Origin of the sequence: Pseudoalteromonas sp. C8 (assembly GCF_011378685.1) — a bacterium.
Lineage (GTDB): Bacteria > Pseudomonadota > Gammaproteobacteria > Enterobacterales > Alteromonadaceae > Pseudoalteromonas > Pseudoalteromonas arctica.
This window is the reverse complement of sequence record NZ_WTKT01000006.1, coordinates 1-57,671: the sequence shown is the minus strand read 5'-3', so window position 1 is coordinate 57,671 and position 57,671 is coordinate 1. Positions and strand designations below refer to the sequence as shown.

The 57,671-nt window shown below is 39.4% G+C and carries 43 protein-coding genes and 1 pseudogene (1 of these 44 running past the window's edge); 20 read left to right on the top strand and 24 right to left on the bottom strand.

What is annotated here, in order from left to right; genetic code table 11:
* The 3 genes from hutC to hutH all read left to right on the top strand — a co-directional run.
* Positions 1–422, top strand: the 3' portion of a protein-coding gene (gene hutC / locus GQR39_RS07540; RefSeq protein ID WP_007582045.1) for a histidine utilization repressor. 286 nt of this gene lie to the left of the window's left edge; only the last 422 of its 708 coding nucleotides appear in the window; its start codon lies beyond the left edge, outside the window; the stop codon is at positions 420–422.
* A gap of 66 nt (positions 423–488) precedes the next feature.
* A complete protein-coding gene (gene hutU, locus GQR39_RS07535) occupies positions 489–2,162 on the top strand; it encodes a urocanate hydratase (protein ID WP_165735259.1) in 1,674 nt (557 codons plus the stop codon).
* Between the two features lie 2 nt (positions 2,163–2,164).
* Positions 2,165–3,700 carry a histidine ammonia-lyase gene (hutH, locus tag GQR39_RS07530; RefSeq protein ID WP_165735258.1) on the top strand — a complete coding sequence of 512 codons (1,536 nt, stop codon included), beginning with the start codon at positions 2,165–2,167 and terminating at the stop codon, positions 3,698–3,700.
* Here hutH and GQR39_RS07525 read toward each other — a convergent pair.
* Complete coding sequence (locus GQR39_RS07525) at positions 3,697–4,467, bottom strand: NADP-binding protein (protein WP_008137681.1); 771 nt, start codon at positions 4,465–4,467, stop codon at positions 3,697–3,699. The genes hutH and GQR39_RS07525 overlap by 4 nt on opposite strands.
* Before the next feature lie 116 nt (positions 4,468–4,583).
* On the opposite strand from GQR39_RS07525, the gene GQR39_RS07520 reads away from it, so the two are divergent.
* The 4 genes from GQR39_RS07520 (at position 4,584) to GQR39_RS07505 (ending at position 11,255) form a co-directional block, all read left to right on the top strand.
* The gene (locus tag GQR39_RS07520; RefSeq protein WP_024589902.1) at positions 4,584–6,611 is read left to right on the top strand and encodes a methyl-accepting chemotaxis protein; all 2,028 of its coding nucleotides are present in this window, start codon (positions 4,584–4,586) and stop codon (positions 6,609–6,611) included.
* Between the two features lie 371 nt (positions 6,612–6,982).
* The gene (gene secA, locus GQR39_RS07515; protein ID WP_165735257.1) at positions 6,983–9,697 is read left to right on the top strand and encodes a preprotein translocase subunit SecA; all 2,715 of its coding nucleotides are present in this window, start codon (positions 6,983–6,985) and stop codon (positions 9,695–9,697) included.
* A gap of 68 nt (positions 9,698–9,765) precedes the next feature.
* Complete coding sequence (gene mutT, locus GQR39_RS07510; RefSeq protein ID WP_010553815.1) at positions 9,766–10,164, top strand: 8-oxo-dGTP diphosphatase MutT; 399 nt, start codon at positions 9,766–9,768, stop codon at positions 10,162–10,164.
* A gap of 23 nt (positions 10,165–10,187) precedes the next feature.
* The gene (locus GQR39_RS07505) at positions 10,188–11,255 is read left to right on the top strand and encodes an aminoglycoside phosphotransferase family protein (RefSeq protein WP_165735256.1); all 1,068 of its coding nucleotides are present in this window, start codon (positions 10,188–10,190) and stop codon (positions 11,253–11,255) included.
* A 288-nt stretch (positions 11,256–11,543) separates the two neighbouring features.
* Here GQR39_RS07505 and GQR39_RS07500 read toward each other — a convergent pair whose 3' ends face one another.
* The 3 genes from GQR39_RS07500 to pmbA all read right to left on the bottom strand — a co-directional run bounded on the left by GQR39_RS07500 (position 11,544) and on the right by pmbA (position 15,942).
* The gene (locus GQR39_RS07500; RefSeq protein ID WP_165735255.1) at positions 11,544–13,619 is read right to left on the bottom strand and encodes a M13 family metallopeptidase; all 2,076 of its coding nucleotides are present in this window, start codon (positions 13,617–13,619) and stop codon (positions 11,544–11,546) included.
* Positions 13,620–14,034: 415 nt separating this feature from the next.
* Positions 14,035–14,520, bottom strand: coding sequence for a DUF721 domain-containing protein (locus tag GQR39_RS07495; RefSeq protein WP_024589904.1), 486 nt, complete (start codon positions 14,518–14,520; stop codon positions 14,035–14,037).
* Positions 14,521–14,592: 72 nt separating this feature from the next.
* The gene (gene pmbA, locus GQR39_RS07490; protein ID WP_165721239.1) at positions 14,593–15,942 is read right to left on the bottom strand and encodes a metalloprotease PmbA; all 1,350 of its coding nucleotides are present in this window, start codon (positions 15,940–15,942) and stop codon (positions 14,593–14,595) included.
* Positions 15,943–16,086: 144 nt separating this feature from the next.
* On the opposite strand from pmbA, the gene yjgA reads away from it, so the two are divergent.
* Both yjgA and hemN read left to right on the top strand, forming a co-directional pair.
* Positions 16,087–16,620: a ribosome biogenesis factor YjgA gene (gene yjgA, locus GQR39_RS07485; protein WP_007582068.1), complete on the top strand. Its 534-nt coding sequence runs from the start codon at positions 16,087–16,089 to the stop codon at positions 16,618–16,620.
* Positions 16,621–16,744: 124 nt separating this feature from the next.
* Positions 16,745–18,118 carry an oxygen-independent coproporphyrinogen III oxidase gene (hemN, locus tag GQR39_RS07480; protein ID WP_024594419.1) on the top strand — a complete coding sequence of 458 codons (1,374 nt, stop codon included), beginning with the start codon at positions 16,745–16,747 and terminating at the stop codon, positions 18,116–18,118.
* Positions 18,119–18,212: 94 nt separating this feature from the next.
* On the opposite strand, the gene GQR39_RS07475 is transcribed toward hemN, so the two are convergent.
* From GQR39_RS07475 to GQR39_RS07465, 3 genes are all read right to left on the bottom strand, one after another.
* Entirely contained in the window at positions 18,213–18,728 is a 516-nt protein-coding gene (locus tag GQR39_RS07475; protein ID WP_010553820.1) for a DUF2489 domain-containing protein, read from the bottom strand.
* 12 nt (positions 18,729–18,740) lie between these two features.
* Positions 18,741–19,337 (bottom strand): Der GTPase-activating protein YihI, encoded by a 597-nt coding sequence (gene yihI, locus GQR39_RS07470; protein WP_007582074.1) that lies wholly within the window; start codon positions 19,335–19,337, stop codon positions 18,741–18,743.
* Positions 19,338–20,089: 752 nt separating this feature from the next.
* Positions 20,090–20,722 (bottom strand): c-type cytochrome, encoded by a 633-nt coding sequence (locus GQR39_RS07465; RefSeq protein WP_007582080.1) that lies wholly within the window; start codon positions 20,720–20,722, stop codon positions 20,090–20,092.
* Between the two features lie 281 nt (positions 20,723–21,003).
* Between GQR39_RS07465 and yihA the strand changes: the two genes are divergently transcribed.
* Positions 21,004–21,672: a ribosome biogenesis GTP-binding protein YihA/YsxC gene (gene yihA, locus GQR39_RS07460; RefSeq protein ID WP_007377272.1), complete on the top strand. Its 669-nt coding sequence runs from the start codon at positions 21,004–21,006 to the stop codon at positions 21,670–21,672.
* Positions 21,673–21,681: 9 nt separating this feature from the next.
* On the opposite strand, the gene GQR39_RS07455 is transcribed toward yihA, so the two are convergent.
* The 3 genes from GQR39_RS07455 to polA all read right to left on the bottom strand — a co-directional run bounded on the left by GQR39_RS07455 (position 21,682) and on the right by polA (position 26,010).
* On the bottom strand, positions 21,682–22,200 hold the full coding sequence (locus GQR39_RS07455) for a DUF1285 domain-containing protein (RefSeq protein ID WP_010553821.1): 519 nt from the start codon (positions 22,198–22,200) through the stop codon (positions 21,682–21,684).
* Positions 22,197–22,784 carry a YceI family protein gene (locus GQR39_RS07450; protein WP_007582084.1) on the bottom strand — a complete coding sequence of 196 codons (588 nt, stop codon included), beginning with the start codon at positions 22,782–22,784 and terminating at the stop codon, positions 22,197–22,199. The genes GQR39_RS07455 and GQR39_RS07450 overlap by 4 nt, the downstream gene beginning before the upstream one ends.
* A 490-nt stretch (positions 22,785–23,274) precedes the next feature.
* Entirely contained in the window at positions 23,275–26,010 is a 2,736-nt protein-coding gene (gene polA, locus GQR39_RS07445; RefSeq protein WP_165735254.1) for a DNA polymerase I, read from the bottom strand.
* A gap of 524 nt (positions 26,011–26,534) precedes the next feature.
* On the opposite strand from polA, the gene elbB reads away from it, so the two are divergent.
* The 3 genes from elbB to GQR39_RS07430 all read left to right on the top strand — a co-directional run bounded on the left by elbB (position 26,535) and on the right by GQR39_RS07430 (position 30,534).
* Positions 26,535–27,182 (top strand): isoprenoid biosynthesis glyoxalase ElbB, encoded by a 648-nt coding sequence (gene elbB, locus GQR39_RS07440; protein ID WP_165721243.1) that lies wholly within the window; start codon positions 26,535–26,537, stop codon positions 27,180–27,182.
* A 227-nt stretch (positions 27,183–27,409) separates the two neighbouring features.
* A complete protein-coding gene (locus GQR39_RS07435) occupies positions 27,410–27,805 on the top strand; it encodes a cytochrome c5 family protein (protein WP_007582093.1) in 396 nt (131 codons plus the stop codon).
* 164 nt (positions 27,806–27,969) lie between these two features.
* A complete protein-coding gene (locus GQR39_RS07430; protein WP_007582095.1) occupies positions 27,970–30,534 on the top strand; it encodes a diguanylate cyclase in 2,565 nt (854 codons plus the stop codon).
* A 15-nt stretch (positions 30,535–30,549) separates the two neighbouring features.
* Here the strand turns inward: GQR39_RS07430 and rep are convergent, their stop codons facing one another.
* Entirely contained in the window at positions 30,550–32,568 is a 2,019-nt protein-coding gene (rep, locus tag GQR39_RS07425) for a DNA helicase Rep (protein WP_007582097.1), read from the bottom strand.
* A 162-nt stretch (positions 32,569–32,730) separates the two neighbouring features.
* On the opposite strand from rep, the gene GQR39_RS07420 reads away from it, so the two are divergent.
* Positions 32,731–32,994, top strand: a complete 264-nt coding sequence (locus GQR39_RS07420; protein ID WP_007582099.1) for an accessory factor UbiK family protein — start codon at positions 32,731–32,733, stop codon at positions 32,992–32,994.
* 217 nt (positions 32,995–33,211) lie between these two features.
* Here the strand turns inward: GQR39_RS07420 and GQR39_RS07415 are convergent, their stop codons facing one another.
* The 8 genes from GQR39_RS07415 to ilvG form a co-directional block, all read right to left on the bottom strand.
* Positions 33,212–33,856 (bottom strand): NAD(P)H-binding protein, encoded by a 645-nt coding sequence (locus tag GQR39_RS07415; protein WP_165735253.1) that lies wholly within the window; start codon positions 33,854–33,856, stop codon positions 33,212–33,214.
* 4 nt (positions 33,857–33,860) lie between these two features.
* Positions 33,861–34,523, bottom strand: coding sequence for a carbonate dehydratase (gene can / locus GQR39_RS07410; protein ID WP_007582103.1), 663 nt, complete (start codon positions 34,521–34,523; stop codon positions 33,861–33,863).
* A 30-nt stretch (positions 34,524–34,553) separates the two neighbouring features.
* Positions 34,554–35,729, bottom strand: a complete 1,176-nt coding sequence (locus GQR39_RS07405; RefSeq protein ID WP_165735252.1) for a methyltransferase — start codon at positions 35,727–35,729, stop codon at positions 34,554–34,556.
* 61 nt (positions 35,730–35,790) lie between these two features.
* Positions 35,791–36,825 carry an ABC transporter substrate-binding protein gene (locus tag GQR39_RS07400; RefSeq protein WP_024591429.1) on the bottom strand — a complete coding sequence of 345 codons (1,035 nt, stop codon included), beginning with the start codon at positions 36,823–36,825 and terminating at the stop codon, positions 35,791–35,793.
* Positions 36,826–36,922: 97 nt separating this feature from the next.
* Positions 36,923–38,476 carry a threonine ammonia-lyase, biosynthetic gene (ilvA, locus tag GQR39_RS07395; protein WP_165735251.1) on the bottom strand — a complete coding sequence of 518 codons (1,554 nt, stop codon included), beginning with the start codon at positions 38,474–38,476 and terminating at the stop codon, positions 36,923–36,925.
* Positions 38,477–38,478: 2 nt separating this feature from the next.
* Complete coding sequence (gene ilvD / locus GQR39_RS07390) at positions 38,479–40,335, bottom strand: dihydroxy-acid dehydratase (RefSeq protein WP_165735250.1); 1,857 nt, start codon at positions 40,333–40,335, stop codon at positions 38,479–38,481.
* A gap of 103 nt (positions 40,336–40,438) precedes the next feature.
* Positions 40,439–40,684 (bottom strand): acetolactate synthase 2 small subunit, encoded by a 246-nt coding sequence (gene ilvM / locus GQR39_RS07385; RefSeq protein WP_010553831.1) that lies wholly within the window; start codon positions 40,682–40,684, stop codon positions 40,439–40,441.
* Positions 40,681–42,330 carry an acetolactate synthase 2 catalytic subunit gene (gene ilvG / locus GQR39_RS07380; protein WP_007582116.1) on the bottom strand — a complete coding sequence of 550 codons (1,650 nt, stop codon included), beginning with the start codon at positions 42,328–42,330 and terminating at the stop codon, positions 40,681–40,683. The genes ilvM and ilvG overlap by 4 nt, the downstream gene beginning before the upstream one ends.
* A 553-nt stretch (positions 42,331–42,883) precedes the next feature.
* Here ilvG and GQR39_RS07375 point away from each other — a divergent pair.
* From GQR39_RS07375 to GQR39_RS07350, 6 genes are all read left to right on the top strand, one after another.
* Positions 42,884–44,554, top strand: a complete 1,671-nt coding sequence (locus GQR39_RS07375; protein WP_165735249.1) for a phosphoethanolamine--lipid A transferase — start codon at positions 42,884–42,886, stop codon at positions 44,552–44,554.
* The gene (locus tag GQR39_RS07370) at positions 44,551–44,922 is read left to right on the top strand and encodes a diacylglycerol kinase (protein WP_165735248.1); all 372 of its coding nucleotides are present in this window, start codon (positions 44,551–44,553) and stop codon (positions 44,920–44,922) included. The genes GQR39_RS07375 and GQR39_RS07370 overlap by 4 nt, the downstream gene beginning before the upstream one ends.
* Positions 44,913–46,892 carry an LTA synthase family protein gene (locus tag GQR39_RS07365; RefSeq protein WP_206007792.1) on the top strand — a complete coding sequence of 660 codons (1,980 nt, stop codon included), beginning with the start codon at positions 44,913–44,915 and terminating at the stop codon, positions 46,890–46,892. The genes GQR39_RS07370 and GQR39_RS07365 overlap by 10 nt, the downstream gene beginning before the upstream one ends.
* Before the next feature lie 73 nt (positions 46,893–46,965).
* Positions 46,966–47,640, top strand: coding sequence for a response regulator transcription factor (locus tag GQR39_RS07360; protein WP_007377292.1), 675 nt, complete (start codon positions 46,966–46,968; stop codon positions 47,638–47,640).
* A complete protein-coding gene (locus GQR39_RS07355) occupies positions 47,621–49,057 on the top strand; it encodes a HAMP domain-containing sensor histidine kinase (protein ID WP_165735247.1) in 1,437 nt (478 codons plus the stop codon). Before GQR39_RS07360 ends, GQR39_RS07355 begins: the two co-directional genes overlap by 20 nt.
* A gap of 50 nt (positions 49,058–49,107) precedes the next feature.
* On the top strand, positions 49,108–49,986 hold the full coding sequence (locus GQR39_RS07350) for a TraB/GumN family protein (RefSeq protein ID WP_165735246.1): 879 nt from the start codon (positions 49,108–49,110) through the stop codon (positions 49,984–49,986).
* Between the two features lie 47 nt (positions 49,987–50,033).
* Here the strand turns inward: GQR39_RS07350 and GQR39_RS07345 are convergent, their stop codons facing one another.
* From GQR39_RS07345 to GQR39_RS07325, 5 genes and pseudogenes are all read right to left on the bottom strand, one after another.
* On the bottom strand, positions 50,034–51,443 hold the full coding sequence (locus GQR39_RS07345; protein ID WP_165735245.1) for an ATP-binding cassette domain-containing protein: 1,410 nt from the start codon (positions 51,441–51,443) through the stop codon (positions 50,034–50,036).
* A gap of 393 nt (positions 51,444–51,836) precedes the next feature.
* Entirely contained in the window at positions 51,837–53,564 is a 1,728-nt protein-coding gene (locus GQR39_RS07340; RefSeq protein WP_165735244.1) for a response regulator, read from the bottom strand.
* A gap of 123 nt (positions 53,565–53,687) precedes the next feature.
* Complete coding sequence (locus GQR39_RS07335; protein ID WP_165735243.1) at positions 53,688–56,021, bottom strand: fatty acid cis/trans isomerase; 2,334 nt, start codon at positions 56,019–56,021, stop codon at positions 53,688–53,690.
* Positions 56,018–56,380: a hypothetical protein gene (locus GQR39_RS07330; RefSeq protein WP_010553841.1), complete on the bottom strand. Its 363-nt coding sequence runs from the start codon at positions 56,378–56,380 to the stop codon at positions 56,018–56,020. Before GQR39_RS07330 ends, GQR39_RS07335 begins: the two co-directional genes overlap by 4 nt.
* 86 nt (positions 56,381–56,466) lie before the next feature.
* Positions 56,467–57,263 (bottom strand): annotated as a pseudogene (locus GQR39_RS07325) (VOC family protein).
* Between the last annotated feature and the right edge of the window lie 408 nt (positions 57,264–57,671).

The window sequence follows — 57,671 nt, the reverse complement described above, 5'->3', positions numbered from 1 at the left end:
GTAGTGTACTCATACTTGAATCAATAAATGCAGTCGCACCTATTGCCATTGCGCTTGGTGTTGAGATTGACAGTGTTGTATATCGAAGTGTACTCGTGCATAACGAAAACGACAGCCCCTTGCAGCTAGAAGAGCGTTTTGTAAACCCTGCGCTTGCGGCTGGTTACTTACAACAAGACTTTAGCACGCTTACACCTCATGAGTATCTATCTAGTGTTGCACCACTTACCCAAGCGAGGCATACCGTAGAGGCTATTATGCCAAACAGCGAAATGTGCCAATGGTTAAATTTATATAACGAAGAGCCATGCTTACAAGTTATTCGACGCACATGGTCTATTAACGGCATTGTAAGCTTTGCGCGCCTTGTATCACCAGGCAGTAAATATCGCTTAGGTGGACACTTAACATTTAAAAAATAACAAACAATAGCGCTTACTGCGCTTTTTTTATAACAAATCACCTTGTATATACAACAGGAGCAAAACATGAACAACCGACTCGACACAAGTCGCGTAATACGTGCACCTCATGGCGATAAAATAAGTGCTAAAAGCTGGCAAACTGAAGCTGCTAAGCGCATGCTAATGAATAATCTAGACCCTGAAGTTGCAGAACATCCTCATGCACTTGTTGTATATGGTGGTATTGGCCGAGCAGCTCGTGATTGGCCAAGTTATGACAAAATTATAGAAACCCTCGATAGACTCGAAAACGACGAAACTCTGCTTGTACAATCAGGAAAACCCGTTGGTGTATTTAAAACCCACAGTAATGCCCCTCGTGTACTTATTGCCAACTCAAACCTTGTTCCACACTGGGCGAATTGGGAGCACTTTAACGAGCTCGATAAAAAAGGCTTGATGATGTACGGGCAAATGACAGCGGGTTCTTGGATTTATATTGGCTCGCAAGGCATTGTACAAGGCACTTACGAGACCTTTATAGCCATGGCAAAGCAACATTTTTCAGGCAGTGCTAAAGGTAAGTGGGTATTAACGGGTGGCCTTGGTGGTATGGGCGGTGCGCAACCACTTGCCGCTACAATGGCTGGGTTTAGTGCGCTAGTTGTTGAATGTGATGAAAGCCGTATCGATTTTCGTATAAAAACAGGCTACGTTGATGTAAAAGCAGCGAACCTTGAACACGCACTGCAATTAATAACCGATGCGTGCATAAAAGGTGAAGCCCTATCAGTTGGCCTACTTGGTAACGCTGCCGATGTATTTAGTACACTGGTTAAAACAGGTATTACACCTGATGTAGTCACAGATCAAACATCAGCTCACGATCCATTAAATGGTTACTTACCACAAAACTGGACAATGGAGCACGCAGCAAAAATGCGTGAGCAAGATCCAAAAGCGGTAGTAAAAGCTGCTAAACAATCAATGGCAGTCCAAGTTAGAGCCATGCTGGCGCTGCAAAAAGCGGGTGCCGCCACTACTGATTACGGAAATAATATTCGTCAAATGGCGTTTGATGAAGGTGTTACCAACGCGTTTGATTTTCCTGGATTTGTACCCGCCTATATTCGCCCTTTATTTTGTGAAGGTATTGGCCCATTTAGATGGGTAGCATTATCGGGCGATCCAGAAGATATTTATAAAACCGATGCAAAAGTAAAAGAGCTTATTCCTGATGATGCACATTTACATAATTGGCTTGATATGGCGCGTGAACGCATTCAATTTCAAGGGCTACCTGCACGTATTTGTTGGGTAGGTTTAAAAGATAGAGCACGCCTTGCATTGGCCTTTAACGAAATGGTTAAAAATGGCGAACTTAAAGCCCCTATCGTTATTGGTCGTGACCACCTCGACTCTGGCTCAGTTGCCAGCCCTAACCGCGAAACAGAAAGTATGAAAGATGGCTCAGATGCGGTATCGGACTGGCCATTACTCAATGCACTGCTTAATACGGCAAGTGGCGCTACTTGGGTGTCTCTTCATCATGGTGGCGGTGTAGGTATGGGGTTTAGTCAGCACTCTGGTGTAGTTATTGTTGCCGATGGTACAAATGAAGCTAAAGAGCGTATTGCTCGCGTACTTTGGAACGACCCTGCAACGGGTGTAATGCGCCATGCTGATGCTGGATACGACATAGCAAAGAACTGCGCCAAAGAACAAAATTTAGACCTACCTATGCTAAACGAGGAATGATCATGTTCGAACTTACTCTCACACCAGGCTCACTTAATTTAAACACACTGAGAAAAATTAATAATTCACCGGTAAAGTTAAGCCTTGCAAAGCATGCTGAATCGCAAATAGCAGCAAGCGCGCAAACCGTTCAAAACGTTATTAATGAGCACCGCACTGTATACGGGATTAACACCGGCTTTGGGTTATTAGCTAATACCAAAATAGCCGACGACGAACTTGAATTATTACAGCGCTCCATTGTGCTTTCACACGCTGCGGGCATTGGCGAATACATGGATGACAGCACAGTAAGGTTAATGATCACCTTAAAAGTAAACTCGCTTTCGCGCGGCTACTCGGGTATTCGCCTGCAAGTAATCCAATTTTTTATGCAGCTGCTTAGTAGCGAAGTATATCCGTGCGTGCCTAAAAAGGGCTCCGTGGGGGCATCGGGGGATTTAGCCCCTCTTGCGCATATGTGCCTACCTTTATTAGCTGAAGGTCAAATGCGACATAAAGGAAAAATAATTAGTGCAGCACAAGGGTTAAAAATAGCGGGGCTTGAACCTCTTACCCTTGCAGCTAAAGAAGGCTTAGCATTATTAAATGGCACACAAGCGTCAACTGCGTTTGCACTACAAGGCCTATTTAGAAGCGAGAACTTATATGCACAAAGCTGCGTTATCGGCTCGATAAGCATAGAAGCTGCAATGGGCAGTCGCGCGCCATTTGATGCACGTATTCATGATATTCGTGGTCAGCGCGGACAAATAGACACCGCTCAAGTATTTAGAGAGCTACTCGATACGCACTCTCAAATTAGTGATTCCCACGTCAATTGTGAAAAAGTACAAGATCCATACTGCCTTCGCTGCCAACCTCAAGTGCTAGGTGCTTGCCTAACTCAGATACGCCAAGCCGCAGAAGTGTTGCTATGCGAGTCAAACGGTGTAACCGATAATCCGCTAGTTTTTGCCGATGTAGGCGACATCATTTCTGGAGGGAATTTTCATGCAGAACCCGTTGCAATGGCTGCCGATAACCTCGCTATTGCGATTGCCGAAATTGGTGCATTAGCAGAAAGGCGAATTGCATTACTTATCGATTCAAACCTATCTAAGTTACCGCCATTTTTGGTTGAAAACGGCGGGGTAAATTCAGGTTTTATGATTGCTCAAGTAACCGCTGCTGCGCTTGCGTCAGAAAACAAATCATTAGCACATCCGGCTTCGGTCGATAGCTTGCCTACATCTGCAAATCAAGAAGATCATGTATCTATGGCAACCTTTGCAGCAAGGCGCTTAGATGAAATGGCCAATAATACCCAAGGTGTTTTGGCAATAGAATGGTTAGCATCGGTTCAAGGGCTAGAATTTAGAAAGCCGCTTGAACCATCAAATAAAGTGCAAAGCGCTAAAGCGTTATTACGCGAGCATGTGAGTTATTATGATAAAGACCGCTACTTTGCTCCCGATATCGAAGCTGCTAATACATTACTAAGTGAAGGTAAGCTATGCGACTTCATAGAGAGCAGTCCCCTGCCTTCAGCATATTAAATACCATATTGGTAAGTAAAGCCTAGCGCTTCAATAGCTGAGCCAATAACTTTGCGCTCAGCTTTATCATCACTGGTAAAGCGTGGTAACTCGCCACCATGTTCTGCACACTTCACTGCGTAGTATTCAGCTTTTGTCGGGTGCGCAGGATTAACAACATTATAAATATTTTGCCCTACTTGCCAGTGCTCTATCACCGCAAAGATAGCATTAATTACATCTTGTTGGTGCACCATATTTACTACTTGCTCACTTGATGTATTAAGCTCTTTGCCTGCCACAAAACGACCAGGTTCTCTATTAGGCCCTAGTAATCCAGCTAAACGCAGCACTTTCCCGTCTTGCTCAAGTACTTGCTCTTCTGCCTCATAGAGCTTTATTTGGCGCTCGTTTGTGCATGAAATATCGCAACTTTCGCTATATACACCAGGCTCTTGATCGTATACCCCGGTTGACGAGCATAATAAAAAGCCCTTTGCGTTTAACTCCTTTGAAAGCTTAAGCGCTGCGGTGAGTGTTTCAGGATAATTACTTTCACTGTGCCTGCTACGTGGTGGAATAGCACATACCCAATAAGCATTTTGTAAATCAACTTGATGTCTTAATTGCCCATCTTCAAGTGTAAACTGACGCTCAAAGTCAAACTCGTGTATATCTGTTCTATGCGTTCCTTGTACTTGCCAATCAGCTTTTTGCGCACTTACGCATAACGCATGTCCTAACCAACCTGCACCTAATACTACTAATTTATTACTTTTATTTGTCATTTTTGTATAAGCCTTTATTTTAAACGCATAATTAGTTCTTTCTATCTAACTTTATAGAGATTTTAAGTAAGATATGATTAGATATAATTTCATAAATAATAAAAATATGCGTACTCATGCTAAATAATTTATCATTACGGAAGAAAATATTATTATTGATTGGTGGAACAATTACCGTTTTACTAATTATTGCCTCAACATTTTTTGTTAAACACATTGCCAACCTCTCTAGAGAAAACATAGAAAATGAAGCGCAAAGTTATCTACAGACCGAGCAACTTTCAATGCAAAGTTACTTTGCGATGTACGGAAAAATGGTATCAACCTTTGTTAATAACCCACATTTAATCAACTTTTTTGAAAATTGGGATACTCGCGATCAAGCACTTGAAAGCGCCCCTGGCTACAACGAAGTAAACCAAGACTTTGTCCGTTTAAGCTCAAATGACGAAAACATTTTATCGGCCTTTTTTGCCTCAGCAACCACCGGTGAATACTTTAAAGAAAATGAACGTACAAGTCACTACAACGGCCAGCCTTATTACGCCTACAAGCGTGGTTGGTGGCAAGAAGCCATGCAAGTTAACAAACTTTACGTAGGTCCAATCTCTGTTGATTTAACCACAGGCGTAGCATCCGCAGTAGTACAACAACCTGTTTATAACGCACAGCGTAAACTCATTGGTATGGGCGGTGTTGATTTACAACTAAACAAAATTAACGACATGGTCGAAAATATTCGCTTTAACGGCCAAGGTTATGGATTTTTACTCGATGGAAATCAAAAAGTAGTTCACTTTTCAAAAGCCACAGGACACAAACTTTCAATTACAGATGAAGGTGCAAACGGTAAAGAAGGACTCGATGCGCTTGAGCAACAGTTTACAGATACAGCAGGCTTTAAAGAATTAAATACACAAATGCGAAATAACCTTAAAGGTAGCCAAATGGTTACTTTTAAAGGTGAGCAGTTTTATGTGGTTTACCATCGTCTGCAGCTAGAGCAGCCTTATATAGATTGGTATGTAGGTCTACTTATTCCTACTAGCATGATTGAAGAGCCCGTAAATGCCGCAGTAACCGCAACAACAACTGCAGTAGTTATTATCTTAATTATTATATTAGCCATGATTTTATGGGCTACCCATATGATTTCAAAACCCATCACAACACTTACGCACATTATGCGTGATATAGCATCGGGCGAAGGCGACCTTACTCAAAAAATTGATATTAATAGTCAAGATGAAGTGGGACAGCTGGCCAATCATATGAACACTTTTATTGATAAGTTACGCGCCATGATGCTAGAAACCGCAGCGCAAGCAGAACAGCTAAGTAATGCAGCAGCTCAGCTAAGACATGTTTCTGAGCAAACTAATTCTGAAATTCAGCAAGAGAAGCAGCAAGTTGATAGCGTCAGCGCTGCGGTAACTGAAATGGCGACTACTGTGCTTGAAATATCACGTAATGCACAACATACAAATAACGCAGCTGAAGAAGTTCAGGCAATTACAGCTGAAGGTGCAAGCCGTTCTACACAGGCGCAAAAAGTAATGACTGAGCTGGCGTTGCATATTGGCGAAGCATCTAAAGTGGTAGCAGGCCTTGAACAAGAAAGTAATAACATTGGTGCGTTAGTCGATGTAATTAATTCAATTGCCGATCAAACCAACTTACTTGCACTTAATGCGGCTATAGAGGCAGCTCGTGCCGGTGAACACGGTCGAGGCTTTGCCGTTGTTGCTGATGAAGTACGCTCACTAGCAAGTCGCACACAAGAATCAACTGACGATATTCGTAATATGATTTCGCGCTTGCAGCAAATAGCTCAACAGGCCTCAGTGATGATGCAACAAGGACAAGATCAAACCGAGGGCTCAGTACTGCAAACTAAAGAAGTACTTAGCTCACTTCACAATATTGCGCAGTCGGTCACTAAAGTACAAGACCAAAGTCATCAAATAGCCACGTCAACTGAGGAGCAAACAGTCGTTGCTGAAGATATTAATACGAGCCTTTCGGCAATTAATAACTTAGTGAACAGTACCGCTGACCATGCGCACACCCTCGCTGACGAAGCTCGTGACTTAAGTGATTTAGCTGCAGCACTTAACAAAACGGTTAACCAATTTAAATTATAAAACACTCATTTAATAGCTGTGTTTAAGCGTCAAACTTAAGCGCAGCTATAACCCTTGTTTTTAATTTATTTAGCACCATATCTTTACAGTTCGCTACTATTTTTACTGTAATTGAGTAATACAAAGTTATTTTTACGAACCAGATCAAATTTTTCGATTTTATACACAGATCTTTTTATTGAGATAGTTTGTTGTTTGGCAGAGTCTGGTATAGTAGCGCACGTAATAAACAGTGCTTTTTGAGCGGTTTAATACGATATTGCTAATTAATATGTTCTAAGTGTTATTTAAAAGCACATATTAATTACCAATTGTTAAAAATGGGTTAGCCGATACTCGGCTGACAAAGAATACATTGTAACGGTTTTATCATGATATCTAATTTATTTACCAAGCTTTTTGGTAGTCGCAATGACCGCACTATTAAAAACTTAAGAAAGACGGTCGCGCTAATCAATGCGCTAGAAACGCAACTTGAAGCGCTTTCTGATGAAGATTTAAGAGCTAAAACAGCTGAGTTTAGAGAACGTTACGATAACGGACAAGGCCTTGACGATATCCTACCTGAAGCTTTTGCTGTGGTACGTGAAGCGTCAAAGCGTGTAAATGGCATGCGTCATTTCGACGTGCAGTTATTAGGTGGTATGGTTTTACATCAAGGTCGCATTGCAGAAATGCGTACCGGTGAAGGTAAAACACTAACAGCTACCCTACCAGCTTATTTAAACGGCTTAACAGGCAAAGGTGTTCACGTAATTACTGTGAATGACTACCTTGCTAAACGTGATGCTGAAACCAACCGTGCGTTATTTGAATTTTTAGGCCTTACTGTAGGCTGTAACGTACCGGGTATGATGCCACAGCAGAAGAAGCTAGCTTATACTGCTGACATTACGTACGGTACAAATAACGAATTTGGTTTTGACTACCTTCGCGATAATATGGCTTTTAGCATTGATGAACGTGTTCAGCGTCCATTATTTTATGCCGTAGTCGATGAAGTGGATTCAATCTTAATTGATGAAGCGCGTACTCCGCTTATTATTTCAGGCCCAGCTGAGGACAGCTCTGAGCTATATACTGAAATAAATACCATCGTTCCTTTACTTGAACTTCAAGAAAAAGAAGACGAAGAAGGTGTTGAAGGCGACGGCGATTACACTATTGATGAAAAGTCTAAGCAAGTTCATTTAACAGAACGTGGTCAAATTAAAGTAGAAGAGCTACTTACCGAACGCGGCTTAATTGAAGAAGGCGATTCGCTTTACTCAGCAGCAAGCATTACGCTACTAAGTCACGTTTATGCCGCCCTTCGTGCCCACAAGCTATACCAAAAAGATGTTGATTACGTAGTAAAAGAAAACGAAGTAATCATTATCGATGAGCATACTGGTCGTTCAATGGAAGGTCGTCGTTGGTCAGAAGGTTTACACCAAGCTGTTGAAGCTAAAGAAGGTGTAAATATTCAGAACGAAAACCAAACACTTGCATCTATTACGTTCCAAAACTACTTCCGTTTATACGAAACACTAGCAGGTATGACAGGTACTGCCGATACTGAAGCTTTTGAGTTTCAATCTATCTACGGCCTAGATACTGTTGTTATGCCAACTAATAAGCCAATGGTTCGTGATGATCGCGCCGACTTAGTTTACCTAACACAAGAAGAAAAATACGAAGCAATTTTAATTGACATTAAAGACTGTCAAGACCGCGGACAACCGGTACTTGTAGGTACTATTTCAATTGAAAGCTCTGAGTATTTATCACAGTTTTTACGCAAAGAAAAAATTAAGCACAACGTACTTAATGCCAAATTTCATGCGCAAGAAGCAGATATCGTTTCAGATGCTGGCCTACCAGGTACAGTAACAATTGCAACCAACATGGCCGGTCGTGGTACCGATATCGTGTTAGGTGGTAACTGGAACAGTGAAGTTGAAAAACTTGAGAACCCAACTGCTGAGCAAATTGCTGATATTAAAGCGGCTTGGAAAATTCGCCATGATGCGGTAATTGATGCTGGCGGTTTACATATCATTGGTACTGAACGTCACGAATCTCGTCGTATAGATAACCAATTACGTGGTCGTTCTGGTCGTCAAGGTGACGCCGGTTCTAGCCGTTTCTACCTATCGATGGACGATGCACTAATGCGTATCTTCGCTGGTGAACGCATGACTAACATGATGCGTAAACTAGGTATGCAACGCGGTGAAGCAATTGAACATCCATGGGTAAACCGTGCGATTGAAAATGCACAGCGTAAAGTAGAAGCACGTAACTTTGATGTTCGTAAGCAATTGCTTGAGTACGATGATGTAGCAAACGATCAACGTCGCGTTGTTTACTCTCAACGTAATGAGCTACTTGAAGAAGGCGATATTTCAGAAACTATCACAGCAATTCGTGGTGATGTTCTTGCTAGTGTAATTGATCAGTACATTGCACCACAAAGCCTTGCTGAAATGTGGGACATTCCTGGCCTTGAAGAGCGTTTAAAACAAGACTTCTTACTTGAGTTGCCAATCACTCAGTGGTTAGCAGATGACAATAAACTATACGAAGAAAAACTTCGTGAGCGTATTGAGCAGGCGGTTGAGCAGTCATACAAGCAAAAAGAAGAGCAAGTTGGCGACTCTGTTTTACGTCAATTCGAAAAAGCGATTATGCTACAAAGTCTTGATCAGCATTGGAAAGATCACCTTGCTGCTATGGATCACTTACGTCAAGGTATTCATTTACGTGGTTACGCGCAAAAGAATCCTAAGCAAGAGTATAAGCGTGAATCGTTTGAGCTGTTTTCTGAAATGCTTGAAAACTTGAAAGTAGATGTTGTAAGCATCCTAAGTAAAGTACAAGTACGCGCAGAAGAAGATGTTGAAAAAGTAGAAGAGCAACACCGTAAAAGTGAAAATGCTCCTCGCGAATACCAACATGAAGAAGCTGAGCAAGTAGGTGGCGAAGCGCCAGCACCAGAAACAGCTACTGTAATGGCTCGTACAGAACCAAAAGTAGGTCGTAATGACCCTTGTCCTTGTAAATCAGGTCAAAAATTCAAACAATGTTGCGGTAAATTAAAATAGCCCAGTATTGTTATTAGCTTATTAAAAAGCGGCGCTAGCGTCGCTTTTTTTTATGGAGTTTTAAAGTAATGACTATAGAAATTGTACATGTAGCTGTTGGTGTTATTAAGAAAAATAACGCTATATTCATTTGTAAACGCGCAGATGAACAACATCAAGGCGGTTTATGGGAATTTCCTGGTGGCAAAGTAGAAGCAGGTGAAAGTGTTTTTGTTGCACTTAAACGCGAGCTTACTGAAGAAGTTGGATTAACGATTCACAGCTCTAGCCAACTTATGGTGATTGAGCATGACTACGGCGATAAATGCGTTAAATTAGATGTACACGTAGTAAGTAACTTTAGCGGTGAAGCACATGGCGCTGAAGGACAACCTAGTGAATGGGTAGCAATTAGTGAATTAGAAAATTATGATTTTCCTGAAGCTAATGCTGAAATTATCGAGAAAATAGTAGCCCGATACGCATAATAAACCAGGTACAAGTGAGCACAATGAACATCTCAATACAAAATAAGCTAAGCGAACAATTAGCATTAAATCCTGAGTTAACTCAAGTTAGTGTGATTGGTAGCGGCCATATAAATAGTACATGGCTACTTACGTGTATTGATAAACAGTTTATTGTGCAAAAACTTAATACTGAGGTATTTAAATACCCTGCTCAGTTAGTAAGTAATGCAAAACTAATTGAGCAGCATTTAAATACCAAACAACTACAAAGCAACTACCCCCTTGAAACAGTTAAGCATATAGCCATACAAAACAACGAACACTTAATAGAAATTGATAGCGCGCATTATCGCGTCCTTAGCTATATTAGTGACAGTTACAGCGAAGACGTTGTTAAAAATGCGCAACAGAGCGAGCAAGCGGCTTACGCCTTTGGCGTATTCGCCCATGCATTACAAGATTTTGATGCACAACAACTACATATTGTAATCCCTGATTTTCACAACTTAGCGATGCGCTTTGAGCAATTAAATATCGCAATCACAAATAACTCTGTAAATAGAGTAAAGCACTGCGCTGACGAAATAGAATATTGCTTATCGCAGCAGCATTTAATTACCGAGCTTAGCAACATTGCCAAGCAGATACCGCTTAGAGTGTGTCATAACGATACAAAAATAAATAATATGCTATTTTGTAATACAACTCACAAAGCAAAAGCAGTGATTGATTTAGACACCTGTATGGCAGGATTTAGGCTTTATGATTTTGGCGACATGGTACGCACTTTTTGCTCCCCCGAAGCCGAGGATTCAACAAACTTACGCAACGTTGTTATTCGAAAAGATATATTTTCAGCCATTGTTAAAGGCTATGTAACGCCATTAAAAAGTAGCATGAGTATAAAAGAACAAGAAAGCCTGCTGTTAGGCGCTAAAATAATGCCGCTCATGTTAAGTGTGCGCTTTTTAACTGATTACTTAAATAACGATGTGTACTTTAAAGTGGCTCATGCAGAGCATAATTTAGAGCGAGCACAAAACCAACTCGCGCTTTATAAAAACATACTCAGTAACGAAAAATGGATGCACCAATACTTAATGAGCTAAAGCTTATTTAACCTGAACTCTGGTTAAGAGATTTATTAACGTATTGAATCATGGTGATATTTAAATTTATTTTCTCTAGTCAGAGATTTTTAGTGAAAACAAGGCGAATTTACGCGTCAATAGCTGGCCTATTGCAAGTAAATTCAACGCTGTTAGCGCTGAAAATAGCTGCTTGAGATAGATTTATTATCCATAGTTCAGGTTATTTACAAATTCAAGATACAAAAAAACCAGTAAGCTAAAAACTTACTGGTTTTTTATTAACTTTAAATCAGTCTATTTAGTAAATTACCAAATTTTTACGCGATCTTCTGGTTTGATATACATTTTATCACCTTCTTTTACGTCAAACGCTTCGTAAAACTCAGGCATATTCGACAAGATACCGATTACACGGTAGTGACTTGGTGAATGAGGGTCTGTTAATAAACGATTACGTAACTCTTCATCGCGATAGTTACGACGCCAAATTTGTGACCAACCCATAAAGAAGCGTTGATCGCCGGTGTAACCATCAATCACTGGTGGTTTTTTATCACCTAAAGACAGCATATACGCTTTATGCGCAACCGTTAAGCCACCTAAGTCACCAATGTTTTCGCCAAGCGTTAGCTCGCCATTAACACTTGCATCTTCAAACGGTTTATATTCGTTATACTGTGCAACTAGAGCCGCTGTACGCTCTTCAAATTGCTTAAGGTCAGTCTCACTCCACCAGTTACGTAAGTTGCCATCACCGTCGTATTTAGCACCTTGGTCGTCAAAACCATGACCAAGCTCATGCCCAATTACTGCACCAATTGCGCCGTAGTTTACAGCATCATCCGCTTCTAAATTAAAGAATGGCGGTTGTAAAATAGCTGCTGGAAATACAATTTCGTTGTTTACTGGATTGTAATACGCATTTACTGTTTGCGGAGTCATGTGCCACTCAGAGCGATCAACTGGTTTACCCAATTTAGCAATCATGTCTGCGTACGCCCATTCGCTATAACGAATGTAATTGCCTACTAGCTCATCTGAGTTAATATCTAGCTCAGAGTAATCTTTCCACGTGTCTGGGTAACCAATTTTAGGCGTAAATTTGTCTAGTTTTTCTTTCGCTGCAAGCTTTGTTTCAGGGCTCATCCACTCAAGATTTTCAATAGCAACGCCATAACCTTTAATTACGTTATCAACTAGCTCTTCCATGCGTGCTTTAGCTTCTGGCGGGAAGTTATCTTTAACGTATACCTTACCTAAAATTTCACCAAGTACACTGTTAGATGCATCAACCGCTTGTTTCCAAAGAGGTGCTTGTTCTTCTACGCCACGAAGTGTTGTGCTGTAAAAGTCAAAGTTAAGGTTAACTAAATCTTCACTAAGTAGTTCTGCATAACCACTTACAAAATGAAATTTTAAGTAGTTTTTCCACGTCGCTAAATCAGTGTCTTTGTAAATAGTAGCAAGTGCTTCTAAGTAGCTTGGTTGACGTACAATAATGTCACTTGCACTCACGCCTGCATCTTTAAAGAATGCAGCTAAATCAAGGTCACCCATCAACTTGCTTGCATCTGCTACTGTCATCTTATTATAAGATTTAGTTGCATCACGGCTTTGCACACGGCTCCACTGAGCATCAGCTAGTGTTTTTTCAAATGCAAGTACGCTCTTAGCTGCTTCTGCCGCATCCTTAACGCCTGACTTTGCTAAAACATCAGTGATGTATTGCTCGTAAGAAGCGCGAATTTTAGTGAATTTTTCGTCATCTTTTAAGTAATAGTCACGATCTGGTAAACCAAGACCCGACTGAGATAAATACAATGCATACTCACTTGAGTTTTTAGCATCGTTATTTACAAACCAACCAAACGGTAAAGTACCGCCTTGTTTTTGAATTTTAGCCATTAAACCCACTAAATCAGCTTTAGATTTAACGCTATCAATTGTATCTAATGACGGTTGTAATGGCGTAATACCTAGCTCATTACGCGCATCTTTATTCATATAGCTTTTATAAAATGCACCAATTTTGTACTCATCACTGCCTTTTTTAGCGGCTTTGTTTGCGGCTGCACTTTCAAGGGCTATTTTCATCGCTTTTTGCGACTCATCATATAACTGCGAAAAAGAACCGTAGTTAGATTTATCACCTGGTATTTCAGTTTTAGCTAACCACTGACCATTTACATGGTAGTAAAAATCGTCTTGTGCGCGTACTGAACTATCCATATTAGCTAATTCAATACCAAGCTCTAGTGGTTTTTCAGCGGGTGCTGTTACTACTGGAGTGTCGGTTACTTTTGTTTCTTGTTGTTTTTCACCACAACCTACCAAGCCAAGCGCAAGTGCGATACTTGCAGCAGCCATTGTTACTTTATTCATAATTATTCCGTTTGTTAGTTAGAATTGAATCATACCAATCTGCTTATATATGGGGTCTATTTAACGTTAAGAAAATTACGCTAGAACCAGGCAAAAGTTTTTGTATCTAGTTGCTCTAAATAAAAAATTTTTAACGACGTTATAGTGCAATTTAATTCGTTAAATTGATCAAAGACTTATGCAGGTTGGTATCACATACCAACTCCATTAAATTCTTGAATATAGCAGGAGTAAAAATAGCACTGCCTACACGCTTTTACTTAATGGAATGGGTATCAAAGAGCTTTCGATCAATATAAAGCCCACGCAGTATCATAAACCTCATTAAGCCAACAATAAAATGGAATATGTAACAAAGTATTTTGAATGCGGTGAGCTGCCAAATTAGCCCCACCAATAACAAGATGGTGGGTAGTTAAGACTTACTTTTATTTTTTCCGTGAAGCGCTAAACGCTCTAGTTTTTCTTTTAAAGAAGGGGGTGCAGAAGATGCTATCGCGTTTAAGTAATCAGCTGTTTGCTCACTCATTTTACGTGAGTTGGTAACTGCAGGACTGCCCGACTTATTCGCTGTACTTAATCTCTGAGTTGCTTGAGGATTTGCAGTTATTTTTATTTGCCCGAGCTCTGCCATTCCGGCAGCTCTAAAATGTGAAAGCATATCCATTTTTAAATAATTAAGCCTAAGCGCGATAGGTGCAGACACCGCCTCTATCATTAGCGTGCCGTCTCGGTAATTACTGACTCGGCATTTGTCACCCAACTTAGGACCCAAAAAATCTTTTAATAGGGTTTGCTGTGTATCAAGTGCTTGGCTTTTGCCTGCATAAGCTGATAAACGATTATTTAACCCCGCCATAATATCGGTTAGCGGTTTTGGTGCATATCTATCTTTAGCCATTTTACACCTCGTAAAAGCTCACTTAGACCCAGAGATAATACTCCAGGTCTAAGTATACACTGCGTATTAATACTACGCGCCGGCTATTTGCATTTGCTCTATTAATACTGAGCCAGTTTGAATACCACCACGGCGTTCTATGTCACCACCAATAGCAGATATGCCTTTAAACATATCTTTTAAATTACCAGCAATGGTAATTTCGCTTACAGGATATTGAATTTCACCATTTTCAACCCAAAAACCAGCAGCACCACGAGAGTAATCACCCGTTACGGTATTTACGCCCTGCCCCATTAGCTCTGTAACTAATAAGCCGGTGCCCATCGTTTTTAATAGTGCAGTTAAATCGTTATGAGTTTGCTCAACAAGCCAGTTATGTATACCGCCAGCATGCCCTGTTGGGGTCATATTCATTTTACGCGCGGCATAACTTGCTAATAAATAAGTTTGTAGCTCGCCGCCTTGAATAATTTCCCTATCGAATGTTTTAACACCTTCGCTATCAAACGGTGACGACGCCAACCCTTTTAAAATATGTGGGCGCTCGGCAATATTCACACAATTACTAAATACTTGTGTGCCTAAGCTATCAAGTAAAAAACTTGATTTACGATAAAGCGCACCACCACCAATTGCCGACACTAAGTGACCAAACAATGAATTTGCAATATCGGCTCTAAAAATAACAGGCACTTTTATTGTGCCTAACTTTTGGCTATTTAATTTAGCCAATGTTTCAGCTGCTGCTTCAAGCCCAACTGCCGCTGCGTCATTTAAACCCGCTTGGTCGCGTGCAACAGTATAAGCAGAGTCGCGTTGCATCTGCTCACCATCTTGACCTATTACCATAGTGCTAATGCTATGACGAGTGCGTGGAAAGCCCGTTATCAAACCATGGCTGTTGCCATAAACACGTAATCCTTGGTGAGATGAAAAACTCGCACCATCAGAGTTAACAATACGCTCATCTGCATTTAGTGCAGCTTGCTCAGCAGCATGACAAAGCTCAATACCTTCTTCAGGGCTTACATCCCAAGGATGGTATAAATCTAAATCTTTAGGATTGAATTCAAGCAATTCTTTATCAGCAACGCCGTTAAATGGGTCATCCGATGTAAATTTGGCTATATCAATCGCTTTTTCGACTACCATGCGCAATGTTTTTGGATTTAAATCAGCGGTTGACGCCGAACCTTTATTATTACCAACGTATACACTAATGCCTAAGCCGCCGTCCTGGTTAAACTCAATGGTTTCTACTTCACCCATTCGTGTACTAACCGATAAACCAGACGTGCTAGACATGGCAGCTTCTGCAGCTGTAGCGCCTAATTTTTTAGCATGTTCGAGTACTTCTGCTACCGCATCTTTAACTTGCGATATTTGAGAATAAATTGGATCGTTTTGTTGGCTTTTCATAAATTAAGTCCTGAGCCTTAGAGGCATAATGCACGCATTTCTTATATTTAAATGCTAACACACTCAATGCATCACATCAGCTAATATTCCTAAGTATCATATTCATGTATAATGGCAAAAGTTATTTTTATTTAAGAGCACCCCATGGCAAAGAAAAAAGGCAAGCCTGCTGAAATTGAAGAAGAAATTGAATATGTATCAAGAACGGAACTTAAGCGTGAAGCGCAAGAGTTTCATCAGTTAGGTACTGAAATTGCCAAAATGGGTAAAAAACAGCGCGAACGCCTGCCATTAAATGACGATTTAAAAGCGGCAATGGTTGTTGCTGATAAAATAAGTAATAAAAGTGACGCGTACCGCCGTCACTTAAACTACATCGCTAAAACGTTGCGTACTGTAGAAAACATTGACGCTATTAGAGCGATTATCGATGTAATGCTTAATAAAAATAACCAAGCTGAAGTATTGGTCAAAAAAATTGAGCAATTACGTTCAGACCTAATTGAACAAGGTGATGACCTTATCAATGAGACTATTGAACAGTTTCCGTCTCTTGATCGTCAGCAAATGCGTCAATTGGTTCGTAATGCGGCGAAAGAAGCGAAAGCTGAAAAGCCGGGTAAAGGTTATAAAGAGTTATTTCAATATCTCAAAGATGCCCATACTGTTACGTATTAATTAGACCGCATTAATTGATATTTTATTAAAAAAGGTGCTTCGGCACCTTTTTTGTTATAGATCAAACCGCCTCACTGCGTACTTTTTTATAATCACCCCCTAAATAAATACTTAGGTGCGCGTGATGATTAAACTTCCACACTGGGATCAAACCCTAATAAACAAATATAATGTGTCTGGCCCACGCTATACCTCGTATCCCACCGCTCTATCGCTGCGTGATGGGTATCAACAACAAGACCTACTAAACGCTGTAGAATCATCAACGAGTCGTTCACTCTCTTTATATATTCATATTCCGTTTTGTAGTCAGCTTTGCTACTACTGTGGCTGTAATAAAATAATTACCCGCCATCAATCTAAGGCCGATACGTATCTCGACTTTTTAGCAAAAGAAATTACTGCCCAAGCTCATTTATTTAAAAACTACACGGTTGAGCAATTACATTTAGGTGGCGGTACTCCCACCTTTTTAACCGCAAAACAAATGACTCGTCTAATTAAGCTTTTAGAGCAGCACTTTGATTTTACAAGCACAACAGAGCGCGGCATTGAAATAGACCCACGCTCACTTGCCGATAATATGCTTGTTGATTTAAGAATGCTTGGCTTTAACCGTGTCTCATTTGGGATTCAAGACTTTAACGACGACGTGCAACTTGCTGTTAATCGCCCGCAAAATGCAGATACGGTCAAGCAATTAATTACACAAGCTCGCGAGCTGGGATTTCAATCTATTAATGCAGATATGATTTACGGGCTTCCTCTGCAAACGCCAGAGAGCTTTAAGCAAACTATAGAGCAACTTATTGAGTTAAGCCCTGACCGAGTATCGGTGTTTAACTACGCGCATTTACCAGAGCGCTTTGCCGCACAGCGTAAGATTAAAGATGCAGATTTACCCAGTTCACATAATAAACTCACTATGTTTAAAAACACGCTGGAGCAGATGACGCAAGCAGGCTATCAATTTATTGGTATGGACCACTTTGCAAAAACCGATAACGAACTAGCTATTGCGCAAAATGAAGGCAAGTTACATCGTAATTTTCAAGGTTATACAACACATGGAAATTGTGATTTATTAGGCTTAGGCGTGTCATCAATTTCACAAATTGGCACTGCCATTTTACAAAATCAAAAAGAATTAAAACATTATTACCACAGCATCGAAACACAAATCGGCTGTGCTCTTAATAAAGGTATGCACTTAACACATGATGATGTAATTCGTGCTGATGCAATTAAGCAGCTCATTTGCCAGTTTGAATTAGATATACAAGACTTTAGCGAAAAGCATGCGCTTATATTTAATGACTACTTTGAGGATGCATTAATTGCGCTTACGCCACTTATAAAAGATGAACTAGTCACTATAAATGATAATAAAATTAGCGTAACGCCACGCGGCAACTTATTCATTCGTATTATTTGCATGTGCTTTGACGCTCATTTACAAAAACAAATAAATGCGACGCGTTTTTCACGAGTGATTTAGCAGATCACTAATTTAATGCAATTAGTATGAAAATTTTTACGCATAAAAAAAGCAGACCAAGGTCTGCTTTTTTTGAGTACTCGATAAATTAAAGCTAGTTAAAAACCACTTTATCGCTGCCAGGAGCGGCTTTAAACTCGATGATAATTTTAGCGCAATCGGCTTTAACTTCATCTTTAAGTGTTTCTTCAGCTTGCCAGCGAGCTTTATCTAGCTTAAAAATTTCTTTTTTAGCATATTTTTTACGTGCATCGTGTGTCGGCATTTCTTTAACTACCTGGTACATTTTATAAATGCCAGGATATTGTGTCGTTAAATCACGCTCGCTCTCAAAGCCATATTGAGACATAAGTACCCAAATACGTAAACAGCCTTCAGAAAACTCACACTGCTCTTCATTCATTGCACGCGCAATTAAATGAATACTATCGGCTAGTTTGGCATTTCGCTTTAAACGCGACTTCTCAAGCTTTTGCTTTTGTTCAGCCTGCGTTTTAGCAATTAACTTTTTTTGCGCATTTAACTTATACAGCAACTGACCCGCATAAAATGCCAGACCAACTATTATAGCAGCGCCTAAAAGTAAGGCTAAAATTACCGCGGTACTCATTATTTATCCTTACTATTTGTCGTCTTCATCTAACCATTCGTTGGCTAAATCGTCAGATAAGTATTGATCGAAATCAGAATTGCCTTTGCTTTCAATATCATCTTCAAGGTCATCTTCAAATTCGTCTTCATCCTCGTCTTCAATACCAAGAATTTCACATAACGCCTGATGGCGAGCAATACGGCTATTAAAGTACTTAGCATCTTTACCAGTTAGCATTTCACCTTCTTCATGACGCTCTACTAGTTTAAGTAAACGCTCGTCATTCTCAAGTGCTTCTAGCTCTTGTTCAGGTGTAAATTCAGGCTCGATTACCTTTTTCAGCTCAATAGTTGGCTTTAAGTTGCGTTTCATTTCAACTTTAGGCTCAGGCGCAGTTGCAATTAATGGTACCGGCTTTTTACTGCCTACACGCTTATCTTTCGGCGCGTGACCAGCATTATGGCTTTCGCTATCTAGTAAATCTGGCGCGTTACGAGAACCTGGCTTAGCACCTTTGGTTTTTTTAACTCGCTGCTCTTTTAATGCGCGCATTTCTTTAAGCTTATCTTGGCTTAAACGAACAGGTCCGTTTGCTGGGCTTTTGCGTGACTTTTTAGTTCTACTCATATCTTGATCATCTCACTTAAGAGGTTTTGAGCGAAGCGCAAATTAATGGGCATCGCAGTGCTGGCCTAGCCAGAAGAATTCAGTTTGCGCTTAGAGGTTGGGTCTCTCATTTAAAAGCGCCTTAGCTAATTAATCGCCAATTTAAAACGGTGGGTATTGTAACAGGACAAATAAAAAGGCGGTAGAGAAAACATCTCTACCGCCTGCTAATCTGAGCGCCATTATCTGGACACTTCTCCCTTCGACTTTTTTTAGTCTTTATTATTTTTATTATTATCAGTCCGTATTGTTATTATTTTTACGTTCCTTGTTACATTCCATTTTGTTTTTATTATTAAACTTCCATGAGTTTTTTATTATTTTCGGTCATCCTGACACTTTTTTATTATTTCCTTTAGTAGCACTAATCTTATGCTATGTAGTCATGCCGCGTTACTTTCCTTGATAGTTATTTCCGTTTTGTTATTGTTGTTTTGCGACAGTGGTTAATTTACTCGTTAATGATTTTGTTACAACTGGCTTATATAACTTTTATTATATTTATTACATTGAGATATAAAAATAAACATAAATTACAATAAGTTAATCAATAATCAAAAATAAAAAGAAGACTTTTCTTACAACCAGACATGGTCAATGTCTTACATTAAAACGGACGATATCGTTAATTTTTGACACAAAAAAAGCAGCCTAGGCTGCTTTTTTTAACACATTGTAGTTTATTTATTATTAACTGCTAAATAAATACGACTTTAGTGTAAGCCACCTAAATACTGAGAAAGTACTTCGATGTCTTTATCTGTTAATTTTTTTGCAATATCGCCCATCATGCCATTTAAGTCATTATGACGAGTACCATCACGGAATTTTTCAAGTTGAGCCTTGATATATCCTGGATGCTGAAAAGAAATTTTTGGAAACTTAGCAAGTGACGAGCCATTACCACGTGGGCCATGACATGCTGCACATGATGGAATTCCACGTTCTGCATCGCCTGCTTTAAAAAGCATCTCGCCAACTTCAACAACATCTTTAGGTGTAGCACCTTCAGTCATGTTCATTGAAGAAAAATAAGCAGCTAGATCTTTCATGTCTTGCTCGCTAAGTGGCATAGCCATAGCGCTCATTACTGGATCCATACGCCCTTCTTTGCCGCCTGACGTCATACCTAATTTTAAATCCTGAAGTTGCTTGAGGATATAATCTGGATGTTGACCTGCAATTTTAGGGTAAATATTAACCGGCGCATTACCGTCTGGGCCGTGACAAGCCGCACACGTTGCTGATTTTTCTTTACCTGCGTTTACATCGCCATCAAATGCTGTTGCGTTGCTTGCTGACAACGCACCAAGCAATATTGTTAAAGATAGTGCTATTTTTTTCATGGTGAATTCTCTGTTTCCGACCCTGTATCATCTACAATCGTGATGTTGTAATACATATATTCTACACGATAATAAATTCTCTGGCACGTTTTCTACACATATTAAGCTTATAATTTACAGGGTTTTGACTTAGATTAAGCTTTAACATGTTTTAAATGTACCATAGGTGCTGTTTTTAGGTGGTTAAATACGCTTTTTAATACATCCTTTATAGTATAAAATACGCGCCCTGAGTGAATTTGGTTTACTCAACGTTATTTATTTAAGTTTTAGGAGAGCCTGTGCTCAAATCTCGTATCAAATATAATACTGCGTCTTTCGTAACAAGCGCTCCCGACATTACTAAATTACCTGCTGATACGGGAATTGAAGTTGCGTTTGCCGGTCGTTCCAACGCAGGTAAGTCGAGTGCATTAAATGCATTAACCGATCAGAAGCTAGCACGTACAAGTAAAACACCTGGACGTACTCAGCTAATCAATACATTCGATTTAGCTGATGTTGACGATATGCGCCTTATCGATTTACCAGGCTATGGTTTTGCTAAAGTACCAATCGAAATGAAAAAGAAATGGCAAAAATCGCTAGGCGAATACCTACAAAAGCGTCAAAGCTTAAAAGGTATTGTTATTTTAATGGATATTCGTCATCCATTAAAAGATTTAGACCGCGATTTAATTAATTGGGCTATTGGTAGTGAGATTCCAGTATTGGCACTATTAACTAAAGCCGATAAATTAAAGCAAGGCCCTCGTAAATCACAAGTACTGCAAGTTCGTCGTGAATTAAGCACGCTTGATGGGGATATTACAGTTCATGCATTTTCATCATTAAAAGGCACGGGTTTACCAGAAGTAGCTAAAAAACTAGATGAATGGTTTTTAGGTCCTGTTATTGCTGTACCACCTACCGATGAAACAATCACAGACGAAACAAACCCAGAGGCTTAAACGCTGGCGTTACGATAAATAAAACTGCTTTCCTGCAGATTTAATAAAATAGCCGAGCTTATCAGACTCGGCTTTTTCAGCCCACTGATAATATACGCTTCGCGCAACACGCGCACTACAGCCATAAGGTAGCTTTAGATAAGGCACTTTTGACCCTTTATAGTCTTTTATAACTAAAGGCTGCTGAGCGCTCACCAACCACTGCCTAGCTAAATTATCAATACAGCACAACACCTGCCCTTGCACTGTATTTTCAAAACGCCAATCAACAATAATAAACGGCGCATCATCAACCGTTATTGTTATTTTTTCGACAGGTGTTTTTAAATAAAATTGCTCACCTTCTTTACATAGAACAGAAGCAAACAGCTTCACCATGGCTGGGCGTGTTATTTCGCTGCCATCGTAAAACCATTTCCCCTCATGATTAATGACAATTGGCAGTTCACCACAATGATTAGGCTGCCAACTATCAAAAGGTTTGCTTGGCTCGCTTAATTGCTTGCTAAGCTCACTTAAAGAAATCACTGTTTTTTAAGTGTAATTGCAAATGTAACAGGCACTGCTGTTGCAATTGAAGGTAAGCCCGCTAGCTCTTGCAGCTTTTTAACGCCTTCGGTTACACCAAAATCATCACTATTAATAATAATAGGTGTTAATGATGATACCGTTAAATCACCACTTTGCGTGCTGTTAACGAGTACATCAATTGCCAATGGCTTTTTATTACCGTGAAAATCAAGCTCAGCTTTAATACCCTTCAATACATATTGACCAGGCTTTTTAATATTGCTCAGTTCTTTAGTTAAATTTGCAGTTAAAACAGCATTGGGGAATTTAGCGGCTTCGAATAAAAATGTCGTTAAACGCTCATTACGAATAGGAATTAGAGTTTCGGCTGATGTTAAATCAACATTAACGCTAAACTCGCCTTTATCAGAAAGCATACCTTCAAGGTTGGTAAAATGGTGAGCTTCAGCAATCGAATCTTTTTTAATTGAAACAAAGCTTAATTGGCTTTTATCATTCACTAGCTGCCAATTGGCCTGAGCAACATTAGAAATAACTAAACTTGATAAAGAAAAACCTGCAATAGCTAATGCTTTAAACATAACGCACTCCTTAGTAATAAAATGAAAAGAATAAAAATAATATCACTTCGATGGTATCACCTGCGATGTACCCAAACCACCTCGAAATGACGAATGAATAATACAATTGGTATAGCGCAATAAAGAATTAATTAGATAGGATTTTCAGGCGTAAAACAAAAAACGGCCCACCAAACAAGTTGGTAGGCCGGTATAGCAAACTGGGGAGAAGCTATCAATTTGTTGCACCCTTTCAGATGCATCATCAACAGGATGTCCTACAGGATAGGACAGGCGGGACTTTAACAAAAGCACGCATTAAAATACAATCATATTCCTGTAAAACAGCTCGAATTGACGAACATATAACTATTTAATACAAATAGTTGCTTAAATTAACCTTATTTTAACTAAAGCTTGCATATACCTGATTGAATCACTGTTATTCGCCATTTTTATTAAACATAAAAAAAGCGCCAAAAGGCGCTTTAATTAAAATGCTCAAATTACATTAATGGGCTTGTTCCCAGTTGTCACCTTCATCAGCTTCAACTATAAGTGGTACATCTAGCGCAGCAGCTTGCGACATCAGTTCACAGATGTGTTTTGTGTATTGTGGTGCGCAGTCTGTTTTGATTTCAAATACTAATTCATCGTGCACTTGCATAAGCAGCTTAATTGTATTTGGCGCTTGTTCGTGTACCCAGCGGTTAACGCTCAGCATTGCCTTTTTAATAATATCGGCGGCAGTACCTTGCATTGGTGCGTTTATAGCAGCACGTTCGGCTCCTTTTCTGCGCGCCCCATTACGTGCGTTTATTTCTGGTAAATGTAGGCGACGACCAAATATTGTTTCAACGTAGCCATTTTCAGCTGCTTTTTCGCGTGTTGTTTCCATGTACTCTAATACACCTGGAAAACGCTCAAAGTATTTATCTATGTAATGCTGCGCTTCGTGGCGTGGCACATCTAGCTGACGTGCTAAACCAAATGCCGACATACCGTAAATTAAGCCAAAGTTTACTGCTTTCGCCTTACGGCGCATATCGGTAGTTACATCATCAAGCTCTACACCAAATACTTCAGCGGCAGTTGCACTATGTACATCTAAGCCGTTAGCAAATGCATTTAATAGACCTTTGTCTTGTGAAAGATGCGCCATAATACGCAGCTCAATTTGACTGTAATCGGCAGCAACAATTTTATAACCATCTGCGGCTATAAACGCTTCACGAATACGACGTCCTTCTTCTGAACGAATAGGAATATTTTGTAAATTAGGATCAGTTGAACTCAAGCGCCCCGTAGCCGTAATTGCCTGATGATAAGACGTATGTACACGCTGGGTTTTCTCATTCACCATTAATGGTAATTTATCGGTATACGTTGATTTAAGCTTTGATAAACCACGATGCTCTATAATTACTTTAGGTAGCGGATAATCATGAGCAAGTTCTTGCAGTACTTCTTCTGCGGTAGAAGGTGCACCTTTAGGCGTTTTTTTAATAATAGGCAGCCCAAGCTTTTCAAACAACAGTACTTGTAGCTGTTTTGGAGAACTTAAGTTAAATGGTTCGCCTGCTATTTCAAACGCTTCTTTTTCAAGCTCAATTAAACGCTCGCCTAAACGTTGGCTGTGCGCTGCAAGCATATTGCTATCTATCGCAACACCGGTGCGTTCAATATCAGAAATCACACTAATAAGTGGCATTTCTATATCTTCAAATACCGATTTTAGCTTTTCATCAGCTGCTATTTTTGGCCAAAGCACTTCGTGTAAACGCAAAGTAATATCGGCATCTTCAGCGGCGTAAGGCGCTGCTTTTTCAAGTTCAATTTGGTTAAAGGTAAGTTGCTTTTTACCTTTGCCAGCAATATCTTCAAAGCTAATATTTTTATGACCTAGGTATTTAAGTGCTAGCGAGTCCATATCGTGACGCGTGCCTACACTATTAAATACATACGACTCAAGCATAGTGTCAAACTTAATACCATTTAGCGCAAAACCTGCATTCGCTAATACGCTTTTGTCATATTTAAGATTTTGCCCTACTTTAGCTTTGTTTTCATCTGCCAAAATGGGACCTAGCTTTTGCATTACAAATTCAAGGCTTAATTGCTCAGGCGCACCTGGGTAGTCATGCGCTACCGGTAAATACACAGCTTCACCCGCTTTTACGGCAAAGCTCATACCCACCAATTGCGCTTTCATGTAATCAAGGCTGGTTGTTTCAGTATCAAATGCAAATAACTCAGCACTATTTAATTGCTCTATTAGCGTATCAAATTGCACTTGCGTTAAAATAGTTTCGTAATGAGCATCTTCTACTTTTGGTAATTCAGTAGCTTCGGTAGGTACAGCTAAATGTGTTTCAGCATCTTTAGGATTATCAAGTAACTCTGCTAACCAACGACGGAATTCGCACTCACCATATAATGCAATTAATTCGTCTTTGTTAGGTTCTTGAAGTTTGAATGTATCAAGGTCAGATTCTACTTCAACATCGCACTTAATTGTCGCAAGTTCGTAGCTTAAAGGCAGATGGTCAAGGGCAATTGCTAACTTTTCACCTATTTTACCTTTAATCTCACTGGCGTGATCCATTACACCTTGTAAAGAGCCATATTTTTCTAACCACTTAACGGCTGTTTTAGGACCACAACCTTCAACACCCGGAATATTATCGACCTTATCGCCCATTAATGCTAAGTAATCAATAATAAGTTCAGGGCCTACACCAAACTTTTCAACCACGGTAACGGGATCTGAAATACTGTCGGTCATCGTGTTTATTAGCGTAACGTGTTCATTAACAAGCTGTGCCATGTCTTTATCGCCAGTAGAGACGAGTACATGTCGTTTTTGCTCTGACGCTATACGTGCAAATGTACCAATAACATCATCAGCTTCAACGCCTTCAATACTAATTAGCGGAAAGCCCATCGCTTTAATAATACTGTGTATTGGTGCTATTTGAGTGCGTAAGTCATCCGGCATAGGCGGACGATTTGCCTTATACTCGCTATACATATCGTTACGGAACGTTTTACCTTTAGCATCAAATATAACCACCATATGTGAGGGATCGTATTGTCTGATCAAGCTTTTAAGCATGTTGATCACGCCATAAATAGCGCCCGTAGCTTCACCTTTAGAATTAGTTAAATGCGGCGGAGAATGATAAGCACGAAATAAATATGACGAGCCATCAACTAAAATAAGTGGGTTTTCGGGGATCTGAGCCATGGTGAATTTGGATCCTAAATGCAAAAAATTAAGGTAATTATAAGCATGCCATAAGGTAGTAAATAAAACGACAGTGAATTACTGCTTATCGTGTTATTAAAACTATAGCAAGCTGTGGATAAGTGTGTAGATAACAGCCACGAGCTATTCTTCCAAAGCATTATAAAATGCCTAGAAAATACTTTAACTGTATGTTTTAATTTAAAAAAGATAATACGAGGTTCTTTTTTTATTATTTTAAACCAATGTGGAAAAAGGTTTTCTAACGACTGCTTGTGTTGTTATTCACTTTGATTATTCGCGTCCATTTAAATAACCGGAGGAGTATTCTAGCACAATGGATCGAAGATCATAGCGATCCTTTATAATTTTTTTAAAGGCAAAGTGATCGCAAATGGCATAAACCGCAATACAACTTGCATAGAGAATGATTTTTGTACTAAAAATTTATTTTCGCGAGAAATTTTGAGCATGTTAGACTTCATCCGATCGACTTATAAAAAAGACTTTAGGGGCACAAAAGCATGAAAAACGTAGCGGTAATATTAGCAGGGTCTGGTGTGTACGATGGTAGTGAAATTAATGAAGCAATTTTAACTTTATTACATATAGCCAAAAATGGCGCAACGTATCAGTGTTTTGCACCGGATATTGAACAACTTCATACCATTAACCATTTAACGGGCGAAGTAATGCCTGATAAGCGTAATGTATTAACAGAAGCGGCTCGTATTGCACGGGGTGACATTAAATCGCTGCTTGAACTAGACGCAACTCAGTTTGACGCATTAATTGTACCTGGCGGTTTTGGCGCTGCAAAAAACTTATGTGACTTTGCAATTAAAGGCGCAAAAGCAAATATTAATGAAGACGTACTTAATGCTTGTAAATCATTTGCAAAAGAAAATAAGCCTGCTGGTTATATGTGTATTGCACCCGCTTTGATCCCATTTATTTACGATAACGCTGTACTTACGATTGGTAACGATGCAGAGACAGCACAAGCGCTAAGCACATTAGGCGCTAAACATATAAATTGTGCAGTAGATGATGTTGTTATTGATCAGCCAAATAAGCTAGTTACAACCCCAGCTTATATGCTTGCGCAATCAATTATTGAAGCCGATGCAGGGATCGAAAAACTAGTTAGTAGCGTATTATCAATAAATTGATCTTAGGATCTAAAAAGTTAATTGTATGACTGTTTGCAATTATTAAATTGCTTAACAAAAAACAGTAAATAATTAAATTTTATTGCGTTAACGCAAAAAGTAGTCAGTTTTATTAATAAAAACGCCTCTTAGCATTTTATAAATTGGCTCAGAGAGTTATAATCGGTTTAATTTCCGTCATCTTTAATCGTGATTGATCACGTTCAAATCGAAGTGAGCAAGGCAAAATGAAAAAATTAACAGCTGCAGCATTATTAATGCTAGCAACCACTGCATACGCACAGCCATATGATAACTCTATGACTGAAGATGCAATTAAAGCACGTCTCGCGCCGGTTGGTGCTGTATACCTTGAAGGCGATAAAGCTGCTGTAGCAGCGGCGCCTACAGGCCCTCGTTCTGGTGAGCAAGTGTATCAAGGTGCATGTTTTGCATGTCACGGTACTGGTGCACTAGGCGCGCCTAAATCGCCTGACGATTGGGCTCCACGTATAGCTAAAGGTAAAGACACTTTACTTGAGCATGCACTAAATGGCTTTAATGCGATGCCTCCAAAAGGCACCTGTATGGATTGTTCTGATGATGAGATAAGCGCTGCCATCGACTTCATGACATCTAAGTAAATACAGCTGAAATACACAAAAAAGGTTTACTTCGGTAAGCCTTTTTTAATACCTAAAATAGTGTTTCTAGCCAGTATGATAGTACGAATATCAACTTGACGATAAGCGCTAAAAGTGAAAGTATAAGGCTAATAACTATACAATAAAAATAGCCGGTTAGATCATTGGAAGATAAACTCTCAGTATCGAGTAAATTGGCGTATCAAAATAAACGTCTAAAAACATTACTCAATAAATACAAACAATCACATCACTTACAAAATGCGCTGATACAATTATCAGAGCAAGCAAGTACTGTTGCCGAGCTAACCCTACTTTATCCCGCTATCCACGACATTTTACAAAAATATGTGCCGAGTAAAAGTTTTTATGTGGTGCTATTAAATCAATACAGTCAATCGTTAGAACTTTCTTACTTTTCAGATGAAAAAGATGGTATTGCCGTCGCCCTTAACCAATCAAATAGCTTTGATGAAGGCGCCACTGGTTATGTATTTAAACAGGGTAAAACCACATGTTTTACCAAGCAGCAAATGCAAAATGCCGCAGCAGAAGGCTTATTTAAAGCATTAGGCACTCCAGCAGAGCATTGGGTAGGTGTTCCGGTTTACCAAGAACATAATATTATCGGTGTTTTAGCAGCGCAAAGTTACGATACAAAACAAGGCTATAGCTCACAACAAATACAATTACTTGAGTTTATGTCGCTTTATTTAGCAACTGCAATAGAGCGTGTAAAAAAACGAGAGCTCCTTGAGTCAGAAGTTAAAATTCGTACCCGTGCACTCACTCAAAGTAACGACGCGTTAAACCTTGAAATAGAACAACGCAAACGCGCACTTCAACGCCAACAAATTCTGTTTAAAATATCTGAAATAGCAACGCAAGCTAAAAACCTTGATGATGCTTACTTTAAGATACATGAAATAATAAAAACAATTACCTACGCAGAGAACTTATATATTGCACTTTACGATAAAGAGTCTGGCTGGATAAGCTTCCCTTATTGTGTAGATGAATTTAAAGAAAACACACAACCAAGACGCTTTGCTAAAGGTTATAGTGAACTGGTAATAAGCACTGAAGAAACGCAACTTATACACCCGTGTAGAGCAAAAGAATTAATAGAAAGCGGTGTAGTACAAAGAGCTAAGCCTGTACAAAAAGAGCAAATGGCCACTAGTTGGTTAGGCGCTCCACTTAAAACAGCTCAAGGTGTTATCGGCCTTATTGTTTGCCAAGCTTACGATAACAAACATATTTTCAGCCGGGATGATTGCGAGTTAATTACCTTTGTATCTCATCAAATTGCAGCGGTTTTACAAACAAAGCTCACCAATCAAGCGATTGCAAAAAGCCATCAAGAACTCGAATTTAGAGTAAACGAAAAAACCAAAGAACTGCGTCAAACAAATCTGCACTTACAAATGCAAATAGATGAGCGTAAAAAAATAGAGCAGCAGCTTTATCACGACGCACATCACGACTCTCTTACTAGCTTACCTAATCGCAGCCTCTTTTTAACTCAGCTTGAAAAAACACTACAACATTATCAGCGCTTTCCTGAACATAATTTTGCTGTTTTATTTATTGATTTAGATAAGTTTAAAGACATTAACGACCAACTTGGTCACCATGCTGGCGATCAGTTTTTAATTAACGTTAGTGAGTTATTTGCCCAGTGTATACGCGAACATGATTTACTAGCACGCTTAGGTGGCGATGAGTTTGTTATTTTATTAACGCACTTAACTGAGCCTCAACAAGCAGAAGATGTTGCTAATCGTATTATCGATTTAATGAAAAAGCCTTTTTTCCTTAAAGGCGAATCACTTCAAAGTGGTGCTAGTATAGGAATAACCTACTCAAAGAAAAGCTATACGCATACGGATGAAATTATTCGTGATGCCGATGCTGCAATGTATCACGCTAAAAACTCCGGAAAAAACCGCTACGAGCTATTTCATCCGCTATTAACGCAATCAATACCTGCGCAGGCACTAAAAGCACAACATCACCTTGATATATTACCTATGAGTTTTAGAAGCTCAGAAATAATTACGCTTGATGAGCAACATCAGTCTGAGTCTTTATTTGAAGCATTTGGTGAACACCCAATACTTGGCTTTACTAGCTTTGATATTTTGAAAAAGTTTGCATCAGATAAAGAACAGCACCTCGAGATAGAGTTACAGTTATTACAACGCGCTTATGCACAAGCAATTACCGCAAATGTAACTATGGCGCTGGTTCCTTGCTCTGGTTTACTACTCGAGGAGCACGAATTTGTTTTATTTACAGATACGCTAAATAAACAACAAGGACATAGCCAGCTCTGTTTGCTATTTGATGAGCAAGAAATTCGTCACGCAAGCGCAACACAAATAGAAAACCTCAAAAAGCTATCACAACTTGGTTATTCAATTGGTTTAAACAATTTCGCTAAAGATCGATGCGAACTTAATTTACTAACCGATATTAATTTTGACTATCTGCTACTTAGCTCGACCTTTAGTAAACGTGTTTTACAACAAGAAAGTTACGATTTTCAGCTACAGGGCGTGCTTGCAATTACAAAGCTCAAAGCAATGAAAGTCATTGCTAAAGGCCCATCAATACTTAATTTTAGAGCTTTACTAGACAAGCACGGTTTGGCATTTTTTGTGGGAAAACAACACGCTCTAGTGTGTTCTGAGTTACCTGAAATACAAGCAACCCAGTCTTTATAAAATTAGCCTGAGGTATTACTCAGGCTTTTTAAACATTGCACGAAGGTTAGCGACTCTTGCTTGGCCTTTTTCCATTCGCTCTGCTTGCGTATTTGGCGCCTTTTTATTTTCAAACGCGAGATCGTCCTGCGGTAACTCTTGTACAAATCGGCTTAACTCAGTTTGTGAGGTTTCACCAAATTGACGACGTATTTTTGCATAAGTAAGTGTTAACTCCTGCTGTGCACGAGTAATACCAACATAAGCTAAGCGGCGTTCTTCATCTACGTTATCTTCATCAATACTTACCTGATGCGGAAGTAAACCCTCTTCCATACCCACCATAAATACGTACGGGTACTCTAAGCCCTTTGATGCATGTAGTGTTGATAAGTGCACTGCATCGGTTTCATCTTCTTCTTCGTTACGCTCAAGCATATCGCGAAGGGTTAGCTTGCTAACAACCTCGGCTAATGTCATTGGTTCGTTGTCGGCATCACCGGTCAACATATCTGTTATCCAACGATACAGCTCTGATACGTTTTTCATACGCATTTCAGCCGCTTTTGCACTCGGTGAGGACTCGTACAAATATGCCTCGTAATTAATATTACGCACTAAGTCTTTAACAGCTTCGAGCGTATCACCGCGTACTGCGTTATCAGATAGCTCAACAACCCAGCGTGCAAATCCAGCAAGCGCATTAAAACCACGCCCTTTTAGTCTGTAGCCTAAATCGTTATCAAAACAGGTAGCAAATAAGCTCGCGTGTTTTTCGTTAGCAAGCGTACCAAGCTTTTCAAGTGTAACCGTGCCTATTTCGCGTCGCGGTGTATTTACGATACGTAAAAATGCATTGTCATCATCTTGATTAACTAGCAAACGTAAATACGCCATAATATCTTTAATTTCTGAGCGAGCGAAAAACGACATACCGCCACTAATTTTATAAGGGATACGGTTACTCATTAAAGATTTTTCAAAGCCACGTGCTTGATGATTACCACGATATAAAATCGCGTAATCTTTATAGCTGGTACGCTTCATAAACTTATGTGAAATTATTTCAGCAACCACACGCTCAGATTCATGCTCTTCATCGCGGCACCCTATTACTTTAATCGGCTCACCATAACCTAGTTCACTAAATAACTTTTTCTCTATCTCATGTGGGTTATTCGCAATTAAAATGTTAGCCGCTTTTAGTATTCGCCCTGCACTTCGATAGTTTTGCTCAAGTTTTATAAGTCTAAGCCCTGGGTAGTCTTTACCTAATAACACTAAGTTTTGCGGGCGAGCACCACGCCATGAGTAAATTGATTGATCGTCATCACCTACAACAGTAAAACGGGCACGCTCGCCTACTAGCAATTTAACAAGTTGATATTGGCTTGTATTGGTATCTTGATACTCATCCACCAGCAAGTATTTAAAGCGTTGCTGCCAGCGCTCACGAGATGTGGCGTTATTAGTAAGTAACAAAGTAGGGATCATAATTAAATCATCAAAATCCAGTGCGTTATAAGCACGTAGCTGATTTTGGTAGCGAGCATACAGCTGTGCAAACAATGCCTTTTGCGCATCACGCGCTTCGCGTATTGCTTGCTCTGGCAGTACTAATTCGTTTTTCCAACTACCAATTTCCATTTTAAGTAGTTTGAGTAAGTCCTTGTCTTTTTTTAGCTCATCTTCGGTGAGTTCACTAAGAAGCTGATTGGTATCTTGATCATCAAATAACGAAAAGCCGGGTTTAAACCCTAATGTGCTTAACTCTTTTTTTATTATTTCTAAACCGAGTGTATGAAACGTCGATACCCACAAACCTTTGGCGTCTTGTTTACCAAGTGTTTGCAGTACTCGTTCACGCATTTCTTTGGCTGCTTTATTGGTAAAAGTAACAGCGGCTATATTTCGCGCTTTGTACTCACATTTTTTCACTAAATAAGCGATTTTATTCGTAATAACACGGGTTTTACCAGAGCCTGCGCCTGCGAGTACTAAGCATGGACCACTAATATATTTTACGGCTTCATCTTGTTTAGGATTGAGTTTCATAACGACCAAAGAAATTTAAAAGACGCGCAATTTTAACGTAACCATTACTGCGAGCATAGCAATTGCCTTAATTAATTAAGGTAAAGATGATCATGTGTTAAATACCGTGGGTATAAGGTAATATTAGTTATTATTATTTTAGGCCGCATCGAAGGGACAAATATGATCAACCCAGCAAAACTTGAAGAAATTGCTAAGCAAATTACTAGCAATATGCCACAAGGTGTAAAAAACCTAGCAGAGACACTCGAAGGTAAAACAAAGCAAGTTTTACAAAACAAGCTTGCTGAGATGGATTTTGTGAGCCGTGAAGAATTTGATGTGCAAAGCCAAGTACTTATTCGTACTCGCGAAAAGTTAACTGAGCTTGAAGCTAAAGTTGCATTACTTGAGCAACAACTTAGCACTAAAACTGACGCTGAATAATTATACCAATTGCATTAAATTAGTGATCTATTATAGCGATAAGAAAATAGCTCAATAACAAGGCTAAAATTATGATACATAGTTGTTCTATATAAATAATTTTTAACGTAGTTAGTGAGTTATTTAATACGCTAGAATGATCATTTTTTTAATAAAATTGGTATTAATTTAATGTACAAAAAAGGCAGCTTAGGCTGCCTTTTGCGTTTTACTAAGTTTATTCAAATAGCTCATCTAGCACATAATAAAATAACTTAGCCTGTTGCTCTAAACTCACACTCAGCATTTTTTGCGCAACTTGCTCGCCAGTTATTGGTTTGTAACGCTTTAAAAACGGCAGTCGTGTAATAACAGGAAAAATAATACTGCCTATCTTTTCTGCCACTCTAAATTGCTCACGATCACCTAATAATAAAGACGGTTGTAAAATACTTATTTTACCAAAAGGGAGTGCTTTAATATGTTGCTCAAGCTCACCCTTCATTTTCAAATAAGCACTATTACTGTGCGTGTTCGCCCCGCTTGATGACACTAAGCAGTAATGCGTAACACCATTACATGCCGCTAACTGCGCCGCTATAAACTGATAATCAAAATCTACTTTACGCTGAGCTTGTGTAGAGCCCGCCCGTTTACGGGTTGTGCCCAAACACGAAAACAATACGTCACCTTTAAAAAGCTCAACGTATTGAGTTAATTTTTCAAAATCAATAACGTGATTAACTAGCTTTGCGTGTGTAATAGGCAAAGCCCGACGACTTAACGTAACCACTTTGGTATAACGATCGCTCTTAAGTAGCTTATGTAGCAACTCATTACCGACCAAACCTGTAGCACCTATTAATATCGCCGTTTTAGTCATAAATTTATTTATTTTCGCCCACTTTATTAAGTACGTGCTGCACTGCTTTTTTGTAGCTTTGCGTTTCTTCACTCGCGCACGTTACTACAGATTCTAAATCATGAAGATGGCCGTTTTCTAAACCATAAACCCAACCATGAACGCTTAGCTCTTGGCCGCGCTCCCACGCATCTTGCACAATGTTAGTACGGCATACATTACGCACTTGCTCAATTACATTTAGCTCAATAAGGCGGCTTAAACGTTCGCTTTCTGGCATTGCATCAAGTTGTTCAAGATGCTTTTCTTTTACATCCCCTACATGGCGTAGCCAATTATCAATAAAGCCAAATTTTGCATTGTTTAAAACGGCTTGTACGCCACCACAGCCATAGTGACCTACTACCATGATATGTTTTACTTTTAAAACCTCTACAGCGTACTGCATAACCGACAAACAGTTATGGTCAGTGTGTACAACTACGTTTGCAACGTTACGATGCACAAATAATTCGCCTGGTAATAAATCAACTATTTGATTAGCAGGTACACGAGAGTCTGAACAACCAATCCATAAATACTCTGGATTTTGTTGCATAGATAAAATTTTAAAAAACTCAGGATCAGCTTCGCTTGTACGTGCAGCCCAACGTTTATTGTTATCGAATAAATTTTTTAACTTTCTCATTGCATCTCTTATTAAGTCGAGGACGGAAATTTAATGGATATTAGCAAGAATCAAAATATTACGAGGCGTTAACTGCTTTTCACAAAACGTTTTAACGCTTACTTGATAGCCTTGCTGTTGCAAATATAAAGCACGATCGAGCACAAGCCAAACTTCAATTGCTCTTCTGAACACATGTCGAACCAGTTCAACTCGGTCAGTTATTTTTTTTCGAGCAACACCAATATCTAAATATTTATTATAATCAGTATCTTGAGGTAGGTTTATTGCCTTTTTATCTGCAGCCCATGCACAAAATGATTTAAACGAATCTGAGAATATAGCTTTGTTAACCGAAGGGACGCTTACATAATATTGCTCGCCAGTAATCGATTTTCTAAGTGCGTCAAAACCAAGTCGCCATTCTAGTTCTGTTTTACGTACTTTTTCCAGACGAGAAGGCGCTGTAACGGTTTCTTGTAATGCGAGCTTTAAATCGCGATGCGTTAAGTTAAGCTCGCTTTTATTTGCAACCTCACTCATTACACGGTACTCATTAGCCGTAAATAAATGATAGCAACAAGGTGAAAAGCTAATTTGCTGTACTTTCGCTAAACTTGCTTGGCGCATAAATGCTTGGTGCAAACCACCACATGCGTGTAGCGCTACGGCATGCATATCAGCATTAAAAAATTGAGTGATATCCTCTTTTAATACATCTGCTTGGCTAAAGTGCATTGCCAAGCCTTGTTGCTGTGCACTTTTTTGTCCTTGCTCGCATAAGCTTTGTTGCAGTTCAATACTATGCACATCACTTGCGCCATTAAAAGCAAGCATTCGCCCTAAGTGTCCTTTACCCGCACACCACTCTAAAACTGGTTGCTTAGTATTAGGTAGTGCAGATACAAAATCTTGTAACTGATCAAACTTACGACCTTTAATGCCGTTACTTATCCAAAACGGATAATCAGATCGAGAGTGTGCAGAGCTAGGTAACTCACATAACTTAGCAAGTTCATCAAGTTGGTTTATGTGTTGGCTAAAAAATTGGTATAGCTGATTTTGATCGTTATCAAGAACGGTTACCTGATCATCAGTTAGTTCGTTAAGTATGCCTTGCAGCTCTGGCCAAGGAATAGTGTCAAAATCAAATGCGGTGCACTGCCAATACTGACGATGGCGCATTAAAAGTGAATCAAGTGCAAAAAATTGCTCGGCTAAAGTCATAACAGCTTAAAAAATAAAAAGACAATTAATTATATCAGCTCAGTGAGCTCTCATTAAGCAGTTATTTTTGGCTAAAAATCAGCCGTAAATACAAAGGTATTGAAATAATACTCACCAGAATCGCTGCTATGAGCATCCATGATAATTGCATCTTTTCAGGCTCTTGGTATTTATAAATAAAGTGAGATTTCACTTCGTCAAATTCGTTTTGCTGTATGCCATATAAGTCAGCAATTAAACGCCACTTTGCTATCGACATATGCCCTAAACTGGTAGTGGGTGGGGTTATATAACTTTTTAGTACTTCAGCCTCAAAGGCGAGCTGATGAAAGCTCTTACTCGGTGCATAGTTTTGCTGGGTGACTGCAATGGCTTCATCCATATTCATCATTGCATAGCGCCAACCTTTTAGGCTCGCTTGGTAGAATTTTTCGACCGTTTGTGGATTTTGCTTAAGCATGTTTTCGCTGGTAAATAAAATGTCGCTATATACATCCATACCATAACGCTGTGGGCAAACAAGCCGATGAGCTACGCCTTGTTGAGTCATATAATAAGGCTCTGTAGTAACATAAACTTGCATAGCATCTAGCTTGTTTTCAATCCAAGCCTGGTTAAAATTTTCGCCATTGTAAACTTTGAGTTTATCTACATCAACGCCACTGCGTTTAAGCATAATAAGTAGCTCGGTGCCATCATTTTTGCTCACCGCAGTGATACGTTTATTAACAAAGTCACGTGGATGAAAAATATCAGACGTGTCTTTAACCATCCAACAGTAAGGTGAAAATTGTAATAAGGCAGCCATAGCAACAAGAGGTTGGCCATTAATACGTTGCTGTAAAATACCAGAATGCCCTACACCAAATTGTGCTTCACCACTGGCCACAGGACCAAAGGTATCAGGTTTCATTGGATTAGCTTGTTTAATAGTTACATCAAGGCCCGCTTCATTATAAAAGCCTTTTTGCTTAGCCATATAGTAGCCAGCAAACTGAAACTGATGTGTCCATTTTAGCTGTAATGTGACTGATTCTTGCGCCGCGATATGGCTGCAAAAAAAGCACAATCCAATGATTAATCCTTTAAATAGCAAATAGGTGTCCTCAAAAAGTATGACGATTACCTGTAACTATATGTAAAACGTGTAATAAAGCAAGCACCCTAGTTAGGTGCCTGCCTTTAAAGATAGGTTATACTGAGGCGAGTTTTTCGGCTTTTTCTGCTTGCGGTTTTGATGTTAAAAATTGGGTAAAACACGGATTTTGTGTTTCATCTTGTACACTGTAACCTAAGCGATTCAAATGCTCGTTAAACATCCCATACTGACTCGGCTCAATAGCAAAACCTGCCAGTACATTCCCCATCGAACCACCGTGATTACGATAATGAAATAAGGTAATGTTCCAATTGCTGCCTAAAGTATCTAAAAAGCGTGCAAGCGCACCCGGATACTCAGGAAATTCAAAACGCAATAAACGTTCATGTAATTGCTCTGGTGCTTTTCCGCCAACCATATAACGCACATGTAATTTAGCGAGTTCGTTATCCGACAGATCGCAAAATTGATAATCGTTATTTGTTAAGTCTTGCTTTAACTCATTAAGCTCTTGCTCGCCTTGGCGCAGGGCAATACCCACAAATATTTGTGCTTCACCAGGTCCTGCATAACGGTAGTTAAATTCAGTAATAGCACGGCCACCTAAAGAAGCACAAAACTGTTTAAAACTGCCTTTTTCTTCTTTAATAGTAACCGCTAATAGCGCTTCGTTTTTTTCACCCAGCGCAGTGCGCTCTGCTACATAACGCAGGCGATCAAAGTTTAAATTAGCACCCGAAAGCACAGCCGCTAAGTGCAACCCTTTTAACCCCGACTGCTGACTCCACTTTTTAAGCCCAGCCGTTGCAAGTGCACCTGATGGCTCTGCTATTGCACGCGTAGATACAAAAATATCCTGCATGGCTGCACATATTTCATCGCTGGTAACGGTTACAACTTCATCGCAAAACTTTTGTGCTAAACGAAATGTTTCAGTGCCAATAATTTTAACCGCTACGCCATCGGCAAAACTACCAACGCGATCAAGCTCTACTGGCTTACCTGCTTCAAGTGCTGCTTGTAAACACGCACTTTCGTCGGCTTCTACGCCAATTACTTTTATATCTGGACGCAGCGATTTAATATAAACCGCCATACCAGCAAGTAAACCGCCGCCGCCAACAGGAATAAACACAGCATCAAGCTCGTTTAATTGCTGCATTAACTCGCGTGCTACAGTGCCTTGACCAACAATGACATCCGGATCGTCAAATGGCGGGACAAATATACCGTTACGCTGCTCTGTAAGCTCAAGCGCATATGCTTTTGCTGCATCAAAATGATGGCCATGTAATACAACTTCACCGCCAAGTGCGCGCACTGCGCTGACTTTTATTTCAGGCGTTGTTACTGGCATTACAATAGTTGCTTGATGCCCAAGGTGAGATGCACTCAATGCAACCCCTTGAGCATGATTACCCGCAGAAGCAGTAATAACCACTGAGCCTTTAGGTAATTTATTTAATTTGTTATACGCACCGCGTAACTTAAATGAGTACACGGGCTGTTGGTCTTCACGCTTTAACCAAACATGATTACCTAGCTTTTTACTGAGTTCAGCCATTTCGCTGACCTCAGTAACTTTAGCCAAAGGCTCCATGTTTGCTTGAATAATAGCGCGAAAATAATCGAGCTCTTGAGAGACCATAATTAACTAAGCGCCTCCAATTTAGCTAAATCGCGCACTGCGCCTTTGTCGGCACTTGTTGCAAGTAATGCATATGCTTTTAAAGCTGACGATACATAGCGCTCACGATCAACTGGTTTGTATGCTAGTTTTCCGCGCGCTAATTGCTTTTGTTTACGTGCCTCAAGTTCCTCATCGCTCAGTGCTAAAGTGATTTCACGTGTTGCAATATCAATAATGATTTTGTCGCCATTTTCAACATAAGCAATTGCACCACCACTTGCCGCCTCTGGCGACACATGACCAATTGACAAACCCGAAGTACCACCCGAAAAGCGACCATCTGTAATAAGGGCACACTTTTCAGCTAAGCCTTTTGATTTTAAGTAACTCGTTGGATATAGCATTTCTTGCATACCAGGACCGCCTTTTGGTCCTTCATAACGAATAACAACGACGTCGCCGGCTTTTACTTCGTCGTTTAAAATACCTTCAACTGAATCATCCTGTGATTCGTATACAATGGCGGTGCCTTCAAAATGAAGCATTTCATCAACGACACCTGCACTTTTCACAACACAACCGTCAACGGCTAGATTACCCGAAAGGACAGCTAAGCCACCGTCTTGGCGAAAAGCATGTTCAACGCTTCGAATACAACCATTAACGCGGTCATTATCGCCTTCATCCCAACGACACTCTTGGCTCATTGCTTTAGTAGTTCGAATGCCCGCAGGACCCGCACGGTAAAATTTGCGCGCAACTTCGTTAGTTGGGTCGGTTGCATCCCATTTTTTAACAAGCTCAGCCATTGTTGACCCAGCTACATGATTAACCGACATGTCAACTAAGCCCGCTTTACCAAGCTCGCGTACAACAGCCATCATGCCACCTGCACGGTGGACATCTTCAATATGGTACTCTGGTGTTGCTGGTGCAACTTTACATAAAAACGGTGTTTTACGAGATAAAGCATCAATATGCGACATATCAAAATCAACGCCAGCTTCTTGCGCTGCTGCGAGTAAATGTAATACGGTATTTGACGAGCCGCCCATTGCAATATCAACAACCATTGCATTCATAAAGGCTGTTTTATTGGCAATTGCGCGTGGCAATACATCTTGATTATCTTTTTGATAATACTCACGACATAAATCAACAATACGAGCCCCTGCTTCAACATACAGTTGTTTACGGTCTTTATGAGTGGCAAGCGTGGTACCGTTACCCGGAAGTGCTAAGCCTATTGCCTCTAACAAACAGTTCATTGAGTTTGCAGTAAACATGCCTGAACACGAACCACATGTAGGACACGCAGAGCGCTCTACTTGCTCTGAATCTGCATCACTTACCGATTCATCTGCGCCTTTAACCATGGCATCAACTAAATCAAGTTTAATGTCGATGTTAGCAAGTTTAGTTTTACCCGCCTCCATTGGACCGCCCGATACAAATATCACCGGGATATTTAAACGTAGCGCTGCAAGCATCATCCCTGGAGTGATTTTGTCGCAGTTTGAAATACAGATCATCGCATCGGCGCAATGACCATTTACCATGTATTCAACCGAGTCAGCAATTAAATCGCGTGAAGGCAGCGAATAAAGCATACCGCCGTGTCCCATCGCAATGCCATCATCAATAGCAATGGTATTAAATTCTTTTGGAACGCCACCGGCTTGGGTTATTGTCTCACCCATAAGCTCACTAAGCTGATTAAGGTGTACATGCCCTGGTACAAATTGTGTAAACGAGTTAACTACGGCAATAATCGGTTTACCAAAATCAGAGTCTGTCATACCTGTTGCGCGCCATAATGCTCTTGCGCCTGCACGTTTACGTCCTTCAGTTGTTGTTGCACTTCTTAATTTAGCCATAGTTACCTCAGTTTTTGCCGCAATATAAGCGGGCATTCCTCATTCTAAAATTGGTGAATAACCGAGTGACTCAGTTACTCGTAAATTATTTTGTAATTCGTAATTACACAGCCTGTTGGTGCTGTAAATTTTGTAAAGTGACTTCTTTTACATCCACCAGCTTGTTTAGCTGGCTGGTTAATAGATGAATAGGTTTATCACTATCTACCGTCATGGCTACGTTGTATAAGCCATCATCCATATTGAGCTGAAAATGCGTTAGGTTAAAACCACGATGACGCACCACTCGTAAAAAGCGTTCTACCGCTATACTTTGGCTTTTTAATGCAATAGTTAGGCTGTGTTTCATTTTGCTTTCTCCGTCATCATTTCGTCGTTAGCAGCCCCAGGTGGTACAAGTGGCCAAACATTTTCTTTATCATCAATACAAGCATGTACTATGTACGGGCCTTTGCTGTTAACTAATGCTGTAATAGCATCATCAACTTGGTTAGCATGGGTAATTGTTTGCCCTGGAATACCAAATACAGCAGCTAGCTGCACAAAGTCTGGGTTATCCGAAAGGTTAGTTTCAGAGTAACGTCCTTCAAAAAATAGCTCTTGCCATTGGCGAACCATACCCAAGCGCTGGTTATCTAAAATTAATATTTTTACAGGTAAATTATTACGGCGAATCGTGGCCAATTCTTGAATATTCATCATTATTGAGCCATCGCCCGATACAGTGATAACAAAGTCATCAGGGCGTGCTACTTGTGCGCCAATAGCAGCCGGTAAACCAAAGCCCATTGTGCCTGCGCCACCACTGCTTAAATGATTGCTCGGGTGAGTAAACTTCATGTGTTGTGCTACCCACATTTGATGCTGACCTACATCGCAACACACAACGCCAGTTTTTGGCATGCGTTGGCTCAGTTGGTTTAATAAGTACGGTGCGTAAACCTTCTCACCTGGGTAATCGTAACGCCACGCGTGCTTAATATTCATTTCTTTATTTGTGTCACACCACGCTTTAGGTGTTACAAAGCACTCAAGTGCAGGTAACGACGTTTTTAAATCAGCAATTAATGAAGCTTTAGCAGGTTTTCGCTTACCTACTTCAGCGGCATCAATATCTAAATGAATTACTTTAGCTTTAGCTGCAAATTTAGCTAAGTTACCCGTTACGCGGTCATCAAAGCGCGCACCTATACACACAAGTACATCACATTCTTGCACGGCAATATTAGCGGCTTGACCACCATGCATACCTAGCATACCTAAGTAATGCTCGTAGTCAGGTAACACACTGCCTAATGCTTTTAGTGTTGATACAGCCGGCATCTGAGTTTTATTTAAAAACTGCATTAACTCGTCTTGCGCATCAGCGGCTTGTACACCACCGCCTACGTACGCTACAGGCTGTTTAGCCTCACTCAACAATTGATTAGCAATAGCAACTTGCTTTAAATCCAACTCAGGTAAGTATTCATCAGCTGCAAGCCAAGGCTTAAAAGGTACTTGCGCCATTTGAATATCTTTTGGGATATCGACAAGTACAGGACCTGGTCGGCCGCTTTGCGCTAAATGAATAGCTTCTTGTAATATCTCTGCTAAGTCTTCCGCTCGTTCTACCATGTAGCTGTGCTTAGTACACGAAAGCGACATACCTAGTACATCTATTTCTTGAAACGCATCTGAACCAATAGCTGCAGTAGGCACTTGGCCTGTGATCGCCAATAATGGCACTGAGTCCATCATCGCATCAGCAAGGGCAGTTATTAAGTTAGTTGCACCTGGGCCCGATGTTGCAAAACACACACCTAATTTACGCGTGCTGCGAGCATAACCAACAGCTGCAAACCCTGCTCCTTGCTCATGACGAGTAAGGTAGTGTTTGACTGGCGCGCCATACAGCGCATCGTAAATTGGCATAATAGCTCCGCCTGGGTAGCCAAATACTTCATTTACGCCGTGTTTGGCCAATAAGTCGATTGTTAGTTCTGCGCCTGTCATTAATAAACCCTCATTCCTCAGTGACAACCCAATTACATTTTTACGCTAAAAACTTTGCCCTTAAAACTAAAAAGCCCTCCGAACGGTTAAGTGCGGAGGGCTTTTTTAATGCTTAAGTTTTTAAAGCACTACGAAGCCCTCGCGGGAATAATCACCACGATAATAATCAGGACTAGGTTAAGTGCGTTTGTAAGCATGTAATTAATACCAAATTTTGTTCAATTATCGCGAAGGTTATTCCTTCGCTCTCTTCTTATATTAGTACCGCGCTAGGCCCTTTAAGTCAACACCAAAGTTAATCTAACAAAAAGACTAAAAGGCAATTTATCAGGTTTTAAAATTCATTATACAAGCTGGTAGTGGTTTTTTTATGCTCTAATTTTATTCTCAGAAATTCACTATTCTTATATCCCTTATTTAAGGTTTGATTAATTTTTAAGAATATTTTTATAAATAAAATTATTTATCACCTTCAGGTAATGCGTAGGTTCTCTTAAGCGACTCTTAAGTGTTGTTGCATAGCATGGCGTTGTTATTTTAAACGAGCCTAAATATGAACATAACTAGCCAAACACCAGCACAAAAAAAGCCAAATCGTAGTAAGCGGTTTTACATTCACTGTAGTGCAAATGCCTTTGTAGTAATGATTGCCTGTTATTACTGTTTAGTTATAAACATCCCTTTTATTCAAGGTTCGTTTAGCGCCATCACCTCATTGGCTTCCTTTTCGTGGCTATTTTTACTTTCAGTGCCACTACTTTTGCTATGCCTTTTAATTATTTTCTTTTCGATAGTGTCGGTTAGGTGGTTACTAAAGCCACTTAATTACCTTTTACTGATAATTTCGAGCGCCGTGCTTTACGGCTCATTAAATTACGGCGTCGTGTTTGACTATTCAATGATTCAAAACACGTTCGAAACAGATTCAAGCGAAGCGCTGAGCTATTTAAACCCGCAGCTCATAGCCTTTTTACTGTTGTTTTGTGCGTTACCAGTTTTTATATTAAGCAAAGTAAAAATACACTTTACTCGCCCTCATCAAGAAGCGATTAGTCGTATAAAACTTATTGTAGCGTGCTGCTCATTAATTGCTTTAGTGGTCGTAAACTTTTACGCCGATTACGCAGCCACTGGTCGTAACAACCGCATTTTGAAAAAAGAAATTATTCCGTTTCAATATCTCTCTAGCGGTTATAAATATATGCGCGATCAGCTGCTGTATACCAATATGGAATTTAAAAATATAGATGCAACACCCACTCTTATTGCGCCTAACACCACCAGCGTAACAGTTATGGTTGTTGGCGAAACCGCACGAGCAGAAAACTTTGCTTATCAAGGTTATAAGCGCAACACAAATTCTTACACACAAAAGTACAATGTGACGTATTTTAATAATGTGGCGTCTTGTGGCACCGCTACAGCTGTGTCTGTGCCGTGTATGTTTTCACTGCAAACACAAAACAACTTTGATCGATTAGCAGCCGACAACCAACAAAACCTGATTGATTTAGCACAACAAGCTGGCAGCGATGTACTGTGGGTTGATAATAACAGCGGCTGTAAAAACGTATGCACCCGTGTTGTTAACATTGATATCCCAACCACCCCATCAGCGCTTTGCGATGGAAAATATTGCTTTGATGAAGCACTTCTTGCTCCACTTAAACGCAAACTCGCTAATTTAAGCCAAGCTAACACCATTATTGTCCTACACATGATGGGCTCACATGGACCAACCTACTTTAAACGCTACCCAGATAAGTTTAAGCAATTTACGCCCTCGTGCGATAGAAGCGACATTCAAAACTGCTCACTCGATGAATTAGTTAATACCTACGACAACACAATTGCGTACAGTGATTTTGTTAACGCCCAAGTAATTGAGCAATTAAAAGCACTACCAAACAACATAGATAAACAGTTTTTATATGTCTCTGACCATGGTGAATCACTTGGCGAAGCCGGTGCTTATCTGCATGGTTTTCCGTATAACTTTGCACCTAGCACACAAACGCACGTTCCTCTTTATATGTGGGCTGATGAGCATAACCAGCGCATTACCAATACCTGTTTAGCTAATTTAGACACCACTGCTGCACGCTCACACAACAATATTTTTCACACCCTTTTAAATTTAATTGGCATTAAAAGCAAAACGTATCAGGCATCGCTCGATTTACTTGCTAGCTGCCAAACAACACCAAGCGAAATAAAAATATGAGTAATAAAACCGTTATAAAACGCCAAGGCTTAATGCGCCTTATTTTTACCTTAAGCCATTCTTTTAACGGCTTAAAATGGATGAGTCGATTTGAAGCGGCGTTTCAACAAGAGCTAGCACTGTTTTCGTTACTCGGTGTGTTTGTGTGGCTACAAGAAATTGCACTAAGGGATAAATTATTACTTAGTGCCAGCCTGCTTTTTGTATTATTTGCTGAGCTGGTAAATACGGCAGTTGAGGTTGTAGTTGATAGAATTGGCAGTGAATACCATGAGCTTTCAGGGCTCGCTAAAGATATTGCCTCTGCAAGCGTGTTTATAGCTATGCTAATTGCCGCACTTATTTGGTGGGCTGTATTATGGGCATAAAGCTAACTTTTATAGCTAAAATAACGAGGCTAATATTTAAAGTAATACCTAAGGTACAAAATGCACTTGGCCCTGTATGGATTTTTGTTGTATTTGCTGTTTTAGCACTTAGCTTTTTAACACTGGCTCGCTTTGGATTAAGTGTATGGCAAGGGGAGCGTGTATTTGGATCGCATGCGTGGTTATCTATATTTATAGGTGGTTTAAGAGTAGATATAGCCACTCTAAGCTACATTATTATGCCCGCATTACTACTTACCTTACTGATGCAAAGCGTAGGTTGGCAAAATAAAGTACGCGGCCTAATTAAAATTTACTTAGTGGGGATGTCTGCTTTACTCGTTTTTTTTGAAGTGATTACGCCTACGTTTATAAACGAGTACGACTTGCGCCCTAACCGCTTATTTATAGAATATTTAATTTACCCTAAAGAAGTCTCAAAAATGATTTTTTCAGGCTATAAGTTAGAAGTATTTATTGCTGTTATAGCACTTGTTTTAAGCTGTAAATTTGCAAGCAAAATATTTAGCAATCAATGGCAAAGCAAGTCATCACTAACAGGCTTAAACCAATCAATTTTAGCGCTTGTTTTAGTATGCTTAACTATTTTGGGCGCGCGTAACTCATTAGGGCACAGACCACTTAATCCCGCCATGGTCTCGTTCTCTACTGATCACTTACTTAACGACTTAACCCTTAACTCACTTTATAGCGTCGCATTTGCAGTTAAGCAACTCTCTAACGAACAATCAAGCCAAGACTATTATGGCAAAATGCCTACCGATGAATTACTTAGTATTGTGCGTAGTAACATGCAAAACACGCAAGGCACATTTAGTGATGTAACCGCCCCTACAAAAACGTTTCATGAAGCAAGTAATATAGGTAAACCAAAAAATCTAGTCATTATTTTACAAGAAAGTTTAGGTGCTCGTTATATAGGCACGCTTGGCGGTTTACCGCTTACACCTAATATTGATGCACTTTATAAACAAGGCTGGGGGTTTGATAATTTATACGCCACGGGTACACGTTCAGTGCGTGGAATTGAGGCAGTAATTACAGGGTTTACACCAACGCCTTCGCGTGCGGTTGTTAAGCTTGATAAATCACAGCGTGACTTTTTTACCATTGCTGATTTTTTAGCGAAGCAAAATTACAGCACACAGTTTATTTATGGTGGCGAAAGCCATTTTGATAACATGCGAAGCTTCTTTTTAGGCAATGGTTTTAAAAGTATCGTAGATACAAATAACTTTAAAAAAATAGATTTTAATGGCTCGTGGGGCGCATCAGACGAAGACTTGTACGACCAAGCCGACATAGAACTTACTAAGCTTAAAAATCAAAACAAACCCTTTTTTAGCCTTATATTCTCAAGCTCTAATCATAGTCCGTATGACTTTCCTGACGATAAAATAACGCTGTACGATAAACAAAAACAAACCCGTAATAATGCTGCCAAGTATGCCGATTACGCGCTGGGCACGTTTATCGAAAAAGCTAAAAAATCGAGCTACTGGGATGATACTGTATTTATAGTTATTGCCGATCACGACTCACGCGTATCGGGTTCGAGTTTAGTACCGGTTGATCACTTTAAAATCCCGGCCGTTATTTTTGGTAAAGGTATTACCCATAAACGAGATAGCCAACTAGCCAGTCAGCTCGATATTCCTGTTACTCTACTGTCTTTAATTGGCGCAAGTGGTAAGCACCCTATGATAGGTCATGATTTATCAAAGCCAATTAGCGACAACAAACAACGCGCAATGATGCAATACGACAAAAACTTTGCCTACATGCACGATAATAAAGTGGTGGTGTTACAACCACAAAAACCAGCAACCACCTATACGTATAGCAATAACCAGCTTGTGCCATGTGAAAACGATGAGCAACTAGTTAAAAAAGCCCTAGCCCACGCGAACTTAGGTAATCTAGCTTATACAAATGGTTGGTACCATTAGTTCTTATTCTTGCAGTGACTTGATAATAAAGCCTTGTTAAAGTAACAAGGCTATTTTTATAAACCGAGTAAACATGAAAATCCTCGTTATTGAAGACTCTGAAGCACTAAGACGCAGCTTGCAAGTTGGCCTTAGCAACCTTGGTTTTACCGTAGATGAAACTGGTGATGGCTCAGAAGGGTTGAGTATGGCACTGAGTGGAAACTACGACCTCCTCGTACTTGATTTAATGCTACCGAGCGTTGATGGCATGAGTATTTTACAAGCACTGCGCAGCAGTAATAGCCAAAGCCGTGTGCTAATTTTATCGGCACGAAGTGAGCCTCAAGATAAAATTAACGGCCTTATGAAAGGCGCTGACGATTATTTAACTAAGCCATTTTCGTTTGAAGAACTCCATGCTCGCGTCCTTGCATTACTTCGTCGTGGTTCACTGCAAAACCAACAAAATACCCTTACCGTAGGTGATTGCGTATTAGATCTGTCACTTAAAACTCTTCACTACAAGCAACATGCCATTGAGCTCACACGTAATGAATACAAAATAATAGAATGCTTATTTAACGCCCCAGAGCGAGTATTGGGGCTTGAGCTTATAAGTGAAGCGGTGGTAGGGCAGTTTGATATGCTCTCTAAAAATGCGCTTGAAGCACACATCTCAACCATACGTAAAAAAGTAAGACAGTTTGATGGCGAGCTCCCGATAAAAAATAAACGTGGATTTGGTTATGTCGCAACAACAAAATAAAAATCACTCAATAAAACGTAAACTCGTTAATAATATTAGCGCTGTGATCTCTGTTATTTTATTCACCATATTTTTAACCGTTGATCTAAGTGTTGATACTTGGGTGGAAGATCAGTTCAATCAGTCTCTAACTAACAAAGCTAACTACTTAAAAACCTTAGTTGAGGATGACAACAACGTAGTTGAATTTGATTTTGCTGGTGAGTTTATGTCGGAGTATGAAGCTGCAGATGCCACGGAGTTTTACCAATTATGGCATGGCCGTGATGTGTTTGAACGCTCGGACTCATTAGCGCTTTATGAAAATGCTAACCTACCTTTTTTAGAAATGCCGATAAACGAATCTAAAATTATAGATTACGAGCTTCCTAACGGGCGTGATGGCCGCGCACTTATAAGTCACTTTGTAGCCCAAAAAGACGATAGAAACCCCACTCACTCTGCTGTTTTTAATACCATGACTCTTGCGATTGCAGCGCCGACAGCCGAACTTAATAAAGTACTGATTATTATTGATGTGGTCTTTATTTTAACCTGTGTACTTGGTGTGTTTGGTGTGCGCTATTTAGTGACACGTATTGTAAATAAAGGCCTACACCCGCTACACAATTTAAACGATCAAATTAAGTTACTCGATATTACCGGTGTTGCGCAAACAATAGAAAGCGACTTTAAAGTAGAAGAAATAGAACCTATACGTAACGAGCTAAATAAGTTTATTACTGTTAATCAGCAACTCTATAGTAATGAAAAGCGCCTAACAAGCGACATTGCACATGAGCTTAAAACCCCAATAGCTGAACTCATAAGCCTTTCAGAAGTGGTTATTCGCTACCCTGACGATAAACGTATTAGCGACACCTATACCAGTGATGTACTTAATATTTCACAGCGCATGAAAACAATTGTTAGCAACCTATTACTGTTGCAGCGCTCAAGTAGCAGTACAATGCAATTGAATGCGCAAAATATCATTCTAAATAACTTAGTAAATCAAATTATTGATGAGCTGACCTTTAAGCACCCAAGTATTAAAGCGCGTTTAAATAATGAGATAACTGACGAGTTTACACTTAATGCTGACGAATTTAGTTTAAATACCATTTTGTGTAACTTAATCGATAACGCACTATTTTATGGACTTCCTGAGGCACCAATTAAATTAACTGCCGTAAATAACAGCACAAACATGAGCATCTCTGTTAGTAACAAAGTAAATAAACCACTAAGTGGTGAACAGCTAATTGCTATTTTTGACCCGCTCTATCAGCTAGATTCATCTAGAACTAATAACCAGCGCCATGGTTTAGGATTATCAATTGTACAGAGCTTATGTAACTTAAATGGCTTTACTATCACGGCCAGTAATACCGAAAGCAATACGTTAACGTTTATATTAACGTTACCTCTGAAGTAAATTTAGGTTAGTATTTACACTACTAACCTTCGAGATTTTAAGGACAAACCATGAATGCTCTTACCCGTATTAGCCACTTTTTTATTGTGGCATTGCTTATAACATTTAGCCTTAACAGCTATGCAGCTCCCGCCTTATATAAAATAGAAAAAAATGGCGTCAGCTCTTACTTATTTGGCACTGTACACGTTGGTGATGCCAGCATGAAAGGCTTACCTAAAAATGTAACCGATGCAATTAGCGCAAGCAAAGAAGTCATTGTTGAAGTTGATATAAGCAAACTTACTCCACTTGAAATGCAGCAGCGTTCAATGCCATTTATGATGCTAAGGGACGGTAAAACATTACAAACTGAGCTTTCAAAGCAAAATTATACCAAGCTAAAAGATTACTTTGCTAAAAAGTCGATTGATATTGCTATGTTTAATGGCTTAAAGCCTTGGGCTGTTATGGTGACTATGATGCAAATTGAATTTCAAAATGCAGGTTATTCAGATAAAACCGGCATAGACAAGCAAGTGCTTAGTTATGCTAAAGAGCATAATATTAAAATTGGCGAGCTTGAAACCCTAGAGCAACAACTGCAAATGTTTGATGGCATGGCGCTATTAAGCAATGAAATGATTGAAGAAACCTTTGAGCAACTCAGCGATATTAATACTTACTTTATCAAATTAGTTAATGCCTGGAAAAACGGGGATATGGATACACTAACCGATTACTACAACATGAGTTTTGATGACAGTAATTATGGTGAAATTAGCGAGCAAGTAATGCTAACTAACCGCAATAATAATTGGGTTAAACAACTCACACCGCGTTTAGCAAACGAGCAACTATTTATTGCCGTAGGCGCTCTGCATTTACCTGAAAAACACGGGTTACTTAAACAACTTCGAGATAAAGGCTTTAGCGTTACTCGTCTTTAAAATGAAAATGGGTTGAGTGATTTTTCGCTCAACCTTTCTCTGAGCTTTTAATGAAAGTCTTCCATTTTTAAGTAATTCTCTATTCCTTTAATTTTGTCTGCCGCATGATGATTTACATAAATCACAGTACTTGTATTGGCAGCACAAATTTTCTCTATTAGTAGCAGTACACGTTGCCTGTTTGCTTCATCTAAGCCCAAGCAAGGTTCATCTAAAATAAGTAACGTTGGATGTTTTACCATAGCCCGCACAATTAATAACATACGCTGATCGCCGTACGAAAGCTGGGTGAATGAGGTATTTTGTTTATCACTTAAACCAATAAATGCCAGCCACTGTTGAGCAATATTAACTTGTGCGTCGCTCGGCTTTTGATATAAACCTATGCTGTCATAAAAACCAGATATAACAGTATTTAAAGCCGATATACTTACGCGGTAATCCATATGTAGCGCGTTAGATATAAAACCAATATGCTGTTTTATATCCCAAATACTCTCCCCGGTTCCGCGTTTAAAACCGAACACTTCAATGTCATTGTTATAACACTGTGGGTTATCACCTGTTATTAAATTTAATAGGCATGTTTTACCTGAACCGTTCGCTCCAGTAAGCTGCCAATGCTGATGCTTTTTTATAGTCCAATTGAGATTTTTGAATATGCTTACATCACTGTAACTAACTTTAGCATTACTCAATTTAACTAAGGTATTACCGGTGAATGCCTTTTTCTCTTGTTCGGTATCAGGAGATGGTACATCCAATGAGGTATGTTCTAAATGAAGTAGTTTTAGTAAATCACTCAATTGCTCACTACTTGGCTTTGCTAAAGTATGTAACAAGCAACCTTGGTTTACATAGCCATAGTGAGTAATGAATGAAGGGATTTCGTCTAGGCGGTTTAGTACAAAAACAAAAGTAATCGTGTGGCTAAGCTCTATGAGTATTTTATTAAGTTGCTGGCAAGATTGTACGTCGAGTCCATCAAATGGCTCGTCAAGCACGACTAACTCACTATGGGAGCTGAGTGCTTTTATAAGTAGGAGTTTACGAGTTTCACCCGTTGAAAGTTCTCTAAAATGCCTATTTAGTAATGAGCTAAATTTAAATAATTCTATTAGCTGCGCTAATAACTCACCATTATTACTATGCTCTGCAAATATAAGGTCTTTAACGAGGCTATGCTTTTCATGCTCTAATTCTTGGGCCAGTAACTGTTTATGCGAATCTGAAGACACGAGCATAAGTTTATTAATACTACTTATACGCTTACCACTTTCGCACTTAGCTTCACCAACTAACGCAGCTGTCAGTGCAGATTTACCGGCTCCATTAGCACCTAGAAGCAGCCAATGTTCTCCTAGATTCACTTGCCAATCTAGGTTGCATATGTCGTAACGACTTTTGCCTTGCCCTTGTAAGTAACCATTAAATTGCTCAAGCGTAATTGACTGCACTAACTTTTCCTAATAAACCTTAAAACAGCAAGTTAACGCATATTAAAAGAGCTTAGCAAGCTTGTTATCTGCAAAATTAATTTATTTCACTAGGGCGTATTGATCTTTGTGGATTGAAATTTGTTCAATCTAGGGGCGATTAAATCGCGGCGCGAGGTTTGTAACCTAGTGGGCTCGATAACTGCTCCTGCGTTATTCTAATGGCTTACATCCATGTAAGAATAAGTCAAAACCGAGTAACAAAGAGTTAATCGTCCCTAGAAAGAACCCAATGGGCAGCGCATGTTTGGTATTTATGCTGCGTTATCGCCTATTTATGGGGAATAACCACACTACATAGGCTCTGCCTTGCCTAAAAACCAAACAGTCTGCTGCAAATTCAACTACCAAAGATCAACACGCCCTAACAACGCTAATACTATTTAATGCGTCTTTAATTGCTTGTTTATTTATTGGTTTATGAATATGAAGGTTAGCCCCGTATTTATAAGCTCGCTCTATATCATTTTGTGAAGTATTTGCTGTTATAACAATAATTGGCATTACTTTATTAAGATCAGAGCGTATTTTTTTAATCGCCTCAAACCCATCCATTACTGGCATATTTAAGTCCATAAAAACAGTATCGTATTGATTTTCACTCACCATATCGCACGCGACTTTGCCGTTTTCAGCGCAATCATAGCTTAAACCTAATAAGCTAAGTATGCGGGTCAGTAATATAGTATTTAATGGATTGTCTTCAACGACTAAACACTTTAGTTTGTCATTTATTTTACGAGGGTTTGGGAGAGCTTTACTGGCAATTATTGGTAAGTGCAAAGATACCAAAGCACCATGAGTTTTATTATTTGTAAAAGTAATTTCACCATGCAGTGCTTTTACAACGTATTGAACCCGGGTTAGGCCTGTTCTTAACCCTTGAAAGTGATTAGTTTGTTTAAATGAGTCAAATTCAAGACTGGTAATCTTCTTCGAAAAGCCACTGCCAGTGTCACTCACCGCTAAATGAAATTCATCATTTAAAAGCTTAGCTGAAACAGTAATTTCACCCTCTGTCGTAAACTTAATAGCGTTACTGATTAATTCTGTAAGCGTATGCTGCAAACGTTGATGATCCAATTTACATACACAATTTAATGATTCATCTAAACAACTAACTAGTTTCAGGCCTTTTTGCTGACAAGCATGCTCGTAAGCCATTAGTACTTTATTACACGACTCTAGAAGGTTTTCATTTTTAAATTGCGGTACCCACTTACCTGTACTTAAAGCTTGCAAGTCCTGCAGTTCATCTAATATAGCTATTAACCTAAGTGCGCAGTAATTAGCTTGGGTTTTAACGCTTTGCTGCGTATCAGAAACCTTTAACTCCTCAATAGACGTAATAAGACCCTGTAAAGGAGTTCTAAATTCGTGACTTGCTCTGGCAATAAAATGCTCTTTATTTTGACTCACTTGTTGAGCGAACTCTTTTTGTTTTTGGTATTTAGACAATGCGTTACCTATTTCTTTTTCCATTGGCATAAATACAAATCTTAACTCTACAAGTAGTAAAAACATCGCCATAAGCCAAAATAATAATTCAAGGTTAGATACCCAGTTTAATTTTTGGACAGCTTGCTCTTCAAATAAATTCACTGCATGATCTAGTTGCTTTAATAGCTCTTCAACCTCAGTTACAGAGAATATACGCTTATCTACTTGGCCTTGTTGATAAAGCAAATTTTCCGCTTGCTGGATATATGTTGCAACTTGGGAATCTAGTTTATGAGGAGCTAACGTATATAGCTTAATAAGCTTAGGTGTAAGGTACTGATACTCTCCATTAGCATTTTTTGAAAGTAAGTAATTATGAGTTTTTTTGAATGATACGACTGATGCCTTTAACGCTTTAGTATGCTCAGAAATATTTGTTGCCGATAATAATAACTCATTACTATGCCAAGCTATTTTTTGAGAAAGCATTCTCTGCTTACCAGCCATATTTATTATTTTGGCGTCGTATTTTTGCACCGAAAAATAATACTGCATAAGTGATGCTGATGTGCTTATTAATAGTGCTATTGCTATTAATGCCCATCGGTAACGAGTACGGATATTCGCGACAACTTTAAACATACTAAGCCCTGTTTTTGTTTTAAGTGTAGCTCAATTTTTTAGAACTAATAAGCAGCTTAAATAATGATTATTAAATAAAAAAGCCCAACTAAAAAGTTGGGCTAATAAAATAAAACTATTTAACTATCTATTTTCTAAACGGTTATAGTCGAACATTCCATATTCTATCCCACGATATTTTTTAGCTGTATCGTGCAATATATCGCTGTATTGCCAAAACTGTGGATGAGTACGTCGAATACCAAACTTAGATTTCAATGCACCATAATCAGCTTCTATTTGCATCATAGGCAATTGCTCGGCAAAAGCATTTACTTGCTGCTCGTTATTTAAATACCAAATAGCTGCTGGATAATCTCCGATAAACCCAGGAACAATAGTCGCGGTATCTTCATCATAAGCACGTTGGCCATCTTCGTTTAATAAACTAGATATATTGTAGTGCGCATTATGATGAATAATAGTGTAGCCCTTATGGCTATAATCTTCTTGCTTTACAAGTATAAAAGAAAGCTGAGGCAATAAGTTAACCGCTTTTGCTGGCATGTTACTTATTACATTTAACGGCTTTGGCACTTTAGTGTAGTTGTATTTTTCACTTAAAACTGGCGCTAAGGCTTCTTTCATCAAGGTATATAGTTCATGCTGTGGATCATCAGTTTCATAGTTAATACCACTGGGCTGGCTAAATTCTCGGTTACTTTTAAAGAACTTAGATAAGTCAGGTGGTGAATTACGGTACCACTGCTTTTTGATTTGATTACGCTTGTGCTCAGGTAATAGAGCTAAAAAGTTTTGCTCTCCCTCTAAACGTAAAAAATCCATATATAAACGTGTAACCAATTGATGACCTATATTTCCGTATACATCAAAGCCTGCCACAAGCAAATAATGAATACGTTCAAATAACGCATAATCAAGTATCCACGTGGTTTTAGGCTCTTGACCAATAAAACCTTTAACAACAGTTGCACTATCAAAATGGCGGAAAATAGTCAGCGCAGCATTTTTATTATGCCCATCACCTTTCCAAAGCAAGTCAGTTGTAAGATGCTCGCCACCTTTAAACATTTCGTTAGCAAGCTCAACTTTTGCCTGTAAGTATTTTTTCTCACGAACTGAATATTTAACCCAGCTAGAAATAGGTAACGCATTGCTTTCCTCTGCGGCAGGAAGTTCTAGCGCTTCTTCATGTTGCATTAGCATTTCCCCTACAGCAGGAGTCGCAACCTTATCAGGATCAGCAAATGCCACCCAAAAGTGATCATTTATAACATTTAAAGCAATCTGACCACGACAAACAGGCCCTTTTATAAAGCCCATAATAATTAACTCTGCTTCATCAAGCATAAATTGATATTTAGAATTAATAGGAATAACTTCAAAAGTTTTAAATGGGTTAGATGCTGACTTAGGCTCATAACTCGGCATTTGCGTAACTTTATAATCTGGCGCAATAAACTGCTCGTACAAACGCAGTAATTTAGTTTCATTAAGCTCAAGTGGTAAATGCGTTTTAGAAAGTATGGTTGTACGCTCTTGCATAAAACGATAATAAACACGGCTAACTTTAGGGTCATCGTATGGACGACGCGTATTAATTAACTTTATTTCCTCACCAGGAGGCGTACTTGAGCGAACTAGTTTAAAAAAGCTTTGTGGGTTTTCTGACGTAAAATAAATATGTGCTAAAAACCAATGTTCATAAATATAACGTGCTGATAACTGATACTTTAAGTTATCTTGATTTAAAAATGCTTCCCAGCCCTTTATTTTATTCTGATCATACTTACTTGGTGGCTCAATATGTGACATTTTACCGCCATTTTTAAGCCAGTTCTGTAAATGATTAAACTCTTCGCGCGAAACCCCAGGTAAACCATAAGGCATACCGCCATGAGGTTGCTCGTCAGCTAATCGGTCAAACTCCCCCATTGTTGCACAGGTTTGCGAACGCCCTAATGAAAAATCAAATTCATCATCTAGCACTTCATTAGTTGGTAATTCATAGCTTTGCTTTAACACTAAACTATTAAATAACACACTGCCCGCTAAGTTTGCTTCTTCACTTTGTACGCGCTCATTTAGCACTGGCGTAAAGTTTTTTTCTCGCCATTGCTGTGTATTGGTTGCATCAAACAATAAACGGCTTGGGGTCGTTGCCAATAAACGAGTTCCATCGTAAACGAGCTCTTTACTCAAACCTCGATCAATACCTTCAGGGGATGAGAGCTTAAGCTGGCAAGGTGCGTCGTAACAACCATGGCAAACGACGCAGCGGGTATCGAGTACTGGTTTTACGTTTTGTAAAAAATCAGCTCCAGCAAGGGTAGAATGTGGAACGATACGCTCTTGCGCTTGCTCTGGTCCAAATAAATCATCGTAATGTGCATTACCTAAGTAAGCACAACCACTAAGGATAATTAATACAAATGTACTTATTATTATTTTTTTCATTCGTCCTCGTCACCTAAATCGAAGGTGGGCATCATATCCATTTGAGGAGAAACGAATGTTTTTTGACCTTCAGTATTCAAAACAATACTTAAAAGAGGCCCATGCGTTAATGTTATCTGCGCATCATGCTCTTGCTCTAATATACTTAAATACAGAGAATCAGTTATAAGCAACTCATAACCGCTAACGGTAATAGCTACACTGCTATCTTCACTTGGATTTTGGCAAATTTGAGCAAGTAACTCATCATCAAGTCCAATTGATATTTCAAAATCAGGCTGCTCTAAATCTCTATTACTTAATGATTCATCTAATAGAAATAAAGGAAGGGTTAAATTGCTATCTTGTTCAAATTCCATTGCGTTCTCTGCACTTTCTGACGATTTAATTGGCGAGTATTATAACAAACTAGCGAGTAAATTAACGCTAAAGCTAATGTAACTGTTTAAACGTCATCTATAACAGATTCGATCACCGAAAATACACCACCTTGAGGATCGCATATAACACTAAAACGACCAACATCGGGGATATCTGTTGCAGGAACACATACTTGTCCACCTAAGCTAGCGGCTTTATTTACTGCCGTATCGCAGCTCTCTACTGCAAAATAAATCATCCAATGAGCAGGAATATCTTCAGGCCAGTCGCTTGTCATCTCAAGCATACCGGCAATTGGCTGTCCATCAACCAAAAATAAAGTGTAGTTCATACCTTCCATTGGCTTTATTTCACTTTCCCAGCCTAGTAAAGCACAGTAAAAATCTCTACTTACTTTACTATTTCTGGTTGCTAACTCATGCCAATAAGGCGTGTTTAATTCACCTAAGTACTTACAACCTTTATGCTCATTGCCTTGCCATAGTGCAACAGTGGCACCTACAGGATCTTTTAGCATCAACATTCGTCCTGCATTCATAACATCATGAGGACCGGCAATAACTTCAGCACCTAGTTCTTTAGCTTTTAGCGCACAATCATCAACATTGTCGACGGCAATGTAAGCGCCAACCAATGACTTGGGATCCCTTCACTAATTTGCTCTTTAGGCATTTCATACATAGCGGCTATATCACCACCTTGCTTTTGTAGCATGGTGTAATATATGTCCTCCCCAATAGGTTGATCGTCATACCCCCAATCAAATAATGATGTATAAAATGTCTTACCTTCTTTCCAATTGTGTGTACAAAGTTCTGACCAACAAAAAATGCCATGTGGATGATTATCAATTTCACTCATTATTAAACCCTTATTATTCTATTTTTATCTAAACGAACTATGTCACATTTTATAAACTACATAATTGAACAGATCATAAATTGAGATTAGAGCAATAACTAAGCGGAGTCGATAAAAGAAGGGCAAGAATTCGTTATTCAGTTGTTTCATATATGAGGCTTTTAACGCAGTTAGCGTCAGATTTAATCCCTCAAATTGATTAAATATTATTGCTGATCGATATAAATGATTTACTAAGAAGTCCTTCGCTCTAGCGGAATCCCTGAATCACTTTTTTGAAGACGTAAAAAGCCCGAATCATTAGATTCAGACGCTCTACAATATAAAGTCGGTACGCTACGCAGTATATCAGCGTCGGGAGTCGCTATGCTTGCCCGCCCTGCGTGCTAGGTGTTGATGTGAGTGTGT

Bases quoted from the DNA above. Each gene is read 5' to 3' on its own strand.
- GQR39_RS07420 (WP_007582099.1), top strand. From the start codon at position 32,731: ATGATCAACCCAGCAAAACTTGAAGAAATTGCTAAGCAAATTACTAGC.
- can (WP_007582103.1), bottom strand. From the start codon at position 34,523: ATGAGAAAGTTAAAAAATTTATTCGATAACAATAAACGTTGGGCTGCA.
- GQR39_RS07360 (WP_007377292.1), top strand. From the start codon at position 46,966: ATGAAAATCCTCGTTATTGAAGACTCTGAAGCACTAAGACGCAGCTTG.
- GQR39_RS07500 (WP_165735255.1), bottom strand. From the start codon at position 13,619: ATGAATAAAGTAACAATGGCTGCTGCAAGTATCGCACTTGCGCTTGGC.
- GQR39_RS07365 (WP_206007792.1), top strand. From the start codon at position 44,913: ATGGGCATAAAGCTAACTTTTATAGCTAAAATAACGAGGCTAATATTT.
- GQR39_RS07330 (WP_010553841.1), bottom strand. From the start codon at position 56,380: ATGGAATTTGAACAAGATAGCAATTTAACCCTTCCTTTATTTCTATTA.
- ilvD (WP_165735250.1), bottom strand. From the start codon at position 40,335: ATGGCTAAATTAAGAAGTGCAACAACAACTGAAGGACGTAAACGTGCA.
- GQR39_RS07450 (WP_007582084.1), bottom strand. From the start codon at position 22,784: ATGTTTAAAGCATTAGCTATTGCAGGTTTTTCTTTATCAAGTTTAGTT.
- secA (WP_165735257.1), top strand. From the start codon at position 6,983: ATGATATCTAATTTATTTACCAAGCTTTTTGGTAGTCGCAATGACCGC.
- GQR39_RS07505 (WP_165735256.1), top strand. From the start codon at position 10,188: ATGAACATCTCAATACAAAATAAGCTAAGCGAACAATTAGCATTAAAT.
- mutT (WP_010553815.1), top strand. From the start codon at position 9,766: ATGACTATAGAAATTGTACATGTAGCTGTTGGTGTTATTAAGAAAAAT.
- elbB (WP_165721243.1), top strand. From the start codon at position 26,535: ATGAAAAACGTAGCGGTAATATTAGCAGGGTCTGGTGTGTACGATGGT.
- hutH (WP_165735258.1), top strand. From the start codon at position 2,165: ATGTTCGAACTTACTCTCACACCAGGCTCACTTAATTTAAACACACTG.
- GQR39_RS07415 (WP_165735253.1), bottom strand. From the start codon at position 33,856: ATGACTAAAACGGCGATATTAATAGGTGCTACAGGTTTGGTCGGTAAT.
- yihI (WP_007582074.1), bottom strand. From the start codon at position 19,337: ATGAGTAGAACTAAAAAGTCACGCAAAAGCCCAGCAAACGGACCTGTT.
- ilvM (WP_010553831.1), bottom strand. From the start codon at position 40,684: ATGAAACACAGCCTAACTATTGCATTAAAAAGCCAAAGTATAGCGGTA.
- GQR39_RS07370 (WP_165735248.1), top strand. From the start codon at position 44,551: ATGAGTAATAAAACCGTTATAAAACGCCAAGGCTTAATGCGCCTTATT.
- GQR39_RS07465 (WP_007582080.1), bottom strand. From the start codon at position 20,722: ATGAAAAAAATAGCACTATCTTTAACAATATTGCTTGGTGCGTTGTCA.
- hutU (WP_165735259.1), top strand. From the start codon at position 489: ATGAACAACCGACTCGACACAAGTCGCGTAATACGTGCACCTCATGGC.
- GQR39_RS07355 (WP_165735247.1), top strand. From the start codon at position 47,621: ATGTCGCAACAACAAAATAAAAATCACTCAATAAAACGTAAACTCGTT.
- rep (WP_007582097.1), bottom strand. From the start codon at position 32,568: ATGAAACTCAATCCTAAACAAGATGAAGCCGTAAAATATATTAGTGGT.
- GQR39_RS07525 (WP_008137681.1), bottom strand. From the start codon at position 4,467: ATGACAAATAAAAGTAATAAATTAGTAGTATTAGGTGCAGGTTGGTTA.
- GQR39_RS07475 (WP_010553820.1), bottom strand. From the start codon at position 18,728: ATGAGTACCGCGGTAATTTTAGCCTTACTTTTAGGCGCTGCTATAATA.
- GQR39_RS07340 (WP_165735244.1), bottom strand. From the start codon at position 53,564: ATGTTTAAAGTTGTCGCGAATATCCGTACTCGTTACCGATGGGCATTA.
- hemN (WP_024594419.1), top strand. From the start codon at position 16,745: ATGATTAAACTTCCACACTGGGATCAAACCCTAATAAACAAATATAAT.
- ilvA (WP_165735251.1), bottom strand. From the start codon at position 38,476: ATGGTCTCTCAAGAGCTCGATTATTTTCGCGCTATTATTCAAGCAAAC.
- ilvG (WP_007582116.1), bottom strand. From the start codon at position 42,330: ATGACAGGCGCAGAACTAACAATCGACTTATTGGCCAAACACGGCGTA.
- polA (WP_165735254.1), bottom strand. From the start codon at position 26,010: ATGGCTCAGATCCCCGAAAACCCACTTATTTTAGTTGATGGCTCGTCA.
- pmbA (WP_165721239.1), bottom strand. From the start codon at position 15,942: ATGAAAAGCCAACAAAACGATCCAATTTATTCTCAAATATCGCAAGTT.
- GQR39_RS07375 (WP_165735249.1), top strand. From the start codon at position 42,884: ATGAACATAACTAGCCAAACACCAGCACAAAAAAAGCCAAATCGTAGT.
- GQR39_RS07405 (WP_165735252.1), bottom strand. From the start codon at position 35,729: ATGACTTTAGCCGAGCAATTTTTTGCACTTGATTCACTTTTAATGCGC.
- GQR39_RS07335 (WP_165735243.1), bottom strand. From the start codon at position 56,021: ATGAAAAAAATAATAATAAGTACATTTGTATTAATTATCCTTAGTGGT.
- GQR39_RS07520 (WP_024589902.1), top strand. From the start codon at position 4,584: ATGCTAAATAATTTATCATTACGGAAGAAAATATTATTATTGATTGGT.
- GQR39_RS07435 (WP_007582093.1), top strand. From the start codon at position 27,410: ATGAAAAAATTAACAGCTGCAGCATTATTAATGCTAGCAACCACTGCA.
- GQR39_RS07495 (WP_024589904.1), bottom strand. From the start codon at position 14,520: ATGGCTAAAGATAGATATGCACCAAAACCGCTAACCGATATTATGGCG.
- yjgA (WP_007582068.1), top strand. From the start codon at position 16,087: ATGGCAAAGAAAAAAGGCAAGCCTGCTGAAATTGAAGAAGAAATTGAA.
- GQR39_RS07350 (WP_165735246.1), top strand. From the start codon at position 49,108: ATGAATGCTCTTACCCGTATTAGCCACTTTTTTATTGTGGCATTGCTT.